Origin of the sequence: Mucilaginibacter psychrotolerans (assembly GCF_004519315.1) — a bacterium.
GTDB classification, from domain to species: domain Bacteria; phylum Bacteroidota; class Bacteroidia; order Sphingobacteriales; family Sphingobacteriaceae; genus Mucilaginibacter; species Mucilaginibacter psychrotolerans.
On sequence record NZ_SOZE01000042.1, the window covers coordinates 1 to 48847 of the forward strand.

44 protein-coding genes and 1 pseudogene are annotated in these 48847 nt (G+C 44.6%); 26 read left to right on the top strand and 19 right to left on the bottom strand.

All coding sequences use genetic code 11. From position 1 onward, the window contains the following. The first annotated feature begins 290 nt into the window (after positions 1–290). The 4 genes from E2R66_RS25095 to E2R66_RS25110 all read left to right on the top strand — a co-directional run bounded on the left by E2R66_RS25095 (position 291) and on the right by E2R66_RS25110 (position 3927). Positions 291–1583, top strand: coding sequence for a hypothetical protein (locus E2R66_RS25095; protein ID WP_133236127.1), 1293 nt, complete (start codon positions 291–293; stop codon positions 1581–1583). 66 nt (positions 1584–1649) lie between these two features. Next, the gene (locus tag E2R66_RS25100) at positions 1650–2177 is read left to right on the top strand and encodes a hypothetical protein (protein WP_133236129.1); all 528 of its coding nucleotides are present in this window, start codon (positions 1650–1652) and stop codon (positions 2175–2177) included. Positions 2178–2648: 471 nt separating this feature from the next. Then, on the top strand, positions 2649–3221 hold the full coding sequence (locus tag E2R66_RS25105; RefSeq protein WP_133236131.1) for a hypothetical protein: 573 nt from the start codon (positions 2649–2651) through the stop codon (positions 3219–3221). Between the two features lie 172 nt (positions 3222–3393). After that, positions 3394–3927 (top strand): hypothetical protein, encoded by a 534-nt coding sequence (locus E2R66_RS25110; RefSeq protein WP_133236133.1) that lies wholly within the window; start codon positions 3394–3396, stop codon positions 3925–3927. Positions 3928–4208: 281 nt separating this feature from the next. On the opposite strand, the gene E2R66_RS25115 is transcribed toward E2R66_RS25110, so the two are convergent. After that, a complete protein-coding gene (locus E2R66_RS25115; protein WP_133236135.1) occupies positions 4209–6329 on the bottom strand; it encodes a glycoside hydrolase family 36 protein in 2121 nt (706 codons plus the stop codon). 321 nt (positions 6330–6650) lie between these two features. Between E2R66_RS25115 and E2R66_RS25120 the strand changes: the two genes are divergently transcribed. Beyond that, positions 6651–8297, top strand: a complete 1647-nt coding sequence (locus E2R66_RS25120; RefSeq protein ID WP_133236137.1) for a serine/threonine protein kinase — start codon at positions 6651–6653, stop codon at positions 8295–8297. Positions 8298–8315: 18 nt separating this feature from the next. On the opposite strand, the gene E2R66_RS25125 is transcribed toward E2R66_RS25120, so the two are convergent. Further along, positions 8316–8744 (bottom strand): SRPBCC family protein, encoded by a 429-nt coding sequence (locus tag E2R66_RS25125; protein WP_133236139.1) that lies wholly within the window; start codon positions 8742–8744, stop codon positions 8316–8318. Positions 8745–8955: 211 nt separating this feature from the next. Between E2R66_RS25125 and E2R66_RS25130 the strand changes: the two genes are divergently transcribed. Both E2R66_RS25130 and E2R66_RS25135 read left to right on the top strand, forming a co-directional pair. Beyond that, positions 8956–10248, top strand: coding sequence for a tetratricopeptide repeat protein (locus E2R66_RS25130; RefSeq protein WP_133236141.1), 1293 nt, complete (start codon positions 8956–8958; stop codon positions 10246–10248). A 67-nt stretch (positions 10249–10315) separates the two neighbouring features. Then, the gene (locus E2R66_RS25135) at positions 10316–11143 is read left to right on the top strand and encodes an SGNH/GDSL hydrolase family protein (protein ID WP_133236143.1); all 828 of its coding nucleotides are present in this window, start codon (positions 10316–10318) and stop codon (positions 11141–11143) included. A gap of 186 nt (positions 11144–11329) precedes the next feature. On the opposite strand, the gene E2R66_RS25140 is transcribed toward E2R66_RS25135, so the two are convergent. Further along, on the bottom strand, positions 11330–12487 hold the full coding sequence (locus tag E2R66_RS25140) for a zinc-dependent alcohol dehydrogenase (protein ID WP_133236145.1): 1158 nt from the start codon (positions 12485–12487) through the stop codon (positions 11330–11332). 242 nt (positions 12488–12729) lie between these two features. Here E2R66_RS25140 and E2R66_RS25145 point away from each other — a divergent pair, with 242 nt between their 5' ends. Continuing rightward, positions 12730–13569 (top strand): MBL fold metallo-hydrolase, encoded by an 840-nt coding sequence (locus E2R66_RS25145; RefSeq protein WP_133236147.1) that lies wholly within the window; start codon positions 12730–12732, stop codon positions 13567–13569. Positions 13570–13691: 122 nt separating this feature from the next. Continuing rightward, complete coding sequence (locus E2R66_RS25150) at positions 13692–14552, top strand: sigma-70 family RNA polymerase sigma factor (protein WP_078348167.1); 861 nt, start codon at positions 13692–13694, stop codon at positions 14550–14552. A 116-nt stretch (positions 14553–14668) separates the two neighbouring features. Here the strand turns inward: E2R66_RS25150 and E2R66_RS25155 are convergent, their stop codons facing one another. Next, on the bottom strand, positions 14669–15025 hold the full coding sequence (locus E2R66_RS25155; RefSeq protein ID WP_133236149.1) for a hypothetical protein: 357 nt from the start codon (positions 15023–15025) through the stop codon (positions 14669–14671). A 428-nt stretch (positions 15026–15453) separates the two neighbouring features. On the opposite strand from E2R66_RS25155, the gene E2R66_RS25160 reads away from it, so the two are divergent. Further along, positions 15454–15759, top strand: a complete 306-nt coding sequence (locus E2R66_RS25160) for a hypothetical protein (protein WP_133236151.1) — start codon at positions 15454–15456, stop codon at positions 15757–15759. After that, a complete protein-coding gene (locus tag E2R66_RS25165; RefSeq protein ID WP_133236153.1) occupies positions 15756–16415 on the top strand; it encodes an ATP-binding cassette domain-containing protein in 660 nt (219 codons plus the stop codon). The genes E2R66_RS25160 and E2R66_RS25165 overlap by 4 nt, the downstream gene beginning before the upstream one ends. Here E2R66_RS25165 and E2R66_RS25170 read toward each other — a convergent pair. Continuing rightward, a complete protein-coding gene (locus tag E2R66_RS25170; RefSeq protein ID WP_133236155.1) occupies positions 16387–17004 on the bottom strand; it encodes a zeta toxin family protein in 618 nt (205 codons plus the stop codon). The genes E2R66_RS25165 and E2R66_RS25170 overlap by 29 nt on opposite strands. Then, a complete protein-coding gene (locus E2R66_RS25175; protein WP_133236157.1) occupies positions 17004–17243 on the bottom strand; it encodes a hypothetical protein in 240 nt (79 codons plus the stop codon). Before E2R66_RS25175 ends, E2R66_RS25170 begins: the two co-directional genes overlap by 1 nt. A gap of 122 nt (positions 17244–17365) precedes the next feature. On the opposite strand from E2R66_RS25175, the gene E2R66_RS25180 reads away from it, so the two are divergent. From E2R66_RS25180 to smc, 3 genes are all read left to right on the top strand, one after another. After that, positions 17366–18151: a PhzF family phenazine biosynthesis protein gene (locus E2R66_RS25180; RefSeq protein WP_133236159.1), complete on the top strand. Its 786-nt coding sequence runs from the start codon at positions 17366–17368 to the stop codon at positions 18149–18151. Then, positions 18144–19262, top strand: a complete 1119-nt coding sequence (locus E2R66_RS25185; protein WP_133236161.1) for a TlpA disulfide reductase family protein — start codon at positions 18144–18146, stop codon at positions 19260–19262. The genes E2R66_RS25180 and E2R66_RS25185 overlap by 8 nt, the downstream gene beginning before the upstream one ends. A 153-nt stretch (positions 19263–19415) precedes the next feature. Then, the gene (gene smc / locus E2R66_RS25190; protein ID WP_133236163.1) at positions 19416–23015 is read left to right on the top strand and encodes a chromosome segregation protein SMC; all 3600 of its coding nucleotides are present in this window, start codon (positions 19416–19418) and stop codon (positions 23013–23015) included. A 58-nt stretch (positions 23016–23073) separates the two neighbouring features. Here smc and E2R66_RS25195 read toward each other — a convergent pair whose 3' ends face one another. From E2R66_RS25195 to E2R66_RS25210, 4 genes are read right to left on the bottom strand one after another with little or no spacing between them, the layout of a single operon-like run. After that, positions 23074–24663 (bottom strand): S41 family peptidase, encoded by a 1590-nt coding sequence (locus E2R66_RS25195; protein WP_133236165.1) that lies wholly within the window; start codon positions 24661–24663, stop codon positions 23074–23076. 56 nt (positions 24664–24719) lie between these two features. Next, positions 24720–25337: an HAD family hydrolase gene (locus E2R66_RS25200; protein WP_133236167.1), complete on the bottom strand. Its 618-nt coding sequence runs from the start codon at positions 25335–25337 to the stop codon at positions 24720–24722. Continuing rightward, positions 25318–25626 (bottom strand): hypothetical protein, encoded by a 309-nt coding sequence (locus tag E2R66_RS25205; RefSeq protein ID WP_133236169.1) that lies wholly within the window; start codon positions 25624–25626, stop codon positions 25318–25320. Before E2R66_RS25205 ends, E2R66_RS25200 begins: the two co-directional genes overlap by 20 nt. Continuing rightward, positions 25623–26285, bottom strand: coding sequence for an ABC transporter ATP-binding protein (locus E2R66_RS25210; protein ID WP_133236171.1), 663 nt, complete (start codon positions 26283–26285; stop codon positions 25623–25625). Before E2R66_RS25210 ends, E2R66_RS25205 begins: the two co-directional genes overlap by 4 nt. A gap of 190 nt (positions 26286–26475) precedes the next feature. On the opposite strand from E2R66_RS25210, the gene E2R66_RS25215 reads away from it, so the two are divergent. Together E2R66_RS25215 and sucC are read left to right on the top strand one after the other, a co-directional pair. Next, complete coding sequence (locus tag E2R66_RS25215) at positions 26476–27294, top strand: alpha/beta hydrolase (protein WP_133236173.1); 819 nt, start codon at positions 26476–26478, stop codon at positions 27292–27294. Positions 27295–27607: 313 nt separating this feature from the next. Further along, on the top strand, positions 27608–28801 hold the full coding sequence (gene sucC / locus E2R66_RS25220; protein ID WP_133236175.1) for an ADP-forming succinate--CoA ligase subunit beta: 1194 nt from the start codon (positions 27608–27610) through the stop codon (positions 28799–28801). 450 nt (positions 28802–29251) lie between these two features. On the opposite strand, the gene E2R66_RS25225 is transcribed toward sucC, so the two are convergent. Both E2R66_RS25225 and E2R66_RS25230 read right to left on the bottom strand, forming a co-directional pair. Then, positions 29252–29626 (bottom strand): hypothetical protein, encoded by a 375-nt coding sequence (locus E2R66_RS25225; protein WP_134737963.1) that lies wholly within the window; start codon positions 29624–29626, stop codon positions 29252–29254. A gap of 453 nt (positions 29627–30079) precedes the next feature. Further along, a complete protein-coding gene (locus tag E2R66_RS25230) occupies positions 30080–31252 on the bottom strand; it encodes a TlpA family protein disulfide reductase (RefSeq protein WP_133236179.1) in 1173 nt (390 codons plus the stop codon). 149 nt (positions 31253–31401) lie between these two features. On the opposite strand from E2R66_RS25230, the pseudogene E2R66_RS25235 reads away from it, so the two are divergent. Continuing rightward, positions 31402–31650: pseudogene (locus tag E2R66_RS25235) on the top strand (IS982 family transposase); the annotation flags it as partial. Between the two features lie 72 nt (positions 31651–31722). On the opposite strand, the gene E2R66_RS25240 reads toward E2R66_RS25235, so the two are convergent. Both E2R66_RS25240 and E2R66_RS25245 read right to left on the bottom strand, forming a co-directional pair. Beyond that, positions 31723–32400, bottom strand: coding sequence for an ABC transporter ATP-binding protein (locus tag E2R66_RS25240; RefSeq protein ID WP_133236181.1), 678 nt, complete (start codon positions 32398–32400; stop codon positions 31723–31725). Then, positions 32397–33056, bottom strand: a complete 660-nt coding sequence (locus E2R66_RS25245; protein ID WP_133236183.1) for a hypothetical protein — start codon at positions 33054–33056, stop codon at positions 32397–32399. Before E2R66_RS25245 ends, E2R66_RS25240 begins: the two co-directional genes overlap by 4 nt. An 859-nt stretch (positions 33057–33915) precedes the next feature. On the opposite strand from E2R66_RS25245, the gene E2R66_RS25250 reads away from it, so the two are divergent. From E2R66_RS25250 to E2R66_RS25270, 5 genes are all read left to right on the top strand, one after another. Further along, positions 33916–34449 carry a YceI family protein gene (locus E2R66_RS25250; protein ID WP_133236185.1) on the top strand — a complete coding sequence of 178 codons (534 nt, stop codon included), beginning with the start codon at positions 33916–33918 and terminating at the stop codon, positions 34447–34449. Positions 34450–34897: 448 nt separating this feature from the next. Next, on the top strand, positions 34898–35668 hold the full coding sequence (locus E2R66_RS25255; RefSeq protein ID WP_133236187.1) for a hypothetical protein: 771 nt from the start codon (positions 34898–34900) through the stop codon (positions 35666–35668). A 357-nt stretch (positions 35669–36025) separates the two neighbouring features. After that, the gene (locus tag E2R66_RS25260; RefSeq protein ID WP_133236189.1) at positions 36026–36901 is read left to right on the top strand and encodes a hypothetical protein; all 876 of its coding nucleotides are present in this window, start codon (positions 36026–36028) and stop codon (positions 36899–36901) included. A 90-nt stretch (positions 36902–36991) separates the two neighbouring features. Continuing rightward, positions 36992–37612, top strand: coding sequence for an L-threonylcarbamoyladenylate synthase (locus tag E2R66_RS25265; protein ID WP_133236191.1), 621 nt, complete (start codon positions 36992–36994; stop codon positions 37610–37612). A gap of 34 nt (positions 37613–37646) precedes the next feature. Beyond that, complete coding sequence (locus E2R66_RS25270) at positions 37647–38828, top strand: site-2 protease family protein (protein WP_133236193.1); 1182 nt, start codon at positions 37647–37649, stop codon at positions 38826–38828. A gap of 46 nt (positions 38829–38874) precedes the next feature. Here the strand turns inward: E2R66_RS25270 and trpA are convergent, their stop codons facing one another. Continuing rightward, the gene (gene trpA / locus E2R66_RS25275) at positions 38875–39645 is read right to left on the bottom strand and encodes a tryptophan synthase subunit alpha (protein WP_133236211.1); all 771 of its coding nucleotides are present in this window, start codon (positions 39643–39645) and stop codon (positions 38875–38877) included. Positions 39646–40097: 452 nt separating this feature from the next. Here trpA and E2R66_RS25280 point away from each other — a divergent pair, with 452 nt between their 5' ends. From E2R66_RS25280 to E2R66_RS25290, 3 genes are all read left to right on the top strand, one after another. Next, positions 40098–41192, top strand: a complete 1095-nt coding sequence (locus E2R66_RS25280; protein ID WP_133236195.1) for an AI-2E family transporter — start codon at positions 40098–40100, stop codon at positions 41190–41192. 84 nt (positions 41193–41276) lie between these two features. Next, positions 41277–42758 carry a glycine--tRNA ligase gene (locus E2R66_RS25285; RefSeq protein WP_133236197.1) on the top strand — a complete coding sequence of 494 codons (1482 nt, stop codon included), beginning with the start codon at positions 41277–41279 and terminating at the stop codon, positions 42756–42758. A gap of 156 nt (positions 42759–42914) precedes the next feature. Beyond that, positions 42915–44021 (top strand): AI-2E family transporter, encoded by a 1107-nt coding sequence (locus tag E2R66_RS25290; protein WP_133236199.1) that lies wholly within the window; start codon positions 42915–42917, stop codon positions 44019–44021. Positions 44022–44102: 81 nt separating this feature from the next. On the opposite strand, the gene E2R66_RS25295 is transcribed toward E2R66_RS25290, so the two are convergent. From E2R66_RS25295 to E2R66_RS25305, 3 genes are all read right to left on the bottom strand, one after another. After that, on the bottom strand, positions 44103–45440 hold the full coding sequence (locus E2R66_RS25295) for a M16 family metallopeptidase (RefSeq protein ID WP_133236201.1): 1338 nt from the start codon (positions 45438–45440) through the stop codon (positions 44103–44105). A gap of 18 nt (positions 45441–45458) precedes the next feature. After that, positions 45459–46841: a M16 family metallopeptidase gene (locus E2R66_RS25300; protein WP_133236203.1), complete on the bottom strand. Its 1383-nt coding sequence runs from the start codon at positions 46839–46841 to the stop codon at positions 45459–45461. Between the two features lie 61 nt (positions 46842–46902). Next, positions 46903–47490 (bottom strand): DUF4230 domain-containing protein, encoded by a 588-nt coding sequence (locus E2R66_RS25305; RefSeq protein WP_133236205.1) that lies wholly within the window; start codon positions 47488–47490, stop codon positions 46903–46905. Between the two features lie 63 nt (positions 47491–47553). Here E2R66_RS25305 and E2R66_RS25310 point away from each other — a divergent pair, with 63 nt between their 5' ends. Beyond that, on the top strand, positions 47554–48207 hold the full coding sequence (locus E2R66_RS25310; protein ID WP_133236207.1) for a hypothetical protein: 654 nt from the start codon (positions 47554–47556) through the stop codon (positions 48205–48207). Positions 48208–48250: 43 nt separating this feature from the next. Here E2R66_RS25310 and E2R66_RS25315 read toward each other — a convergent pair whose 3' ends face one another. Then, positions 48251–48670, bottom strand: coding sequence for an OsmC family protein (locus E2R66_RS25315; protein ID WP_133236209.1), 420 nt, complete (start codon positions 48668–48670; stop codon positions 48251–48253). Positions 48671–48847 lie beyond the last annotated feature (177 nt).

Here is a 48847-nt window from a genome sequence, read left to right on the forward strand (position 1 = left end):
AATTTTATTGAAGTCAATCATGTGGAAATGTATTTAAATATTTGAATTTCAGACACTTAAATATACTTACATTTCCTTTGATTGGCAAATCTATTCTCAATTATTAATCGAACTCAGGTTATTAGGGAAATAACTTTTTCTTTGTGGCCTCTGTGCCTTCTCTGTGAACTCTGTGTTTAAATTTTCATTACATCATATACTATTTGTAACGGATTTTAAGTCACGCCAACTTTCAAAATAAATTGATAAATTGTGAGCTAAATACAACCTGTAAAAAGCCATCACTATTTATGCAAACCCTAGAAAACACCCATTGGCCGCTGTGGCGAAAAATCGTATTCCGCTTCTTTTTCGTTTACCTCGCCTTACAAACCGCGCCCATCACCTGGCTCGATAGCATCCCCTACGTAAGCATCGTAACGCAATACTACGGCAAGCTTACCGACTGGATAGTAACCGAAGCAAATACGCTGTTTTTGCACGTGAGGCCGGTGCTGGTGCCCGAAAACGGCAGCGGTGATACCTCTATGGGGTGGGCAAGGCTTTGGACTTACCTGCTATTGGCTGCGCTTGGCGCGATTATATGGTCGGTGGCCGACCGGAAACGGCCCAATTACACCCACCTGAATTATTGGCTCTGCCTTTTTACGCGTTACTATGTTATCATGGTAGCACTGCTTTATGGCATCATCAAGCTGTTTGGCATGCAGATGATTTTCCCGAGCCTGCACCAATTGGCCACCCCGCTTGGCGATTTACTGCCTATGCGCTTCTCCTGGCTGTTCATCGGCTACTCGGGGCCATACCAGTTCTTCTCGGGTGCTATGGAGGTTTTTGCTGCGCTACTGCTATTGTACCGCCGTACCGCGTCCCTGGGCACTTTGGTAGCCACGGGCGTTTTCATCAACGTAATGATGCTGAACCTGTGCTACGATATCCCCGTGAAGATATTTTCGATGCAGATGGTGTTTACCTGTCTGTTTTTGCTGGCCAACGAAAGCAACAGACTGATAGCTTTCTTTATACTGGACAAACCCGCCCCAACCAGTGCCATCTACCATTTCCGATACACTAAAAAGTGGATGCGCATTACCCGCATCGTGCTGAAATCACTCTTTGTGCTCATCATGATCATCATACCCGTTTACCAAGATTTCGGCCAGGCTGCCGATAACAAGGTGCCCAAACAACCCGTTCAAAATGGTGTGTATGCTGTAACCAGCTACAAAATCAATAAACAAGATATACCGCTTTCGCTTACGGATACCCTGCGCTGGCAGGACCTGATATTCGAAAATGGATCCGGCAGCGTAAAATCAAACGATACGCTATTCAGGAAGCGGTACAACCGCGGCTATTTTGCCTACGGCCTCGACAGCGCCAAACACATGCTCTACTTCAAAAAACGTTACGACGATAAGGCCTATATCCTCCTATTCGACTACGCCATGCCTGATAGCAACACCATCACCCTCAGCGGCCTGAAAGGTAAGGATAGCCTGCACGTAGAATTAAAACGCATCAAACGCCATTTTCAACTGGCGGAAAGGCAGTTTCATTGGTTGAGTGAGCAGAATAGGTAGGGGGAAATTAATAGCTGTTCTGCAAATACAAAAAACCACCGCATAAAACCATCAGGAAACCAACACATGGCAGACTTTGAATTTCATATAAATAAACAGGAATGGGAGGCTTTATTTGATTATTTACAGGCCAATAATTATCGGATTATCCCGGATATGTTTTATCCCACAAAACAGTTCAATATAATCACCGGTTGGGATGATTTTACAGAGCATCACGAGCGAAATGCTACCCATTTTTTTATAATCAACGATTTTTTTTCCTTGGAGCCAATTGTGGTGAGCCGAAATAAATATGCTGAAGAACCTATTTATCAGGTTAATCAAAGAAAAGGAGGCCCTTATCTAGATATTTCTTATTACAGAGGTTTTGCTAATAATGCCATCATTCCTTGCATTAGCACAGACCTGTCTTACTACCCCAGATTTATCCATTTTAATAACTACCATGAATTTAAAGCAAGCGATGAGCTAAAGGACAGCTACAATAAAATAGTTAAATTTATTAAGGCAAGGTGCAAGGTGGTACGCAAAAACAATAAAAAATATTTTATCGGATATGGCGCTCTTAAAGAATTAGAGCATCTATTATGATTTGGAAAGGCAATCCCCCGCTGTCGCAGGTGCCCCCCACTTGTGGCCCGCGCGCAAAGTAAGGACTATGCAAGCCGCCTACTTGTCCTGCCGAGGATTGCTTCGTTCCTCGCAAAGACGATGGGAGAGTAGCAAAAAGGCACCCGCTACCGCAAGTGTCCTCGACTTGTGGCCTGCACAAAGGTTAGCGACCATGCAAATCGCCTACCTGTCCTGCCGAGGATTGCTTCGTTCCTTATGATGACGTGACATTAAGTTATTGATTATCAATTTGTATTTTTTATACGTCATAACCTTTTTTTTCAGGGTACCCCCTGATGGATACTCGCAAAGACGATGTGGAGAGTAGCTCCCGTTGCCTCTTCCCTTATTATTTCCCCCGGTTTCATTTTAAACCCTAAACTGTTTATCTTATCCAACAATTCGTAAGCTTGTTGCGTTTACATACCGGCTTAGGCAATCAATATCACAATGGCTAAAACAATCAGCACATTTATTTTAATATTAATAAGCACATTCATCTGCAAAGCACAAAACACTGTGTTGAGCGCAGACGAAATTGGCCCCCGCATTGCTAAAAATTTGAGGAATGGTTATAAACCAGATTCATTGGCTTTAGAAAAAATTTGCGGGAGTGGGTTTTTCTTAGCAAAATTCCTTGTGGATAAGCGGGGCGATATTACTGATATTTCATTTAGTAGGGATAGTGCATCGGTAATTACTGATGCATTATCGGTTGCTATACGATCCTTAAAAGCCGATACTCTGCTCATGTCAAGTTTAGCTATATCGGGTAAAACGATAATTCAGCCGGTAATATATCATTTGGAAAAAGGATGCAATTATCCCAAAATTGACCAGTCAGCTGATAATGAAACTAAACTGAAAAACGTTACGGCATTTTTCAAGTACCATCAGAGCACCCAACACTTTGAAGTACCTTTGTTCGGGATGTTGGATTTTGGCGAAAAGGAGTTTTCGGCAATAGACTGTTTAATATTAAAGCCGTTTACAATCGAATCCGTAAAAGACCCAGGTTATTAGCTTACTCCGCTCCCCGGTTCTGCAAGCGCCCTCAATGTGGCAAGCATGCAAGGCAGCCACCATGCAAATCGCCTACCTGCCCTGCCGGGGATTGCTTCGTTCCCCGCACGAAAATTAATTTGGTACCTCAAGCGTTCATTAATCTTTTTAACAAAAACAACCCCACTTGCCAATGAAAAAGCTGATCTATATTTTTATACCAATATGTTTCTTGTGCATTAAATGTGCTGCCCAGACCAAGCTAATGCCCGGAATTATCAAGGGTAAAAGAGAAACATTTAGCGTGCAACGGATAGAACGGAAATTTTCGGATTCGCCGAGGGAGATTATTGTTACCAATAAGCGCAACAAGTATGATAATGGGCTTCCCGTGCCCAAAGAGCCCAATTTTATCAGGATGAATCCTAAAGATATCCATTTAGATACAATAGAAATAAGGAAAGTTGTCTATCGGGTTATGGCTGATAAAATCAATATTTTAAAGCAAAATAAAGAGAAAATTAGCATAGGCATGGTATTTAAGCCCAGCGGTAGTGTGGTGGATATTTGGTTTACATTAAATGAAAACACATTAATTACCGCCACGGAGATGGAAAGGTTAGATAACGAATTGAGAACAAGCATAATCGCAAGATTTACAGGAAAACAGTATTTAAAATATGAGGCGATTCCGGGCAACATCATCCCTCCTGTGACATTTCAATAAAAAAATTGTTTGGCTGCGCTGCTGAAATTGTGTCCGAATTGCGGCCCGCATATAGGGTAGCTACATTGCAAATCGCCTACTTGTCCTGCCGGGGAGTGCTTCGTTCCTCGCAAAAAACGATGGGGAGAGTAGCAAAAAAAGTGTTCGCTACCGCAAGTGTCCTCGACTTGTGGCCTGCATGCAAGGTATAGCCGACCACACCAATCGCCTACCTGTCCTACTGGGATCTACCACGTAATCATTTGTAAAAAACAGCTCCCCCGGTCAACGCGCCTCACCAATTACTTTAAACCTTTAGCAGCTATTTCGAAAAGCTCTCCATCGTACTTTTTAGTGAATATTACCTCAAAACCTTGCTTGCTTAGGTAATTCCCGGTTTGTGTACATATCACTGTGCCATCCATCTTTTTTATCTGGTAGGTTTTTAAAGGATCGAGGTTAAATACGGTAACGCGTCGTTCGGTTTCGGTACTGCCCTGCCGGAATATGCCAACAATTCCGCCGGCTTTTGTTTCGGTATTTATCCGCTGAAAGCCATCCCAATAACCCTCCATCGGTTCCCCAAAACCGGGTAAGTCCTGCCTAAAACTCATGATCCGGTAGCGAAGGTCCATCCTTTGCAGCCAATCGGCAAATTGCCTGTATTTGGTCAGCTCAGCCGTAGTCAGCTTCCTGGGATCGCCCAACATAATGGGCAGGGCACCTGCTAACGATTTGATATGCAAATCCCAACTGGCATCCTGCATTTCGGGGTTGCCAATAACCAGCGCCGTTGCCGGGATAGCCGGCGACCGCCACCACGCCATATTGCGGATGCTTAAATCAATTTCCTGCCCGTGGCCCGTAAAGTTAGAGAGCCAGTTGCCTTCGGCATGTTTGAGCATGGCATAATCAATCAGCTGCAAGCCGCCCATGGTTTCAAATGTACAATCAATAAACAGCCCGGGTTTGGCGGCATGTAACTCATCGAAGAGTTTCCACACCTGTTCATAATTGGCATAAAGCGATTCGTGGTGATCCTGATGCCCCGGATGATTGGCAGCATAACAGCCCGAAGCGCTGGCATCATAGCGGTACGGACTGGTCACTACCGCAAAATCCAGTTTCATATATTCCAGTCCGTTGTCAAGCGCCAGTTTCAATAAAATATCTTTTATATAATCATACCAACCGGTGCTAAAACAGGCGGTGTACCTATCGGCATCCACATCCAGGTGCAGCGACGTGAGCTTGCCGTTTTTATCCTTAACAAACCATTCGGGGTGAGCCTTAAACACTTTGCTATCGGGTGTAGCGCTACCTACACTTATCCATAAACCGGGTTTCATCCCCAGCGATTTGATATAATCAAACACCGGCTTTAGTCCATGGGGGAATTTCTTTTTATCTATCCCCCAATCGCCATAACTATCTTGCCAGCCATCATCAATCACAAATTCTTTCATGCCCGCCTTTGCGGCAGCGCGGGCTAGCTCCATTACCAGTTGCTCGTTGATGTTGCTGCCAAAAGGCTCCCAGGTATTGTAAACAAAAGTGGGTTTCTGCTTTAAAAGCGATAAGCGCGAGCCAAGGTATTTTCTTACAAAATCGGCTACCTGGGTGTTTAATATTTCGCCGGCATCTTTACAGTTGTTATACACCATGGTAAACACCTGCGCGGTGCTGAATACCTGCCCGGGCAAAATATACTTTCTGAAAGGGTACCGGGCATCTTTATGGGTAAAGCCGCTACAGATGTCCATTCCGCCCCAAAAGAACGAAGTGTGTTTAACCACGCCCGCGGCCTCGTTGCCTACTACTATGCCTTGCTGCCACTGGCTGTTATGCACGGCAACAAGTGCATCCTGCATGTTACCGTCATAGGGGCCCAAAGCGCGCCTGCGGCCATAATCATGTGCCACCGAGCTAAATGTGGGGGCATCGGGGTTAAGATCTAATTTTTCTACATCAACAGATTCCAGCTTTAGGGTGGCTGCCGAAAGGTTTTTTAGCGTAAGACTTTTACGGATAGCCGCCGAACCCGGATAGAGCAAGTATTGAACGGTTAGCTCAAACTGATGCTCTTCGTTTAAAAGCGTAACTGCCGCACCATTACCGGATGTAGCATCGGAACAATTTTTTATAGCGATGAGCCGCCAATTGGTACGACTACCCGAGTAAAGCTGGTCGTTGATTTCGAACTGAAAATCGGTGCTAACGGAGTCGAGCAGCTGGAACTTACCCGATACCGGCTTATACTGTGTGGTGAAAAAATGTCCGGTTGGCGCAGGCAGTTGAATAACGCGCTCAACAATGCCATTGTTAAGCGTTAACGCTGTAGTATTCCAGGATGCAAATTGTTGCGCCTTTAAGGATTTAACTGCCAGCAAGAAAAAAAACAGTAAAAAGAATTTGAGTTTCATTAACGGGTAATTGTATCTGCAAAAAATTTAAAGCGCACGCGCTTGCCTATATTCCAAACGGTTTTAAAAGTAGCAATCTTTTGGAAATTTTACCATATGAGCAAATTCACCGCTGCCAAGGGAAATCGGTTTTAAAGGGCAGAAACCTATGAAGCCCGCAGCGTTGTTTATGCTTTCGAGTTGTACAAGAAATTGAAATTTTGCCGCGGCATAGCCCCTTATTATTTCCCCGGGTTTCATTTTAAACCCTAAACTGTTTATCTTATCCAACAATTCGTAAGCTTGTTGCGTTTACATACCGGCTTAGGCAATCAATATCACATGGGTAAAATTTTTACGATAACCGCGGGACTGGAAAACATGGGCGCACTGCATACCGGCGGGCAGGGCTCCGTATATAAAGGCAAGCGCATCGGCGAGATTTATGTGGCGGTAAAACTGCTGCCTACCCCCATTTTCGCTGAGGACGAGAACGACAAGCATTATAAAGATTTTACCAACGAGGTTGAGAAACTGAAAAAGGTAAACGAGGTGGCCAACCCCAACGTAGTGAAGATACTCAGCTCGGGCATTACCGAGAGCGGCTCGCTCCCCTTTATTGAGATGGAGTTCATCGAGGGACCCGACCTGGCCGAACTGCTTACCGAACAAGGCAAACCCATATTCACCATTGCCGAAACCATCAAGGTGGCCTACCAACTGGCCAACGCACTGAGCCACTGCCACAAAGTGGGCGTAAAGCATGGCGACATCAAAAGCAACAACGTAAAGTTCAATGTAAATACCGGCAATTATGTGCTGTTGGATTTCGGCCTGGCCATCATGACCGGCGAGCAGCGGCGCAGCAGCCTGCGTAATGCCGGTGCCGTGGAGTTTATGGCCCCCGAGCAAAGCGACGGCGAACTATTAACGCAGAGTGACGTCTACAGCTACGGCATTATCCTGTACGAACTGCTGGCCGGCACAGTGCCCTTTAAGCTGAACGATAATGGCCAAAGTGCCCGCAACGCCGTAATGATTGCCCACCTGGACCAGGAACCGCCCAATATGCTTGCCCTCCGCAAAGCCAATATGCCGCCGGATTGGAATGCCGGGCAACGCCAAAGCGAAATGCAGGTACCCGAATGGCTAATCACCCTCATCTATAAATGCCTACAAAAAGACCCCGCCGACCGCTATGCCGACGGCACCGAACTGCGGCAGGCCATACAAAACAGCGTACTCAATACCAAAACCGGCACCGAGGGTGCATTGATACTCCAAAACGAAAAGGCCAGCCTGCAAAACCTGCTACAACAAGAGCAGGAAAAGAATAACACCTTGCAGCAGGAAATTGACGGGCTGAAGCGAGCGGCAGCATCGCAAAGCAAAATCCCTGCTGCCTTACCTGTAGCAGCGAATTCCCCCGCTACAAGCGCATCCAAAGGCTTGTTAATTGGCATTGCCATGTTGAGCATTTGCATCGGCGCGGCTTTGGGGCATTACCTTTTGGCGGGGAGTAAAGCCGCTTCTGCGAAACCTGTTGCCGAAATACAAAATCCCGCAGACAGCGTAGTTAAACCCGCCGCTGATACGGTAGCGGCTGCCAAACCATTACCTGTAAAAAAGCACGATACCGCAGCTCACGCCAAGCCCGAAACGGCAGCCGTGCACAAGAAAATCAAAAAAGATTCTGTTAGAAAAACGCCGCCCAGAAAGGCTCCTGTCCCACCGAAACAGCCCGTGATTGCACAACCAAAAGGCGGCGACGTGGGCAAGGTATTCTCGCTGTTTACAACGTACGCTTATTTCCACAGTCGCCCGGATGCCGCAAGTAAACGCGCCGCTAACATTAGCCAATGGGATAACGCCCGCCTACGCGCAATCGACGACCAAAACGGCTATATCTACGTTACCTTCACCAATAAAGAGGGCCAAACCAACAGCGGGTGGCTCAATAAAAAAGATTTGATCGTAGTTGGTCAGTAGGCCGCGAAAACGTAAATTTTATTCCGCCTCCAATAGCTTCTTCAACCCGCCAAATATGGCCTGCCAGCTACCCTCCGAGTGTGCTTTGGCGGCTTCGTCTTTGATGTTGTCCTGCGTAATCGCCAGCGTGGTTACGCCATCCTGTTCGTCTAGTTTGTAGCTTACTAACTGGTAGTTTTCGGGTTTATCCTCGGTGCCGCCCATGCTGCTCCAATAGGTGTAGCGAACGTATTCGCCGGGAATTATCTCTTGAATAGTACCTTTGTCCTGGTAGGCTTTCCCCTCCCATTCGCCGCTCCAGGTAATGGGGCTGCCTTCCATCCAGGCTGATTCCTGCATTGTGCCGAAGAAATACTGCTTCACCACCTCCGGATCGGTAATTCCTTGCCAAACTCTTTCCTTTGGCGAGTTGAAACTGATGCTGGTTGTTAATTTGATATCGCTCATGATATTGTGTTTTATGGGTTGCTTTGGTTAACAACGTAAACCCCTTTGGGTTTCGCATGAATTTTCTGTGCAAAGTTAACGGCGGCAGTGACAACCCTATGTCAGTAGGGCAATTAATTTAATATATTGATAGAAATAGGATAAATAGACAAAAAACCACCAGCAAAAGAACCTTATATTTGGCTTACAGATCACAGAATCACTTAAACCTATGGTACCCCATTTTTTTAAACGTTTAAAAAATATAGTGGCTGTTTTGTCGGCCATGGCCGCTGCAACAAATGCCTTCGCCAACGTCAACGCTATCGATTTCTCCAAAATACCTGATGCCGCCAAACTAGCACCTCAAATCACTTTCCTCAAGACAAACTACCGGCTTTACAACCATTGGGTACACGATTGGCAGTACGATATCCCCAAGGAAAAAACGGTGAACACGCTGACCTCCCTTTACCAGGCGCTGGAAAAAAACACCGCCAAAAACGAAGAGACGTACCTGCTGCTTGGCGATATAGCCCACTACCTGTACAATATGGAAATAGAGGAATATTACCAAAAAGCCCTGGATAATTATAAGCAGGCACAATTGCTTGCCGCCGGCGATTACCGGGCATATTGGTTCATGGGCAATCATTATTCCTTATCGGCCAGGCAATTGGATGGCTTCGATGCTTACGCTACCGCCCTTAAACTGTTGCCGGCCGACGCCAAAAGCCCGGAGTTTTGGGCCGACTACTCGGTAGCCTGTACTAATGCCGGCATGGTAAGCACGGCCCGTTATGCGGCAAGCCGGGCTGCCAAAATAGACGACGGCATGCAACACCTTGACGAGCAATTACTTCCGATAGCCCCCGCTTACTACAAAGCCGCCCCGCCAGATACCACCCTGCAAGCCAAGGATATATGGACCACGTACACCAATAGTAGCAAAGTGGTATTAGATAACTGGCTAATGGGCATAAAAGTGGCAATAGACAGCAGCTGGAGCCTTAAGGCGGGCGGATACGACCACCATTTATCCTACCTGGTTTTGAATCCCACCCTCGCCACCGATGCTAAAGGAAAAAAAATAGGCTATACGATGTTGTTTATGATGAAACATGCCGAGCCGGGCGAAACCCTGCAGGGCTACCTCGATAAACTGACCTCTAAATATACCAACCGGAAGCCGGTAAGCTTTACAGCTGGCGGCTTCAGCAGTATGCTGGCTTACGAAATAAACGACCCGGCCAGCTACCGGGATATCGGCGGCGGGCATTTTTACGAAGTGGCCATTGAGCGCGATGCCCCCGAATTCCCGGGTATGAAGCTGGAAAAACCAGCCGAAACACCCACAAATGGCGACAACAGCGGGCAGGTAAATTACTATAGGGCAGAGCAAAAATACGCCCGCGCAAAAGGCAAAATATTTTACCTGATTCTGCTGGATACCTGCGGTAATATTTTCGACCAATCGGTAAAAACCTTCCGCGATTTATTGGGTAATAACTTAATAATCGAATAGGCAGCAAAAGATTTGAACGCGTTATGAAACCTTTTGAAATTCCTTTATTAATGTCCAAATTACCTGCATGAAAAAATCGCTGTCGCTTTTGCTCTTGTTGGTGATGCTCTCCGCTTTCGATACGCATAAAGAATTGAAGTGGGAAGCGATTGGCGACTCCATTACCTACTCCAATAGCCACCCCGAAGCCTCACAGCACCGAATTTCCATTGGCTATATGGATGATGTAATTAAGGCGCTACCCTACATCAAGTACAATAACCATGGCTACCCGGGCTGGACAGCAAAAAGCATGGCCGAAAACATGGAGAAAATCGGCATCGAGAAAGCCGAAATCTATTCGATATTCCTGGGTACTAACGATTGGTGGGTGGGGCTACCCATTGGTACCCTAAGCGATTACCAGGACAACACCGGCAACCAAACGGCATATGGTTGCTACCGCATCATCATTAACAAAATACGCAGCTTAAACCCGGATGCGAAGATTATACTGATGACTCCCCTGCAACGTACCGAATACGTAGACCTTAACAACCCCAAGGTGTTTATACAGGGCCAAAACAAAGCCAAGGAGGGCGTATTCCTGTCGCAATATGCTGATGCTATTAAAACCATTGCCAAAGCAGAATGCTTTGAACTGGCGGACCTGTACTACAAGAGTGGCATCAACTTAAAAAATGCCGTGAATTTCCGACGCCTGCGCAATCCTCAAACCCACGAATACAAAAACTACACCTACCCCCATTACATCGGTATCCCCTATGACCCAGCGACCGACGAATACCCTTACCCGGTGGAAGCCATGAATATGACTTACGATGGCCTGCACCCCTCAGACAAAGGGCACGCCGCAATAGCTAAGATGCTCGTAAAAATCATGAAGAGGTTTTAGGGTTTAAAACTTGTCAGTCTCTATCTTATCGGTAAACATACTTTACTCAGCCCGATGGAATTTTTTCTTTACCCTCCATGCTGCGCAATTAAGACGAAGAAAAACATAACTCAATATGTTCTTTTTTACGCAACAGGGCGGCACGTAACCCGTGCCGCCCTGTTAATCGGTTCAAACCTTATACCATTATGGTTTCAACACTACTTTTACGCAGTCTTCTTCTTTCTTGTCGAAAATCTCATAACCATGCGCAACTTCGCTTAATGGTAACGTATGGCTGATGATATCGTCCAGCACTACCTTCTCCTCTTTCACCAAGCCTATCAGGTGGTCGATGTAATTAATAACCGGTGCCTGCCCCATTTTCAGGGTGATGCCTTTATCAAATACCCGGTGGAAAGGGAAATTATCGTAGGTGGAACCATATACACCCACAATACTTACTGTACCCATGCGGCGCACAGCTTTAAAGGCCATATCAAGCACTTTCATGCTGCCTACCTCAAAGTTCAACATCGCTTTAGCTTTGTCCAGTATAGTGCGCTCAGGCTCAAAGCCTACGGCATCCACACAAACGTCGGCACCGCGGCCGCCAGTCATCTCGCGGATGGCTTCTACCACGTCAACCTCGTGTGGGTTCAGTGTATCTACATTATTTACGGCACGTGCTTTATCCAGGCGGTAATTCAACGGGTCGATAGCGATAACGCGGCTGGCACCATTTAGCCAGGCCGCTTTTTGCGCCATCAACCCAACCGGACCGGAACCAAAAATAGCAACTACCTCGCCACCTTTCAGCTGCGCCCAATCAATAGCCGACCAGCCGGTTGGAAAAATATCTGTTAAGAACAAAACCTGTTCATCCGTCATATTATCGGGCACCACACGCGGGCTGATATCGGCATAAGGTACTCTTACATATTCTGCCTGACCGCCCGAGTAGCCGCCATAAAGATCAGTATAGCCGAATAGAGCTGCACCTTTCTGATCGGCCATGTCGCCGTTAGGGCCGTAATGCTTGTAGTTGGAGTTTTCGCATGCCGGCGAGGCCTCATGCTGGCAAAAAAAACAGTGCCCACAAGCTATCGGAAAGGGAACAACCACACGGTCTCCACGTTTAAGGTTGGTGATGTCTTTACCAACTTCTTCTACAATGCCCATAAATTCATGTCCCATAACCATGGGAGATGCCTGTGGCACACCTCCGCTAAGGATATGCAGGTCGGAACCGCAAATGGCGGTTGACGTTACTCTTAAAATTACATCGCGCGAATCTTCTATCCGCGGATCCTCGACGGTATCATAACGGATATCGCCGGGTTTGTGAAATACTGCTGCTTTCATAAGTGTTGTTTAGTTTTCGTTTGTTAGCATAACACGCTTCATTAAATTATAGTTTTAAGAAATAAATACAATTATTCGATTAATTATTCAAAACCATACCGGGTAACTCGTATCGGACCAACTCAAATGTTAATACCCGGCGCTTGTGTTAATACCCGGCGCATGATAAGATTAGATAATTCTGGCTATCGTGCCATTTACAAAGATTATTGTCAATAATATTTTTCAAATTCGTGGTACATATGAACCTCCACACTATAGATACCGGCTTTTTTAAATTAGATGGCGGCGCCATGTTTGGCGTGGTGCCAAAAAGCATCTGGCAAAAAACCAATCCGGCTGATGCCAACAACCTGTGCACCTGGGCCATGCGCTGCCTGCTGGTAGAAGACGGCAACCGGCTGATATTGATTGACACCGGCATAGGCGATAAGCAAAGCGAGAAATTCTTTAGTCATTATTACTTGCATGGCGATGCTAACATGGATAGTTCACTGGCGGCAAAAGGTTTCCACCGGGATGATATTACCGATGTGTTCCTCACCCACCTGCATTTTGATCACGTGGGCGGTGCAGTTATCAGAGATGGCGAACTGCTGAAACCGGCTTTCAAAAATGCCACTTATTGGAGCAACCCGCAGCACTGGGATTGGGCGGTAAACCCCAATGAACGCGAGAAAGCATCTTTCCTAACGGAGAACATACTGCCCATACAACAAAGCGGCCAACTTAAATTTATAGATGCTACAGACGGTGCAAAATTTACCGATGACATCAGCATACGCCTGGCTTTTGGCCATACCGATGCGATGATGTTGCCGCTGATAGATTACAAAGGCAAAAAAATACTGTACATGGCCGATCTGCTGCCGTCTGTAGGGCATATCCCCTTGCCTTACATAATGGCCTATGATATGTTCCCCATGAAGACCCTTGCAGAGCGTAAACTATTTTGGAATGAGGCGGTTGAAAACGAATACATCCTGTACCTGGAGCACGACCCCATAAACGAGTGCTGCACCTTGCAGCAAACCGAAAAAGGCATCAAGGTTAAGGAAATGTTCGGCCTGGATAAACTTTAAGATTGCTTTTAATATAAGAATAATTATTGCATTTTAGCAATGCGGTTTTTTAACTTTAAGAAACAAAAATATACCTTTGCACGTTCAATTCTAAATAACAGAATCGAGGATTAACTAAATAGATGAGACAACTCAAAATAACGCAATCCATTACCAATCGTGAGTCGCAATCCCTCGACAAATACCTGCACGAAATTGGTAAAGTTGATTTGATCACTGCCGAAGAAGAAGTAATCTTAGCCCAAAAAATACGCGAAGGCGACCAGGCTGCGTTGGAGCGTTTAACTAAAACCAACCTCCGTTTTGTGGTGTCGGTTGCCAAGCAATACCAAAACCAGGGCCTCACCCTGGGCGACCTGATAAACGAAGGCAACTTAGGGTTGATAAAGGCTGCCAAGCGTTTTGATGAGACCAAAGGTTTCAAATTTATCTCATACGCCGTTTGGTGGATTCGCCAGTCAATTCTGCAGGCCATTGCCGAGCAAAGCCGTATCGTGCGTTTACCCTTGAACCAGGTAGGCAGTTTAAGCAAAATAAGTAAAGCTTTCAGTAAACTGGAGCAGGAATACGAGCGCGAACCATCGCCCGAAGAACTGGCCGATATACTGGAAACAACCGTTGATAAAATATCGGATACGCTGAGCAACAGCGGCCGCCATGTAAGTATGGATGCCCCCTTTGTGCAGGGCGAGGAAAACACGCTGTTGGATGTACTGGAAAACCAGGAGCCCAATACCGATTCGATACTCATCAACGAGTCCTTATCCGAAGAAATCAAACGTTCTTTATCAACCTTAACCGAGCGCGAGCGCGAAATCATCGTATTGTTCTTCGGTTTGGGCAGTAACCACCCGCTTTCGCTGGAAGAAATTGGCGAGAAGTTCAACCTCACCCGAGAGCGCGTGCGCCAGATAAAAGACAAAGCTTTGCAGCGTTTGCGCCATACTTCGCGCAGCAAGATTCTAAAATCGTACCTGGGGTAATACCTTTACGCTATACGAAAAAACCTCCGCCAAAACAGCGGAGGTTTTTTTATGGCCTGCTCCAAAAATCTTGTTTTAAAACGAAAACTTGTTTGTCACATGCGTAAGCAAATAGACTATGGTTTGTTAGTACCAGGCAACGCTGATGAATAAAACTCTTTATAGAAGAAAAACCTTTGAAAAACACTCTCGTTTCTAATGGTATTGGATGTTATTGAAAACAATAGCCATCCTTCTGAACTCATAAAATTTAAAACATCGGTTCTGGTATTTAGCCTCGAAATTTTATACATTTTACTTTTGTCATTAAAAAACGTCAATGAGTCTATTTTACCCGGTACCACTTCAGCGGAAATATTATTCCTTGAAAATCCACTTTCCATAATATGTATTTCGCAATATCTAACTACCTTATTTTGCGCAACGCAATAGTTAAATGTTAAAATTAAAGACAGGGTTATGATGTATTTCATAGTAAATTAATTTATGTAAAAAGTGTTTTGATATGAGTTGTTGACCAAATTCGCGACAAAATTTTTCACCATGGTTACAACCGGCGTACCATATTAGGCACAACCTTATATAGTAAACCCACTGCAGCATGGTTATTAACAACCGGCAGTGCCTTTAAAATTTGTAAAACAGAAGTGAAGAAATAAACGGCAGAGGATTCAAAAACAAAGGAGTTTTCATCGCGAACGGGTTTAAGTTATTTATGCATACGAAACTAACTCCGCTACAATAATTGCTTGTTAAGAAATTATTATTTAATGCTTAATACGGCAATAAATACAATATTCACCGATCTGCCATGCTTTTTTGCGCATTTATTACCTGTAATGCAATATGCATTTATAGGTGGCGTTTAGCTTTTATACGCCTTTTTCGCCCACAACCGCTAATGCCCCATATACGCAAACTGCTCTGGTATTTTTACAAACCCATACTTTTATGGAACAGCGCATTCACCCTTACCTGCCTGGGGCTGGTTTGCTATTATGGCGGTAAAGTGGCGGGTTTCGTGCTGTTTTTTAAGCTGATGGGCTATGCATCAACTACCTTCCTGCAAAGTTATACCGCCAAAAATGTGTATATGTTTTACCGCAACGCAGGTTACAGCGTGCGCCGAATGTATGCCTATACCTACGCTATGGATCTGACTATCTACTTCTTTTTACTCACCGTTTGCCTGCTTTTATTGAAATGAACAAGACATTAAAGGTAGATAGCGTACAGCTGGAATTCGACGGACGGAAGATATTGCAAAGCGTATATCTCAATTGCACGCAGGGCGAAGTGATAGGCTTGTTGGGCCGTAATGGTTGCGGCAAATCTTCGTTGCTCAAAATTATCTTCGGTACGCGGCAGGCCAACTACCGTTATGTGAGCATCGATGAGCAATTCATACACAAAGGCTACCACAACAACCGCATCGCTTACCTACCGCAACACAACTACCTGCCGGGCGGCATCAAAATAGAGCAGCTGGCCCGGGTACTGGTAGACCCTATATCCTGGCAGGAATTTGCCGAATTAGCCATTTACCAGCGCAACGCCAATAAAAAGATACACGAGCTTTCGGGCGGAGAATTGCGCCAACTGGAAACCCTGATGATCATCCACAGCCGCGCCGATTTTATATTGCTGGACGAGCCTTTTACCCATATCTCCCCCATCCAGGCAGATGAATTTAAACCTGTAATACGCGCCTGCGCCAAACGCAAAGGCATCATCGTAACCGACCACCAGTATTACAACATCCTTGCAGTAAGCGATAAAGTGATTTTATTGGCAGATGGGGTGACGAAACACATCGCGGATAACGATGAGTTAATTACGTATGGGTATTTGAGCGGGAAGTAAAATCTTTGTTTGCTATAATAATCTTATATGCTTCTTCGTTCATGCGCTCCCGTCGATAGCTGTATTCAGCAAACTTTGGGGGATAAGCTAATTCTGAGGCCCTGTACGATGATAGCTCACCCTTTTTAAAACTCATGATTAACTCATTTTGTCCGCTTTCTCCTGTGTAAATAAAATCGGAGCGATCAAAATAGAAAAAATATTGAGCTATATTTTTGAAGCTTTCGTTGAAATTTATTCGGATGTTTCCTCTCGATATTATTAGTCCGTCTTGTTTGATAGTTCTTGATGCCACCCGATTAAAAGATTGCTCCGGGTTATCTAAAAATAATACAATCAATGAAGTCTTATAGCCCGCATTTCTTGCTGCGTCAACTATTGAGCTAAAAGAGCCGTCATTAAAAACAGTCTCTAATAAAACGCTTTTACCATTTAAGATAGCTTGATAAGCCATCTCTTTTGTTCTGCCTTTATAAACATCTGTCATCAACACAACAAAATTCTCTAACTCATTCAGTCGGGTACGAATAAATGTGGATTTACCAGCAGCGTTACATCCAGATACAAAGATAAGTTCCGGCTTTGCCATTAATCTAACTTTCTTATTATGGTATCTTTAATTTCAACCGGGATTTCACGCTCATCGGTTACAACTTCAATAGTCACCAGGAACTTTTCGCCATTAGGCATTTCTTTACGCCAATAGCCCTCATCTTCTTTAAACTGCGCGTAAAAAGGATTACCCAACTCAAACGCACGCTGCCTGCCCAACTCATGCATATTGTTCATGTTTTTCAAAAGGCGATCAACTGTCGATTTTTCTTTCATTGCGGGAGGCGCTAATTTGCTAACACAAAAATGCTAAAAACATTTGTACATAAATAATTACGGTTTAATAGCGTACGATTACTGCAGATAGCTTAATTTGCTTTCGCTAAACACTACCCATCATGACCATCCCCATTTACCAGGCCGATGCTTTTACCGATAAGCTTTTCGGCGGCAATCCTGCTGCTGTTTGTCCGCTAACGGAATGGCTGCCCGATGCCGTAATGCAAAACATTGCCTTAGAGAACAACCTGGCCGAAACTGCCTTTTTCGTAAAGAACGATACCGGCTACATGCTGCGCTGGTTTACGCCCGAACTGGAGATTGACCTTTGCGGCCACGCCACGCTGGCCACAGCGCACATTATTTTTACCGAGCTAGGGCACGAAGGTGATACCATATACTTCGATACAAAGCAGGTGGGCACCCTGATTGTCAAGCGCGACGGTGATAAATACACGCTCGATTTCCCTTCGCGGCCGCCGATTGCTGTTGATGCACCGGAGGGCTTATTGGCCTCCCTGGGCGGCAAAACACCTTTGAGCATCTGGCGTTCGCGCGATTATATGCTGGTATATGAAAATGAGGAGGATATTGCAGAACTGACACCCAACCATGCGGCACTTGCTAAAATAGATACCATTGGCGTTATTGTTACGGCACCAGGTAAAGAGGTAGATTTTGTATCACGCTTTTTCGCACCCGCTGCCAGCGTACCCGAAGATCCGGTTACCGGCTCGGCACACTGCAACCTTATCCCTTATTGGGCCGACAGGCTGGGCAAAAACCAATTACATGCTTACCAGATATCGCCCCGCAAAGGCGAACTTTGGTGCGAGCTGAAAGGCGACCGTGTACTAATGACAGGCAATGCAGTTACTTATTTAAAGGGTGAGATTTATGTGTAGCAAATGGGGCCTTATTTTTTTGTTGCTGCTGGCAAGCCCCGCAGTACTTTATGCGCAGCGTTACAGCATATCAGGCAAAATAGCGGGTTTTAAAAATAACAGCAAAGTTTATTTGGTAGATGGGGAAACAGACGAGCCCATCAACAGCACTGTGCTAAAGGAAGGCATATTCTATTTAAAAGGCAATTTAAAGAACGGCCCAATGTACCTTTCTGTGGTTATTCACGAAGGAAAAAACGAGTATGCCTGCGAGGTATTTGCCGGTGGTGGCGATGTTTCCATTACCGGAAGTAAGAAGGATTTTCCGTACAATGTCAACATAGACGGGCCTGCCGAACAACGCAAGTTTAATGCTTATCAGCAATTGATGAAAGCAATCAATAAAAAGTCGGACTCGTTGAAGCAGGTTTATTTAAAAGTACGGAACGACAGCATAGCGGCACGGCAAGCAGCGATAAATTACAATAAAACGGGCGATGAATACCAAACCAACAACAAGAAATTGATTAATCAAAACAGCAACTCCTATTACGCCGCAATGGAGTTCCATAACTACTTACCCGAAATGGGCCGGGACAGTATACAACGGGTATATAACGGGCTTTCGGTACCTATACAACAAAGCATCTACGGTAAGCGCATCCAAACGTATTTAACTATGGGCGATACGCTAAAGGTTAACGATAAAATTTATGATTTTGAGGCTTATGATGCCGGCGGCAAAAATCATTTTCTTTCTTCCTATACCGATAAATACATCCTGCTCGATTTCTCCTCCGTACATTGCGGCCCATGTATTGCTGCGGCGGATGAATTACGTTTGCTGAGCCAAAAATACAAGGGCAGCCTACATGTCATATCCTTCTCACCCGATAAAAAAGCCGAATGGTTGCAGGGCATTAAAAACGACAAAGCAACGTGGATAAGCCTTACCGACGGTCAGGGCGATCAAAGCAAAGCCCTGTTAAAATATGGCGTTATCACGTACCCAACCTTCTTTATTATAGCGCCGGGCGGCCTAATTGCAGAGAAATGGCTGGGTTATGAGAAACTCAAAAGCGGCATGGGCAACCTGGAGAAGCATCTGGTCAGGTATCTCAACAAACCCTGAAGTTTTACACGTAGCAGAGATCAAATGTACTAAGCAGCACCAATCGCATTTAGATTTTGCGTAAGCCTTGCCCAAACTGCATTTTACCTTTACAAGCTCATATTTTCTCCCTATCTTCAAGGTTTGAATTTTAGATACGGTACCGGTCCCTGAATGCAGCTTACTAAATTAGAAATCAAGGGTTTCAAAAGCTTTGGCGATAAAATAACCATCAACTTTAATGAGGGTGTTACCGCTATCGTAGGGCCTAATGGCTGCGGCAAAAGCAACGTGGTAGATTCTATACGCTGGGTTTTGGGCGAGCAAAGCACGCGCGCGCTGCGATCTGAGAAGATGGACAACATCATTTTCAACGGCACCAAAAGCCGCAAAGCTGCTAATTTAGCTGAGGTATCGCTTACGTTTGATAATACCAAGAACATCCTCCCTACCGATTTTTCGCAGGTTACCCTTACCCGCCGCCTTTACCGCAGCGGCGAAAGTGAGTACCGCCTGAACGATGTACAATGCCGGCTGAAGGATATTACCGATATGTTCCTGGATACGGGCGTAGGTTCCGATTCGTACGCCATCATCGAGCTGAAGATGATCGACGAGATCATCAACAATAAGGAGGGTTCGCGCCGTAACCTGTTCGAGGAAGCATCGGGCATATCTAAATACAAACTCCGCAAAAAACAAACTTTCAATAAACTCAAAGATACCGAGGCCGATCTCGAACGTGTTGAAGACCTGCTCTTCGAGATTGAGAAAAACCTCAAGACCTTAGAAAACCAGGCCAAAAAAGCCGAACGCTATTACCGCTTGCGCGATCAGTACAAGGCGCTCAGTATATCGCTCGCCTCTTTCCGCATTGCGGGTTTCAGCAAAACGCTGGCCGGGATAGAGGAAAAAGAACAAAAGCAAAGGGTGGAGAAATCGGGCTTCGCCACCAGGATAGATACGCTGGAAGCGGCCCTGCAACAGCAAAAGCTGGATAGCATTACCCGCGAGAAAAACCTTGCGGCGCAGCAAAAAACCACCAACGAGTTCGTATCCAAAATACGTGCTTACGAAAGCGAAAAGCGGGTAAAGAACGAGCAACTGAAGAACCAGCAGGATAAAGAGGCGCGTTTGAAAGATGAGCTGGAGCGCGACACCAACCAGCACAAGCATGTTCAATATAATATAAAACGCCTCAACGAGGAAAAAATGCAGGAAGAAGAAAACCTGCAAACGATCACCGCAAGGGTGGCCGAATTAAAAGCCGCCGTGGATGACCTCCGCCTGTCGCAAGGTGAGGCACGCGCGGAACTGAATGAACTGAACTCGGTAAACAACCGCCTGCAAAACCAGGTGTACAAAACCGAAAAAGATATCGATATCCTCCACATACAGCAGCAGGCCCTGGAGCAGGAAAGCCTGCGCAATATGGAGGATGCCAGCAACAAAGAGGTGGAGCTATCGCACTTTAACCATGTGGTTGCCGAGCTGGACAGCCGCAGCGAAACGCTGAAGAACGAGTACGAATTGGCCGTGGACGCCGAAAACAAGCTACAGGAGCAAATAGTAGCTACCGATGCTGAGCTAAAAACCGTTAGCGAAAGCATAGCCGCCGACAGCCGCAAGCTGGATGCCAAGCAAAACGAATACAACCTTACCAAAAGTATGGTTGATAACCTGGAAGGCTTCCCCGAGTCTATCCGTTTTTTGAAGAAGAATACCAACTGGGCCAAAAGCATCACCCTGTTCAGCGATATACTTTTCTGTAAGGAAGAGTTCCGCATAGCAATTGAGAATTACCTGGAGCCGCTGATGAACCATTACGTGGTGAACAGTTACGATGAAGCCATTGCGGCCATCAACCTGCTCAGTAATTCATCAAAAGGCAGGGCACAGTTTTTTATCCTGGATAATTATTCAGCCCAATCAGCCCCCTCTAAATCTCCCCCGGGAGGGGAGACTTCAAAAGATTCTGAAGCCCTCCCTTCTGGGGAGGGTTTGGGTGGGGCTGGCGATGCTCTTTCTGCGCTATCCGTAATTGAGGTAGAGCCGCGTTATGCTCCGCTATGTACCCACCTGCTTAAGAACGTGTATCTGGTAAACGACCATACCGAGCAGGACATTAACAGCCTCCCCTTACCCGATGGCGTGGTGCTGATAGGCAAAAGCGGCAAGTTCAATAAATCGCGCCATACTATGGCCGGTGGTTCGGTGGGTTTGTTTGAGGGTAAACGTATCGGTCGCGCCAAAAATCTGGAGAACCTGCTCAAAGAAATAAAACAGGCCGAAACGCGCATTGGCACGCTAAAAAGCCAGAGCCAGCAGCTACAAAGCAGCTTGGTTGCTTTAAAAGCATCGGGCAAAGCCAACGAGATCAGGCAAAAACAAGTAGACCTCAACAAACTGAACACCGAGCTGGTTACCGTAAAAACCAAGCAGGAGCAATACCAGGCCTTTATAGAGAACAGCCTTAACCGCAAGCAGGATATTGCCAACCGCATCGCCGGTATCAAAAACGACATCCTTACCCTGCAGCCTGCATTGGCAGAATACCGCACCCAAAAACAAACACAGGCCGACCTGATGCTGGATAAGCAGCAGGAATTTAACGAGCTGAATGAAATGGTGTCGGTACAATCCAACGCTTATAACCAGGAGAACATCCGTTTCCACCAGCAGCAGAACAAGGTATCGGGCCTGATGAAGGACCTCGAGTACCGCGAATCGCAGCTGGAGAACCTCGACGGTCGCATTATGCACAATAGCGCCGAAATGGAAAAGGTGAAGGCCCTCATTATGGAGAACCTGCAGCAAACCGGCGATAGCGACGACAGTCTGCTGGAAATGTACGAGCAAAAGGAAAACCTGGAGAAAGCCACCCAGGAGGCCGAACGCGAATACTACGCATGGCGCGGCAGCATTACCGAAAGCGAGAATGAAATAACGCAGCTTCGCCGGAATAAAGACCAGGCCGAACTGATAGAGAACGAACTTAAAGATGCACGCAACAACCTTAAGCTTGAACTGAATGCGTTAAAGGAACGTCTTTCGGTTGAGTTTAATGTGGATATTGCCGACCTGCCCGAGACCGAAGATGGCCAAACAGAAGACGAAGGCGATATACGCGAGCGTACAGAAAAGCTGAAACGCCAGATGGACGACTTTGGTGCCATTAACCCCATGGCAGTAGAGGCTTACAACGAAATGAGCGAACGCCACGCTTTTATACAGGCCCAGAAGAAAGATCTTGCAGAAGCGAAAGCATCGCTGTTGGCAACCATACAGGAGATAGACGATACGGCAAAGGAGAAGTTCATGTCGGCGTTTACGATGGTGCGAGAGAATTTCATCAAGGTGTTCCGTTCGCTCTTTAATGAGGAAGACAGCTGCGACCTGATCTTGTCAGACCCCTCCCATCCGCTTGAATCAGAAATCGACATCATTGCCAGGCCAAAGGGCAAGCGCCCTCTATCCATCAACCAACTATCGGGTGGTGAAAAAACGTTGACGGCTACGGCTATCCTCTTCTCGCTTTACCTGCTTAAGCCAGCCCCCTTCTGTATTTTTGATGAGGTAGATGCCCCGCTGGATGATACCAATATCGATAAGTTCAACAATATCATCCGCAAGTTCTCTAAAGAATCGCAATTCATCATCATATCGCACAATAAGCGCACCATCGCCTGCACGGATATTATCTACGGGGTAACCATGGTAGAGCAAGGCATCTCCCGTGTGGTACCTGTAGACCTTCGCGAACTAGCCGATTAAAACGAAAAAAGCGCCCCGGTTATCCCGGCGCGCTTCCATATCATTATTATACTTAAAACTATTTCCTTTTCAACGATTTGTTGAACAACATCCCGCGGAATTTATGTGCATCTAATTGTACGGCAGCGTCATGGGCCTGGTCTATTGACATTGCACCCACTTTATTCGATGTACTTTGTATTACCTGGCCTGCAACGGTAAAGGTTCCGGTCTTAACATAGTTCAAAGCATGCGCTAACAGGCCCTCGGTAGGGTCGCCAAAATCTTTGGTTACGTCGTCGAAATCCCTGATGCCCGGGTAATCGGTAGTGCCGGGTGTCATGCCTGCATAATAGCCGCCCTGGTTAGCGGAGTTTTTGGTTTCGAACTCGGGGATGTACAACTGGTATTTGTTGATATCGATATCGTAAAAACCAACCGGTTTACCATAGCTGGTAGTACCTATGAACTTAACATCCATTATAGGGCGCAAGTTGTTCATAGTGAGTTCGCTTGCCGATGCTGTTGAGCCGGTGAGAATAAAAAACACATGGCTCAAGTTCAAAGTGTATGGTATACCGTCCTTTTTAAAAACTTCACTATTACCTGCTACGGAATAGTCAAACTGGGTGTAATTGTATAACTCATTGGTTTTGGTATCTCTTCGCACCTGGTTTTTTAAGATGCTCGCGTTTCGCGCAGCAGTTGTGGTAAGGCCGGTAAGGGTACTGTTGTAATAAGATGTGTACATCAACGAACCGTTTTTACTTGCGGGCGCAATTAACCTGGTTAAATAATCAGACGTTTCTACATAGCCTCCTCCGTTATAACGAAGATCTACTACAATGTCAGTGATGTTGTTTGACTTAAATTCAGCAAATGCCTCGTCTATTTTTGGCTGCGCATTTTCTAACGATGTAAAGCTGTTAAACACGATGTAGCCTACTTTTTTGCCGCCGCCCTGATCTATCACTTTATGAACGATTACCGGGTTTATGGTATATGTGGCCACGTTTAGCGTAACGGTGATATTGGTAGCATCGGGCTTTTTAAGCACCATGGTAATAGTATTGCTATTGGCATACGCATTGATTACGAAGTTGAGGTTTGTGCCCGAGCCGCCGTCACCATCATAGGTTAAGGCCGTGCGCCCGTTTATGCTGGTTATCTGGTAACCGCGTTTAATGCCCGCCAGATCTGCAGGTGAGTTGGGGTAAACATAGCGCACGCGCAAATCGGTATTTGTATTGTATATCGGCGCGAAACCGAAATCCCCGTTGATGCCGTTCAGTTCTGACGATACCGTGCCATCATCTATAAACGAATACTTAGGCACCCCCGGTGATGACGCATAATATTCATAGGGTTTGTTGGTATTGGGATTTATTTTATATTGCGATAGAGCGTATAGCTCGCTTTCTAGCGCTGTAATATCGTCGGTACCGGTAAAGGTGCGGGGCTTAAACGTAGCGTAATCGGGCAGGCCATCATTCCAATAATAGGCTTCTTTAGCATATAAGAAAATTGAATCGCGTATCAAATCAAGCGTGGTGCCTGTTTTTGATGGGCCGATATCGGGATTATCATCCGGGGTAGGCGTTTTGCTCTTTTTGCAGGATGATGAAACAACCATTACAGAAAGTATAGCCAGATAAAATATTTTGCGCATATGAATGGTATATGTTTGGTTAACGAATTTATCAAGAATATATTACAGCCCTCAAATTACAAAAACTCACGCACATTCAGGTAATCAATACCTGTTGTTTGGGCACATAATACGTCCCTTTCCGAATTTTCTATCATCAGCAGATCCCGCCGCTCTAAATTATGCTCTTTCATCAGCAAATGCAGCACGTCCGGCTCGGGTTTTGGTGTGCTTTCATCTGCAAAATAAGCCACTAAATAAGGCTCGAGCCCGTGCCATTCCATGTGCTTTATTTTGTTGAGCTGCTGCTGCGGACTGCCATTGGTTACAATAAATAATTTCTTGCGGTCGGTAACGGCTTCCTGCAAAAAGGTTAGCATATTTTGGTACAACAGCAACTTCAACGGCACTTTGCCCGAGTCCATTAGCAGGGCCAGGTTGGGCCGATATTTTTCATCTACGCCCAAAGTGGCCACCAATTCGTCGAACACGGCATCGGCTCCTTTATGGATATACGTATCTATCATTACATTGGTTGTCTGTTTGGCGTCGGTAAGTTCTGTGTACTCCAACAGATTGGCAAACAGGTAATAAATTTGGTATAAGTAGTCCTTTTCGGGGTACAGCACGTTGTCCAGCTCCAGTATGAAAGCTTTTTTGCGCGAGTCTATGTCGTTATAAGTAAGCCTGGCCATCAAATAGCGCTATATTATATTCGTTGAATAATAGTTCAGATTGTTGCAGTAAGTTCAGCTCCTCCCCTGTCAATGCATAAATGGCCTCTATGCCTTTATCCAGGCAAAGGGTAAGCATTTCGTGCTGGTAACTTGCCGATGCCGGGTTGGGCAACCTAAGCAGGCCCATATTCTTTACCATAAAATCGGGCAGGTCGGCGTAATCGCCCAGCAAAATCTCCCAGGCCTGCAGTTTGTTTTTTAATTTATGTGCCGATGCGGATGTGGCGGCGGTTATCAGTATGTTCAAGCTAAAGTATCTACAATTTTGCCATCTTTCATGAGTATGGTGCGGTCGGCCATGCCGGCAAGCTCCTCGTTATGCGTTACAATGACGAATGTTTGGTTAAAATCCCTGCGCAGTTTCACAAAAAGTTCATGCAGTTCCAGCGCGTTCTTCGAATCGAGGTTACCCGATGGCTCATCGGCAAAAATCAATGCAGGCTTATTTATTAAGGCCCTTGCCACGGCAACGCGTTGCTGCTCGCCGCCCGATAATTCGGCCGGTTTATGGGTGAGCCTGTCGCCCAGGCCCAGCATTTCCAGCAGCTCGGTGGCGCGTTTCTCGGCATCGGCGCGGGGCACGCCGGCGATAAAGGCGGGCATACACACATTTTCGATGGCGTTAAACTCTACCAACAGGTGGTGAAACTGGAAGATAAAGCCGATCTTTCGGTTGCGGAAATCGCTCAGGTGTTTGTTATCCAGCTTACTTACTTCCACGTTGTCAATATACAGCTCTCCCGAATCGGCGTTATCCAGCGTGCCCAGTATATTGAGCAGCGAGCTTTTGCCGGCACCGGATGCGCCTACTATGGTTACGATCTCGCCGCGTTTTACCTCAAGGTCTACCCCTTTTAAGATATGCAGTTTCCCGTACGATTTGTGGATAGCTATTGCTTTAAGCATGCGGTAAAATTAGTGATTTATTGTGAGAGGTTGGAAAGGTTAAAAAAGTTAGAAGGGTTGGAGAAGTTAAAATGGTTGAAAAGTTGAAATTTGGGAGTGGATAAAAACGGCCACGTTGATGGATTTGGTAACTGCCGGACTGACTTTAAACCGCTATATTGTGCTGCAATTATTCAAACATCTAACTCCTATGAGAAAAATAATTATCCTGCTGCTCCTTACAATCCCCATGGTTGTAAATGCACAGCAAAGCTATGTTACGGTAAAGGCTGTACCCTATTACGCTGATTCCATCCGCCAGAAAGATGCCTATATCGCCTCGCAATGCGTGCTGGATTTCTATTATCCTAAGGATAAAAAGGATTTTGCCACCGTTGTATGGTTCCACGGCGGCGGGCTCACCGGCGGCGCAAGGGAAATACCGCAGGAGTTGAAGGATAAAGGTTATGCCGTAATAGGTGTTGGCTACCGTTTATCGCCCAAAGCCAAAGCACCGGCGTATATAGAAGATGCTGCTGCTGCCGTGGCCTGGGCATTCAAAAGCATAGCCCAATACGGCGGAAGCGCTAAACATATTTACTTAACCGGCCACTCTGCAGGGGGCTACCTGGCCATGATGATTACTTTGAATAAGGCGTATTTAGGCAAATACGGCATCGATGCCAACAGCGTGGCCGAACTGATACCCTTTAGCGGGCAGTGCGTTACGCACTACACCATCAGGCAGGAACATGGCATTAAAGATACCCAACCAACCATCGACGAATTTGCCCCGCTTTACTGGGTACGTGCCGATGCCCCGCCCATGCTGCTGATTACCGGTGATGCCGAAATGGAACTGCTTGGCCGTTACGAAGAGAACGCCTACATGCTGCGCATGATGAAACTCGCCGGCCATAAAAGTACCAGGCTGTTCCAGTTGCAGGGCTACGACCATGGAGGGATGCCCGCAGGCGCTTTCCCCTTGCTGCTGAAAGAGATTGGAGCACGGGAGAAGATGATAAAATAGGGCATCGGAAGCAGACTGTTCGCCCCTATTGAAAAGAGCAGGGGGAGGTGCGATTCCCCTCTTGAGAGGGGTGCAGAGGTGTGTTTTTGCGCTATGCACTTGGGAATTGCTTAGTGGCGAACACACCCCTGCCTACCGGCAGGGGTGTGTTCGCCACCACATAATCCAACGCACCCCCTCTCAAGAGGGGAACAAAAAGAAAGCTTTCACACTCTCCGCACAATAATTTAACGCCCTGCCAACAAATCTATAACCACTAACCTACAATCTCTAAAAAGAAAATAGTAGTTTTACCGCAAATCTTTCAAAACACATGAATATCCACGAATATCAGGGCAAAGCGATATTGAAAAGCTTTGGCGTTAGAGTACAGGAAGGCATTGTTGCCGATACCCCCGAAGAGGCGGTGGCAGCTGCACAGAAAATGAAGGAAGACTACGGGTCGGACTGGACGGTTATCAAAGCGCAGATACACGCAGGTGGCCGTGGCAAAGGCGGCGGCGTAAAGCTGGCCAAAAATGCTGAACAGGTAAAAGAAATTGCAGGCAAGATCATCGGCATGCAATTGGTTACCCCGCAAACCGGCCCCGAAGGCAAATTAGTGAAGAAAGTATTGGTTGCCCAGGATGTTTACTACCCAGGCGAAAGCGAAGTAAAAGAGTTTTACGTAAGCGTACTGCTTGATCGCGCTGCGGGCCGTAACATCATCATGTACTCTACCGAAGGCGGTATGGACATTGAAGAAGTAGCGCACAGCACCCCCGAGCTTATCCACAAAGAAGAGATCGATCCTAAAGTTGGCCTACAAGGCTTCCAGGCGCGTAAGATTGCGTTCAACCTGGGCCTTAGCGGCGATGCTTTTAAGGATATGGTGAAATTCATCACCGCTTTATACAAAGCGTATGATGCTACCGATTCATCTCAGTTTGAGATAAACCCTGTTTTAAAAACATCTGATAACAAAATATTAGCGGTTGATGCTAAGGTAAACTTAGACGATAACGCCCTTTACCGCCACCCGGATTACGCAGCAATGCGCGATACCGACGAGGAGGACCCAACCGAGGTTGAAGCAAGCAAAAGCAACCTGAACTACGTAAAGCTAGACGGTAACGTTGGCTGTATGGTTAACGGCGCAGGTTTGGCCATGGCTACCATGGATATCATCAAAATTGCCGGCGGCGAGCCTGCAAACTTTTTGGACGTAGGCGGTACTGCCAACGCGCAAACGGTTAAAGCAGGTTTCAACATCATCCTGTCGGATCCTAACGTGAAGGCTATCCTCATCAACATCTTCGGCGGTATTGTTCGTTGCGATCGTGTTGCGCAGGGCGTTATTGATGCTTACAAAGAAATCGGCAACATCCCGGTTCCAATCATCGTTCGTTTGCAAGGCACCAACGCTGCCGAAGCGAAAGAACTGATTGATAACTCTGGCTTGAAGGTGTACTCGGCCATATTGCTGAAAGAAGCGGCTGAGCGCGTTAAAGAAGTGTTGGCACTTTAGGTTAGAGATTAGTTTGATTTCCGGTTTAGATATTGAAAAGGGGCTTCGGCCCTTTTTTTGTTGCGTCTCCGCAGGGTAAGGCTGAGATTCTCCATATTCGGCACCGCACCTTCATTAGCGTCGGTATCAACCCAGCCGGTTCAAGCGCTTGAACCTTAGCGTTGTAGTAAGCGTCCCGCTTACTTTTCTACTTTGAAGCGTTATCAAACATCTGCATTTTAAATCGTGCGACCCCGTTGGCGTGTGGCTTCGCTACAGGAATAATAATATACCTGCAAATTCGACTAAAAATTATTTCGTTACGTCAGCGAGACGCTGACGTATGTGTAGGTTCAAGCGAGACGCCTGAACCGGCGAGGAGTACACCACCCACTTAGCCTGCGCTGCATATTCGCGCGAAGTTGGGAAGGAAATGGTCAGTGATGTATACTAAACGATAATTTAAGTTTGTCAATATACATTTTCCAACTCGTGAATTATTAAATTAGGATTTGTAACTGAATACCTAAAATTAATTGAATCCCCTTCCCGCAATGAGCGCGGATCGTCATCCCAGGACCCTTCATATTGATATTTAATTCCGTTAAGTTTGTATTCAATTCGAATACGCTGGCTCTTGTAATAAAACATCTTAGTAATTACCCCCCTTGAATATTTAAATTTTCGGTTGACAATTGCTAATTCGCGGTTTTTAGTCTGCTTTCCCTTTTTAACTAAATTAAAAAGCAGGAAAACAACAACAACCAGTATAACAAACGGAACTAATAAATTTTTAACTTCAAACTTATTTGCTTTCATCTGAATAGCATTATCAATTAAATCCAATCGCCTTTAAAAAGCTTTTTCCGATATCGGTGGCGATATTTTTCAAACCGTTATTAACTGTATTACCAACCGCGCCCTTAACAACGGTACTTGTTATTTTAGATCTTACGGTGCCCCCGCCGGTTCAAGCGTCTCGCTTGAACCAAAGTAGAAAAGTAAGCGTCCCGCTTACTTTTCTACTTTGCAACGTTATCAAACATCTGCATTTTAAATCGTGCGACCCCGTTGGCATGTGGTTTCGGAACAGGAATAATAATATATCTGAAAAATTAACTAAAAAATCATTTCGTTACGTCAGCGGGACGCTGACATGTGTGTGTAGATTCAAGCGAGACGCTTGAACTGGCGGAGCTACCTAAACGGCTGCCTTCGGGTATAGGAGTCAATTCGCTTTGGTGCGCTTTTACGTAAGCTTCCAGTTCGGCAACACCGCCGCGCTTGAAGAATAAGCGCCTATTTTAGGGTTTCGAGCATTTTTGGTAATCTGTCCTGATCATTTGTTACTAAGTTGCTTTCGTATATCATTCTGCCTTCCTTATCTATTAAAATCAACGTAGGGTATGCTTCAATTCCATACAGTCGACTTATCTCTCTGTTTCGGTCATGAAACTGAATCCAGCTCATCTCCTGGTTTTTAACAACCGCATTTAACTTCTTTGAATCGAAGTCTGCGCTAATTCCGATAATGACCAATTTTTCAGGGGAATTTTTTTTCCTGATTTCTTTCAAAAAGGGGATTTCCGCCATACATGGTGGGCACCATGTTGCCCAAAAGTTAAGCAATATATATTTTCCTTTCAGGCTAAGAAGGCTAACATGTTTTCCATCGATGGTTGTAAGGGTAAATTGTGGCACGCTTTCATTCAGTTGCCGCGGATTTATTTTTGCCTCGTAAGCTTTAATTAATTCTTTACCTTCCAGGCTTTCGGTATATTTTGCAGGGAATACCGATTTCAAATACGCCAATTGCTCTTTCAAATAAGTTTTATCTCTACTTAAAACGCCTTTAGGTTGGGCAACCTGATGAGTAAAATACCAAAATGAAAAGTAATCATTTGGGTGTTTTTCTAAAAATAACATATATCTGTTTAGCCGTCTTTTGTAAAAATTCTGAAAAATATGGGTAAGTGAATCATTGCTTGCAAATCCTTTGTTTTGGGCTAAAAATAAGTCGAAAGCTTTATTTTCTTTTGTCACGACAGTATCGGTCATAAAAGCAAGCATTTTAGCCCAGACCTTATTAGCGACAGTATCATAAATGGGAACAGCATTATCAATATGGTCATATTGTAATTTAGATTGATTATTGGCTTTAAAATAAAACCTTATTTTCGACGGCATGCTGGTTATGAAAAAGCTATTATCATAGTAATTATTTACGGGGTCTTTATAACTGACTATGAAAGATGCAAACGGCGAATAATATTCTTTCTTGAATGTTATCACTCTTCTATCGCCAAATGTATCAGGGATAAAGGTTGTGTTTTTCCCATCATAGTATTGATAATGGACATTTTTAGGGATAATGCTGGTGTCTAGTTCTATGGTTATGTTAAAACTTTTTTGAGCATAAACTATATTGATGAAAAATATAGAAATAAAGGAAGCAGCAACGATTTTTAACATAAATTAAAGCTTTTTAGGTAAATAGATACTTAATATAACGTGAGTTTGGGATAAGGGAATTTGGAGGTTTTTTGGTATATAATTAGGTGAACATCAATAAGAAAGCATATATAGTTATATTTAAGTGTCGAATTCAAAAACAACAATCTATGCTTACTCCTGATAAAATTATCGAAACTTTCGTTAAAGTGGATAACTTCTGCAAAGAATTTGAAGTAGACATCGCCAACCACCAGCTTGATGCTGGCAATTATAAGGTCAGGGACAGAAAAGCATCACTTGCAGACAGCGAGATCATAACCATTCTGGTTACCTTTCACAGCGGTCATTTTACCAATCTTAAGCACTTTTATTTAGCACATATCTGCATGTGTTATAAAGATTGCTTTCCAGGGATGGCACGTACTCTTAAGGGTTAACTTGAATTTTCGAGAGCCTATGCGGCAACAGCAACGCTTTATGGCGCTTTATTAATCCATTAGCTCAACTAATTTATTTCCTATACTGCTGCCTTTCATTTCATTTTCAATCAGTTCAAATTCACCTTTAATAACACTGCTTTTTATGGTGCCATCTTTTAAGTAATGCAGATGATCGCAGGATTGGTTCAGTGTTGAAAAAATATGGGAGGACATGACAACTATTTTTTTCAGTTCTTTTAATTTCAAAATGATTTCCTGAATAATAATATTGCTGTGAATATCTACACCATTAAAAGGTTCATCCAAAATAAAAACCTCATTTTTTTGAATTAACAAACCAGTTAATGCTAACTTCTTCTTCATGCCTGTTGAATAATTTTCGGCATACTCATTTAAAGGAAGGTCAAAAATATTGCTGGTGTACAGGTTTTTCTCCTTTATATCTCTTGCATTACACAGCAATTGGAGATATTCATAACCTGTCATTTTCGAAAAAAAGAACAATTCTGTAGGAAGATACCCAGTTACATTTTTTAGAATATTGCCGGTATATGCAATACTTCCCTCAAATGATTCTAAGCCGGCCATGCATTTAAACAGTGTGCTTTTACCGGCACCATTCTCTCCTACAATTCCGTTTACTTCACCTTTTTTAAAGATTAGGTTAATGTTGTATAAAACTTTATGCTTTCCATACGATTTGCAAAGCGATTGAATGTTGATCATTTGAGGTAAGCGTTTAACTTTTGGGTAGATTTTTTGTAGAAATAAGGGATCAATAGTAATAAAAAAGGCGGAAAGACCAATCCTATAGCCATAGCGATAATTTGAATCAGACTGGTTTGATTAGGATAATTGGCGTATTTGGCAATTACACCTAATAACACATAAAAAAATCCACAGAGCGTAACAGATAATATTATTAACACATGGAGCGGAAAGAACCCAATAAGCAAAACACAAAGCGGCAGACTGATATAAAGACTATACAGCATGGCAGTTATCATCTTTTCTTTCAGGAAAACGTTGGGATTTTGAGCATGTATCCACACGTAATATACGGGCTCTGCAGTAGCGTAAAAACTCATACAAACCAACAGTAAACTTACATAGGCAAAAATAGCCAGGTTAAAGTTGCCAACTAATAACGCAATTAAGGTAACAGCGTATATCAGGATTAATGCCCAGTAATATTTTCTAAACCCGATGCTGAACTCAAAAGGCCTTCTGAAAAAGGGCGAAGGTATAACAAAAACAGAACGACCGACTTTATTATACCATAAAACCAGTAAACTGAAGCAGAGCGTAACTAATGCGCATAGGTAAAAACCCTTGTAAAACAACACAATCACAAATGGCGATGCGAGCGTAAGGTTTTCCAACAGTCTTATTTTTTGATAGTTTATTACCGTATAAATATTTTTAAGAAACTCGTTTCTACCCACTTTTCCCGCTTGTAAAACAACTATTAAAGCAATTAATTGATAGATGTACTGGAAATACGAAATCCGCCTGAATAATTCATTGGACAGCAATATAAAGATCAAGGCGCTAAACACAATTCCCAGATAAGGATTAATACCAAGGTCCTTTAATGTTCTAATGAGTCGGTGATACTGCAATCGAAAATATCCTGCCATTATTGAATTCGCTTGATCAAATATAGCATTAAGCGGTTAATGCTTCGGGCCTGATCAAAATAAGCAATTCCTCGTCGCCGCAAAAAACATACAAACCCCGCCGGTTTAAGCGTCCCGCTTGAACCTTAGCATTGTAGTAAGCGTCGCGCTTACTACAACATTTTGCAACCTTAAAAATAGCCGCATTTTAATCATGCAAGCCATTGGCATGTGTCAGGTACAGGAATAATATATTTCGTTACCTCAGCGAGACGCTGACGAAGGTGTAGGTTCAATCGGGACGCTTGAACCAGCGAGGTTTCTGATTCGCTCTGTGTTGTGGCTCTGCCTGCCGAGGGTTGCCACGCTATCGCGTGCAATGACGATGTCGAGAAAATCCCGATTAGATGAAGGAAAACTTAACACATACTTCACGTTTTAATATCTTCCATCCTCCCCTTTTTATTGCTTATTTGCCTAAACAATAACCTTAAAATAAGTGTTATAACCTATATTTGTCTACCAAGTGTAAAATCGATAGTAAATAATAGATGTTTAAACATCTATTATTATATTTGTATCATCATTCAACAGAGAAACAAAATTTAAAACATAAAATATCATGGCAACAGCAACAAAATGGGTTTTAGACCCTATGCACTCAGAAGTACAATTTAAAGTAAAACACTTAGTAATATCAACCGTAACCGGTTCTTTCAAAACATTCGAAGGCGAACTGAGCACCGAAAGCGAAGATTTCGATGGCGCTGACGTAAGCTTCTCCTTAGATGTGGCTAGCATCGATACCAATCAGGAAATGCGTGATGGCCACCTGAAATCAGGCGAGTTCTTCGATGCAGAAACCTATCCAAAAATCAGCTTTAAATCAACTGCCTTCACCAAAGATGGCGACGACTATAAATTAACCGGCGACTTAACGATTAAAGACGTTACCAAATCTGTAACCCTTGATGTTGAGCACGGTGGTGTAGCTGGCGATTTCTACGGTAACACCAAAGCAGGTTTCGAAGTAACCGGCAAAATAAACCGTAAAGATTTCGGTTTGGTTTGGGATGGCGTAACCGAAGCAGGTTCGGTAGTGTTGGGTTCAGACATTAAGCTGATCATCAACGTACAGTTTGCAAAACAAGCGTAATTGATTTCGGAATTCGGATTTGGGAATTCGGATTTTAAATCAAGCAGATTTGTCAACTTTTAAAAAGTTGACAAATCTTGAAAAGTTTGATTTCGGATTTCAAAAAAACAGGCAATGTGGTCAAAAATGGTTGGTAATAAGTTCAGATAAAATTACTATAGTTTTTTCATTCGAGAAATAAAATCTGCTTATAGCATTCCATGCGACATATTTGTTGTTGGCTGTGCTCTTTTATGGCTAAGAAAACTCGCCTTTAAAAAATCAATTGGAACCAACTTCAATTAGGAAAAGACATTTAATTGATAATCAATATTATACGAGGGTTTCACCAACCATTTTTGACCAGTATGTCAAAAAACAAAACACCGTTCGGAATTGCCCGGGTGGTGTTTTGCTTTTATCGCTATTCGTAAGGTAAATATGCTTATATTCGATAGCATAAAGCTACATGAAAATAATACCGCTTTTGCTGCTCGCGTGCGTACTTTTTGCGTGTACAAACACTCCCGTTAAAACGTCGGCCCCTACTGCGCAGCCTAAAAAAGTTACTACCGATGTGATAGCAGCTACAGACAGCGATTCTATTGATATATCCACAGATATCAGCGAGAAGAAGTTCATCAAAAAAGCTAAAATAAAACGCATACTTAAATACTACCCCGAAATAGATCAGGAAGTCCCGGAGCCCCCGGATGAGACTTATGCCTCGAGAGGAAAAAATACTCCGGAAATACAACCCGAGGATGATCACAAAATTATTTTCGGTTGTGAGGCTTGCCAGGACGAGTACTTCGAGCTTTATGCTTATTTTTTATATAAGCGGGATGGCGGGAATCAATACAGCACGCAACGAAAAACGCTTATTAAGCTTTACAGAGATATTAACCACATTATGATGACTTTAACGGGCGGCGGTACTTATTTTGGCCATCAGTACAAGCGTATTTTGGGCTACGCCGAATATTCTGTATATCTTTATCTTAAAAATAAGGACGACTATTACCACAAAATCTACTCAATAGTCAATCAAAAGCAACTCTATATTAAATCGCTTAAACAGTATATCAACGACGAAATAAGTAATGATTTAAGCTCTACGCCCAATGAACAAATTGCGCTCAGGAAGGAGCTCTTTAAAACCGTAACCGAAATTGATGGTTTACTTACCGAATACTTTTACCTGGATGCCGTGAGGGAGTTCCAATATTCCCATTACTAAAGCGTTTAATACTAATACCGGAAAAGTTCAGTGATAAATCCGAAATTGAAAATTCATAAATTCTTATCGCTTTCATAGTGTTTGAATTTAATATCCAACTCATGCATAAACCATGCCCAAATTGGCAACCTTATCCTTTTTTAAAAATCTATACTTGAGCCGATTAGATTGGTCAACTCTTAAAGTTCAGACATCAAATTGATCACCAACGTACAGCCCGAAAAACAGGTGAAAGTAGTTTTGGTCCCGATAGCTACCGGATCCCGGTTATAATATTGGGAGAGAAGTTCTTGAGAAAAAGTAAATTAGGCCGGGTACGTTAGGTTCGATACATTTATAAAAATATTTTAACAGGTCATGTCAAGGTTGATTTTTTATGCCCTTTGCCTCGTGTCAATCGGTTCACTAACCACTAACCCCTCTATTGCTCAAACCGACTTTGAAAGTAAAGCAAGCAGAAAAATTATAGTAAAATATAAGATCAAAGAGATTGTATCTTATTTGTCGCCTGAAGAAGGTAAGCCTGGTGACAGTATTCCTGTTGATAATATGTTCTTTGATAAACACGGGGTATGTATACGCAAGACAACGAACAACTATACTGACATATTTTATTACAATTCAAAAAAACAAAAGGTAAAACAAGTCTATATTGGAAAAAACCAAACTGACTCAACAGTAATTATTTTCGAATACGATGATAGGGGCAACATGATACTATCTAAAAAAATAAGAACCAGTCAAGATGATAAATTTAAAGATCTCTACTTTATACATCAATTCACCTACAATTCTGATAACGAAGTTTTAACCGATGTTTGGATAGATCGAAAAGGCGAAATACAAAATAGTGAAAAACGCGAATATTTCCCCGCAGAACCTAATAGTGGAATTCAAAAAGTGGTGAAATATTACGATATGTATGGAAGGGCATATCAAATCAAAAAGAGCTATACTGACTGCAGAATTATTACGTACGATATAGGCGACACCGTAAACACTGTTAGTTACGAACAATTTTTAGATAAAGACCAAAAAATAGTAAAAGTGATAAACCATCGTCATTTTGGTCCTCATGCTTTTGACATGGTTGAAAAAATGGGTCATGGAATTATTCCAACAACTACCGTAACAGAATTTTATAGGTATAACGAATATGGTTTATGTTCCGAGAGATCAACCTACCGTGAAGGAAAATTGATTGAGAAGCAAACCTGGTATTATAGAAAATAGCCTATTGTCCTTGATAGGGGAATGAATATTGCTATAGATAACTTAATCCCAAAAGCTTTCGGGACGAATTACGATATTTGCTAAATAACTATGCTCATTAAAATATACCCTGAGAACCCCAACCCAAAAGCCATTGAGCAAGTTGCCGATGTGCTGCGTAAGGGGGGGCTCATTATTTACCCTACCGATACGGTTTATGGCCTAGGCTGTGATATTACCAACCATAAAGCCATCGAGGCTATCTGCAAGATACGTGGCATCAAACCCGAGAAGGCAAATTTCTCGTTCATATGTTACGACCTGAGCCACATATCAGATTATATCAAACCGATAGATAACACCACCTTCAGGGTGCTGAAGAAAGCTTTACCGGGGCCATTCACCTTTATCTTCAATGCCAGCCACGCGGTACCCAAGCTGCTTAGCTCCAACAAAAAAACGGTCGGTATCCGTGTGCCTGATAACAATATCGCGCGCGAAATTGTGAAAGCATTGGGCAACCCTATCCTATCTACCTCCATACACGACGAGGACGACATTATCGAGTACTCTACCGACCCGGAACTGATCTACGAGAAATACCAGGACCTGGTAGATATTGTTATCGATGGCGGCTACGGCGACAACGTGCCGTCTACCGTAGTAGATTGCACCGGCGGCGATTTCGAGGTTATCCGCGAAGGCAAAGGCGTGCTGGAAGATTATTTGTAATTGAAATTAAGGGAATATACGCTATTTTCCCACGATGAACGAGAATTGGCTTTACCTCACTTTATTTGCGCTTGTTGGTTGGCTGGTGATCAACGCTGTAAGGTTTGTTATCATCCTCCTGCATGAACTGGGCCACGCGCTGCCCGCGCTCTACTTTACCCGAGGCCCGGTTACCGTATACATCGGCTCGTATGGCGAAGATGAGGGACCAAAAATTCGCTTAGGCCATTTAACCATCAGGATAAAGCCCCGCCTCTCCTACTTGCGTGCCGGCGGTATGTGCAAACATGAAGCCGTACCATCAGCCTGGCAAAATATTGTTATCATAGTGGCAGGACCGGTGATAACTTTCCTGATCGCTTTGCTGCTGTTCCCTTTCGTTTTATATGACGGTTTACACGGTTCGTTGAAGATCGTTATTGTATTGTTCTTTTTCGCTGCACTGATCAGTTTGGTTCACAGCTTATACCCCCGAAAACTGGAGTATAACGCTGAACTCTATTCTGATGGGCAACTGATAGCAAACGTGTTAAAACTAAAAACAGCCAACAAATACCTGTTTAAAGCAGCCGCTTTTTTTGAGCATGATCAATTCCGGGAAACCCTGGCTGAACTGGACAAGATAGATAAGCGATACCTCAACGAATACATCGCCAGCCTGTATATCCAATGCTATGTAGAGCTGAAGCAATTCGGCAAGCTTACGGAGTTCAAAGAAAAATACATGAATGCTGGGCTGATGGCTTCACTCACCTCTTATAACGCCATCAACCTGTCGTTTGCCAACATACAGCTAAAAGAATACCCTGAAGCGCTGGCGCTGCTGAATAAGGCCATCGACCTGGACGATGAGAGTTACTACGCATACAATAACCGTGGCTTTGTGCACAATCTGTTGGGCAACTACGCTTCGGCCAAAGCCGATTTAGATAAGGCCTGCAAACTCGACCCGAACGCTGCCTACTCGGTAACCAACCGTGCATACGCCAACATTAAGCTTGGATTGATGGATGAGGCTTTAGTCGACATTAACCGTTCGATGGAACTGAACGAGCATAACGCCTACATCTACCTGGTGCAGGGCATGTACCAGTTGGAAACCGGTCGGCCCGGCGAGGCCCTGGCCAACTTCGAAAAAGCAAAAAATATGGAAGCTACTACAGTATTGGTAGATGATTATATAGCCCTTGCGAAAAGCAAGCTTTTGCAGCCCTAAAACGAAGAAAAACAAAGAAAATTGAAGAAATTCAAGGAAAAATACGCTAGCATTTTATGCCCGCTATAAAGCCCGGTATCTTCTCCATATAACCTTCAGTCCCCAATAACTTAACGAACGCGCTACCCACAATTGCCCCATTGGCGTACTGGCAAGCCTTGCTGAACGAAGCATGATCTGATATACCGAAGCCAATGATGGTTGGGTTGTTCAGCGCCATAGCCTCCACACGGTTGTAATAGCCTTCGATGCTATCGGTAAGCTGCAGGTTGCCGCCGGTGATGGATGAGGAGGATAGCAGGTAAATAAAACTATTGCTCAGGGCATCTATCTTGCGGATGCGTTCTTCTGAAGTTTGTGGCGTAACCAGGAATATATTGCTGAGGTTATTATCTTCGAAATAATTGCTGTACAGCATTTCGTACTCGTACATAGGCAAATCCGGCACAATAATGCCATCTACACCAACCGCAGCTGCATCCTTGCAGAAACGCTCTACACCGTACTGTACTATAGGGTTTACGTAGCCCATTAGCAAAATAGGGATACTCACGCGCTGGCGAATATCTTTCAGTTGCTCAAACAACACCGTAAGCGTCATACCGTTATGTAAGGCTTGCTCCGAGCTATGCTGTATGGTAGGCCCGTCAGCAACCGGGTCTGAGTACGGGAACCCTATCTCCAGGAAATCGGCACCTGCTTTTTCCAAAGCCTCGGCAATATCAACCGTTGCATCCAGCGCAGGGTAACCGGCTGTAAAGTAAATAGATAGCAGGTCGTGCTTTTTAGCGGCGAAAAGTTTGTTCAACCGGTTCATGGGGGTAATCGTATCAGCCATATGCTACAAAAATATTGTTAAAAATTAGCTTTCGGCAGGTTTATCAGAAACTTTTTAAGGGAGGCCCGGCGGGCAGGGTAGATTACAAATACACTGCGGGTGCCTAATCCTGATTAGGGTTTACGCAAGGTGTTCCACTTTGCATCCAAAATGCATTTCACTTATTTTATTTAAGTATTTAACAATAAGCCCATTACGACCATTACCTAAATGATAGGGGTGTTCCAAAGTGTTCCGCTCAATTCATTAAAGCATTGATAATCAATACCATTTAAAAAATAAGTGTTCCACGCGCAAAGTGGAACACCTGTGCCGAAAAGCCGGGTTCTGCCCGCCTTGTTTACCCCTACATCGTCGGCCATTACAGGCCTTGCCGGTTAAGGGCGATCGCATTAAAACATTTAAGCAGTATTATTGTCCTTTATCAAGCAATGGAAAACATCGACCCCCAACCTCAAAAACCCACTCCGCGCCCCAAACGCGAACTTACTTACATACAAAAAGTATGGCATACCGTAGGCATTGTAGCGCTGCTGGTAATCGTTGTGCTGATAGCCCGGGTAGCGTTCAACGTATTGCTGATGATACTGGCAGCAACCCTTATTGCCACCTATTTCCATGGCTTGGGCAATATTATACAGCGCAAAACAAAATGGGGACGCAAACCGGCTATGGCTATATCGGTAGGCGGCTCGTTTGCTATAATAGCTGCACTGCTTTGGTTTATGGGTACAAAAATACAGTACCAGGTGGCCCAGCTTAGCCATTCGTTACCGGGCACTATCAACGCTGCCCGCGGCAAACTTGCCGAAACCCCGGTAGGCCAGCAGGTACTCACCTATTTGGATGATAACTCCGGCAAGCTATTCGTAACCGCACAACAATTCTTTAGCACCAGTTTCGGGGTATTGGGCAATATATATATCATATTGTTTTTGGGGATATTTTTCACCGTCAGTCCTTCGGTTTACAAAGAGGGCTTTCTGATCATTATCCCGCCCGAGAAAAAAGAATTATGGCGCTGTATCATTGACCGCATAAATGTTTCGCTTAAAGGCTGGCTAAAGGGCACACTGCTATCCATGGTTTTGATCACCATTATGCTGGTCATAGGCCTCAGTATCGTCAATATTCCAGCCGTGCTGGTGTTGGCACTGTTTGCCGGCATGCTCAAAATAATCCCCAACTTCGGCTCGATGGTGGCCATGATACCCGGCGTTTTGCTGGCCCTTACGGTAAGCACCAACACGGCAATAGTAGTGGCGCTTATTTATATGGTATCGCAAACCATTGTAAGCAATATCGTAACGCCTATCATCCAGAACAAGATCATCAACCTGCCACCTGCGCTAACCATCATCAGTCAGGTAATTATGGGTACTTTATCCGGTGCGCTAGGCATCATATTATCGGTACCGTTGCTGGCCATCATCGTCATACTGGCAGATGAACTCTACGTGAAGAAAATAAACGAAGGCCAGCCAAAGCCCGAAGTAGATGCGAAGCAGGTGCCGCTGACGGATTGAAGGAAAGGGAATGATATCAATGGATAAAGGACTTTCGACTTAAGACTTTCCATCTTTCCTACTAAAAACTATCTTTGCCCTATTATGAGCAATTCAACCGACGAACTTTTCAAGAATGTGATATCGCACGCCAAAGAATATGGCTTTGTTTTTCAATCGAGCGAGATTTATGATGGCCTGAGTGCTGTTTACGATTACGGCCAAAACGGTGCCGAACTGAAGAACAACATCAAAACCTACTGGTGGAAAGCCATGGTGCAGATGCACGATAACATCGTAGGTATCGATTCGGCTATATTTATGCACCCCACCATCTGGAAAGCAAGCGGCCACGTAGACGGTTTTAGCGACCCGATGATTGATAATAAGGATAGCAACAAACGCTACCGCGCGGACCAATTACTGGAAGACCGTATAGCCAGGCTGGACGAAGAAGGTAAAACCAGCGAAGCAGAAGAGCTCCAGTTGGAGATGGACAATGCTTTGAAGGCGGAGAATCTGCCGCGCTTGAAAGAACTCATCATCGAACAGAATATTAAATGTCCTATCAGCAATACCGCTAACTGGACGGATGTACGCCAGTTTAACCTCATGTTCAGCACGCAGGTGGGCGCCATTGCCGATGAATCGGAAACCATTTACCTGCGCCCCGAAACAGCGCAGGGTATATTCGTGAATTACCTGAACGTGCAAAAATCGGGCAGGATGAAGATCCCTTTCGGTATTGCGCAGATTGGTAAAGCTTTCCGTAACGAAGTTATCGCCCGCCAGTTCATCATCCGCATGCGTGAGTTCGAACAGATGGAGATGCAGTACTTTGTGCGCCCCGGCACACAAAAAGAATGGTTTGAGAAATGGAAGGCAGCCCGCTTGAAATGGCACCTTGCGCTAGGAACTGATGCTGCCAAATACCGCTACCACGAGCATACTAAGCTGGCATTTTATGCTGATGCTGCTTATGATATCGAGTTCGACTTCCCATTCGGCTTTAAAGAGGTGGAAGGTATTCACAGCCGTACTAATTACGATTTAAGCCAACACGAGAAATTCTCGCGTAAGAAAATGCAATACTTCGACCCGGAGGTTGACCCGGAAACAGGCAAACCATTCGGCAACTACATCCCTTACGTTATCGAAACCTCGATAGGCCTCGATAGGATGTTCCTGCTGACCATGATAAACGCCTTTGAAGAAGAAGACCTGAGCACCGAGGAAAAACAGGATAGCCGTACCGTGCTGCGCCTGCACCCTTGCCTTGCACCGGTAAAAGCCGCCATTTTCCCGCTGACCAAAAAAGATGGCCTGCCCGAAAAGGCCCGCGAGATAATGGATAAGCTAAAGCTTGACTTCAACCTACAATACGAGGAGAAAGACGCTATTGGGAAACGTTACCGCCGCCAGGATGCCATAGGTACGCCTTTCTGTATCACGGTAGATCATCAAACATTAGAAGACAATACCGTAACCATCCGCCACCGCGATAGCATGGCTCAGGAGCGCGTTGCAGCTGATGACCTGGAAAAAATTATAGGCGATTTGGTAAGCTGGAAGAATTTGCTGGGGTAAACACACTACCTCATTTTAGTAGACTATTGAAATACTTAAAGAGGCCGCATTATTCACATAATGGGCCTCTTCTTATTTTAGCGCTATTTATAGCCAAGCCCCAAAACAATTGCCCTGCAATTTTGCTTTTCTGTGTAAATATGCAATCATACTTACATGGCTATAAAAATTAAAGACCAACCTTTCTACGTACAGTCAACCGCAGTGCTGTTAGGATTGGTATTGCTGGTGTACATACTGGCTACCCTTACCGATATACTGGTACCACTGGCTTTTGCGGCCTTTTTGGCGGTATTGCTAAATCCGCTGGCCAACCGCCTGCAGCGTTATAAATTACCCCGCGCCGCAGCCATTGCTATTGCCATGGCGATAGCTATACTGGTTGTAGCTGCTGTATTTTATTTCTTATCCACCCAAATGATACAGTTCGGTGATTCGCTGCCCATGCTGAAGAAGAAGTTTGGCGAGATATCCCTAAACTTAAAAGACTGGATACAAGGCACCTTCGGCGTAGCCGTTGCCAAGCAAGACCAAATGGTAAAAGAAGCCCTGGGCAATAGCCAGGCCATGGTTGGCAAAACCCTGGGCGGATTGATAGGTACCCTGGGCATCGTATTCTTGCTCCCGGTTTACATTTTCTTCCTGCTGCTTTACAAGCCGCTTATTCTCAATTTTCTGTTTGAGGTATTTGCCGAAGAAAATTCCAAAAAGGTTAGCGAAGTGTTAAGCGAAACCAAAGGGGCCATACAAAGCTATATTGTGGGTCTGCTTATTGAGATGGTCATAGTAGCTGCCATGAACTCGGGTGCACTATTGCTTCTGGGCGTAAAATACGGCATTCTGATAGGCTGCATTGGTGCCATTCTTAACCTTATACCCTACCTGGGTGGTATTATAGCTATTGCGTTGCCTGTGTTGATGGCTACCGTTACCAAAGACGGTTACTCCACACAATTGGGGGTTATCGTCGCCTACATCGTTATACAATTTATAGATAACAATGTATTGGTACCACGCATCGTATCGTCAAAAGTGCAGATAAACGCGCTGATGTCTATCGTCGTAGTATTGCTGGGTAACCAGCTTTGGGGCATCTCGGGTATGTTTTTATCCATACCCTTCGTGGCCGTGCTCAAAATAATCTTCGACCGTATAGACGACCTTAAACCCTGGGGCAAACTGCTTGGCGATAACATCCCCACCCGCCATATTGGCGAACGCTGGGGAAACCGCCGAAAGAAAGCCGTAGGCGTTAGTGAGTAGTCGATAGTCGATGGTCCATAGTCCATAGTATTTCGGGGGCAAACAACTATTAACCATGGACCATCGACTATAGGCTATCGACTAATGGCTAACCGGGCTTCCGCCTTTATTTAGCGTGCCGTTGGTGAATAGTAAGGGATTAACCTTTTTAGGGTCGCCCTGGTAAACCCACACAATATTGCCGATGTATTTGCGGAAGGCATTGGTTATATCCTCGGGCTTAAGTTTCTTGATATCATCTACCAACGTAATCGAGCGTTTCCAGTTATTATGCAGCACCTCGTTGTTTACCAATGATGTCGCCTGCGCCTGGTTGGTTTCGTTTTTATAATAGAATCCGGTAAGGTAGGTTACCTTCATATCGGCAACCTCATCTGCCCTAAAGCCCTGCGTTTTTATCTTATCAACCAGTTTATCAAAAACGGCGATGTATTTATCGGGCTGGGTGGTTGAAACAGAAAACTTCGCTACCGCGGTATTACCCACGCTGAACCATGCGCTTGGCGCGTAAGACAAGCCGTTGTTGGTGCGCACCTCTAAAAAGTGTCTGTCGGCAAATATGCGCATGGCCACGTTAAAGGCATTAAAATCGGGCGTGCCTGGTGCCGGGCCGCTACTAATGCCTTCAACATAATTGGTTGCCAAATCGCGCTTTTCGGAAGAGAAGGTATTTTTATACGACCTGAAAAACGATTTCTTCGCTTCGAACGGAACGCCTTGCTTAACACCGGCCAGCATAGCCGCTACCCTCGCTTCAATATCGGCCTGCGGCAAATCGGCCACTACAATAATCACCATGCGCGACTTGGTGAGAACGCTCTGGTAGTACTTTTTGGTTTCGGCAGCGGTAAGTTTGCTCAGGATAGCTACCGTGCCATCCGGGTCTTTAGCATAATCGCGGCCGGCAAAGGCCACTTTATCCGCATATTTGTCTATCGCGCCATCCGGGTCGGCATCATTTGATTTCAGGGTGCTTATCGCGTCCTGTTTTATCCGTTCAAACTCCTTAACGTCGAAAGCAGGCTGTGTAATAGCCTCGGCGTATAAAGGCCAAACGGTCTCAAAATCGCTTTTGATGCAATTCATTCGAATGATGGCGTATTCTTTAGTATCGAAACCCCATACTTCGGCACTTACCTTATCCAGGGCGTTCTTAAAGCTATTCTTATCGTGTTTTGAGGTACCGCACTCGGTAAGCGCGTTAATGGCCATACCCTCTATACCCATTCTTTCGGCAGGGTAATTTTGCACGCCGCCTTTTATTACAGTTTGTATCTCTACTATATCATTGCCGCTAGGCTGCACAATTACTTTGACGCCACTTACAATGGTTTCGTAAGGTTTCAGCTGGGCGATTGCTGTGCCCGTGCTGCAAACTACAGCTAATACAAGCAGCGCAAATAAGTTTCTCTTTTTCATTTCGGATATTTTTAAAGGTTATTTGGCCACAACGAAAAACGTTTTGGCATCACTTTGCTTGCTCATTTCGGGGTTGATAATCAGGCCGGCTATTGATGGTTTGCCGGTGATATACGTGCTCACGTATTTGGCAATATCGGCCCGGCTTACCTTTTGGTAATTATCCGTAAGGTCGGTAAAGTAATTGAGCGAGGTGCTGCACCATTGGAAGCTTAGCTGACTGGGCAGGCTGGATGGTTTTTCGGTTTCGCGGCTGTGGTTGCGCAGCAAAATGGCCTTAGCATCGTTCAATTGCTCATCGGTATAATAATCAGGATTGCTCCATTGGCTTACCTGGGCCTGCAACACCTGGTAGCATTCTTTTAATTTGTTGGGATTTGGCACAACGAACAAGCTTACTGCCCCTGTGTAATGGCTGGTTGCATAGTTTAGCCCAACAGATGATGCCAGGCCCTTATCAACCAGTGCCTGTTGTAGTTTAGACGAATTAAGCCCTGCTATCGTAGAGAAAACATCTGCAGCAACGGTACCTGCCGAATCGGTCATGAAAGCGGGCCCTTGCCAGGACAACATCATATAAGGCGTTTGGGCTATGGTGCTTTCTTTTACAAATGCCTCGCTTTTGAGGATGGGGGTAAAAGCAGGTATAGGATACTTTTCTAAGGGGTTAAAACCGCTGCTTGCCCAGTCACCAAAAACCCCTTCTGCCTGCTTAAAGGCATCTTCGTGTTTCACGTCGCCGCAAATAATAAGGAGGCTATTGTTGGGATAGTAATACCTGTCCTTAATGGTCATCATTTTGGCAGGCGTGGCGGTATTGATTACCTCGTGTATACCAATCGGCATCTTGCGGGTGATCAAATCGCCCCACATCAGTTTGCTCACATCAAAATATAACTGAAAGTAAGGGCTGCTTTCGTTCCGCTGGAACTCACCATCTACCACCGGGCGCTCTTTAGCCATGTCTTCTTCCCGGTAAATAGGGAAACGGATGGCGGCGTTCATCAGCCTCAACACACCGTTAAGGCTATCTCTGTTAGCAGTAAAATAATAGTTTACGCGTTCGTTGCCAGTGGTACCGTTCCAAATATCCCCAAGCTCTTTAGTTCGTTTCAGAAACTTCTCTTGGTCGGGATAATCCTTGTTAGCCTTAAAAAACATGTGTTCGAACAGGTGAGAGAGGCCGCTGTACTCAGGGCCTTCGGTGTAGGCACCGTTCTTAACGGCTATCTCTACAGTAGCCAGGGGCACCTTGGCGTTTTCTATCACCACCACTTCGAGGCCGTTGGGTAGTTTTTTCCAGAAATAACCCTGGGGCAATCGCGGTTGGGCTACCGCGCAGAGGGTACAAAGCAATGCAGCTGTACCCAATACAATTTGTTTGGTAAATTTTGAAGCCATATTTATGGTAGATTGTAAACCATAAATATATTGCATTAAGTTGAAACTTAACCTTTAGTTATCATTTAAATTTCAGGGCTACCTTTTTGCCCGATACGCCTTCCAAAAATGGTTGGAATATCAACCTGGCATTTTCCTGCGCCTTGCTCAGCAAATTCAATTCGCCGGCGGTAGTGAGCATTTTCTTCTCGGCAATTTTGTACACATCCTCCACCATGATTTTAGCCTTATCGGCAAACCACACACCCGATACATCATACACCTGTGATTTTTGATGATCGAGCTTTACATAGCAAATTTCGGGCTTTGGCAGGGTTAGCCAAACGCTATCCGGCGACTGCACGATGTCTTCTTTCTTCACTTTGGTAAGATCGATGCAGGCCGTTACCTCCCCCACCGCTACGAACAGCACACGTTCATCAGGCAGTATTGGGTGCACTTCCTTTCTCTCTACCACGTCTTTCATGGAATATTTTACCAGCTCCAGCTTGCCCATAGCCGTAATTTTTGATACCATGATATCCTCGGTTACCACGGTGCGCGTAGCAAATCGCCCTTTGATATAAAAAAACAGGAAGATTGAGGAGGCAATAATCACCAGGTAAAATACTAGGGTGATGGAGATGCGGGGACGTGAGGTATTAAGCATGTAAAGAGTACAAAATACAGCGGGTTTTGTTTAAGTTTGAGATAACATACACGTTGCCAAAACATGAAGTTTTACCGATTATTGATTTGCTTTGGTATGTTGATGGCAACCGCCAACATCGCATGTGCTCAAACCATCGCACAAGACGCTCCCCTCACCAAAAAGTTCTTCAAAAAATTAAAAAAGGATCGAGTTGACACCATTCTTGTTTATGCAAAAGGTTGCATCGGTTGCGAACGAATATTTCCTAAAGACTCGACAACGGGAGCCCGCTATATTTGCGATGCACCTTACGGTGCAATTGACGTTTACTTTATATGGAAAAGTAAGGCAACAAGTTATATTAAGCGGTTCGACTATTGTTCGTCTTTCAAGCCAATCCAACTCAATAATTTTCCAGACAGTATTCTAAATTATTACACCAACAACTCATCACTATGGAAAGAAGAGAAGCATTTTTGGAAGGATTATAAAAAGTTATCTACGATTGAAAAATTCGGTTTAATCCCCCCCGGCCCGGTGCATTATAGCTTTCAGAGACTATATTTTAATGGATACGAATTTCTTGTAAAAAACTATTACACGAAGACTAATAAGAATACTTTCCCTTGGGAGGAAAAGCAGCGTGAATGGGCAGCGTCTGTATCAAGTTTTCTGAAGAATAATCACTTTCAGTGGGAATTGGATGACACCTATAAACACGAAGGGAACAAATAGTGTTATTTGCCCCCTTCGTCAAGAAATATGGATGTTAACCCACTTATGCGTAAGTAACGTTCAGCGTAATAGGCACGCTCAATGCTTTAGATACGATACAGCCCGACTTCGCGCCTTCGGCAACTTCTTTAAATTTTGCCTCGTCCACACCATCTATTACCGAAGCTTTCAGTTCCAGGTGAATGCCTTTTATTTCCAGTGCCTGCATATCCAAATCCAGGATAGCGTCGGTAGTTAAATCGCCGGGGGTGATGCCTGCTTGCGATAAAGCTGCGCCAACCGCCATGGTAAAGCAGCCTGCGTGTGCTGCAGCTATCAATTCTTCGGGGTTGGTACCTATGCCATCGGCAAAGCGGGTTTTGAATGAATATTGTGTTTTGTTAAGGATGGTGCTTTGGGTGGTAATTTCGCCCTGACCTGCTTGCAGGGTGCCGTTCCAATGTGCATTTGCTGTGCGTTTCATGATAGTATTTGTTTTAGTTTTTACGAATGTAGCAATATGTTGCTTTTATTAAAAGAATAGAATAAGGCGTTTAAGCAACCCATGATTTTTGCAGAAATATTGGTCCGGCCGCAATCATCGTCTTGACAAGGTTATGAAACATATTGTCAGGATACTTAAGCCTGTTGAACCGGTAAC

Coding starts and splice junctions, on each gene's coding strand:
- E2R66_RS25280 (WP_133236195.1), top strand. CDS start 40,098: ATGGAAAACATCGACCCCCAACCTCAAAAACCCACTCCGCGCCCCAAA.
- smc (WP_133236163.1), top strand. CDS start 19,416: ATGCAGCTTACTAAATTAGAAATCAAGGGTTTCAAAAGCTTTGGCGAT.
- E2R66_RS25215 (WP_133236173.1), top strand. CDS start 26,476: ATGAGAAAAATAATTATCCTGCTGCTCCTTACAATCCCCATGGTTGTA.
- E2R66_RS25105 (WP_133236131.1), top strand. CDS start 2,649: ATGGCTAAAACAATCAGCACATTTATTTTAATATTAATAAGCACATTC.
- trpA (WP_133236211.1), bottom strand. CDS start 39,645: ATGAACCGGTTGAACAAACTTTTCGCCGCTAAAAAGCACGACCTGCTA.
- E2R66_RS25295 (WP_133236201.1), bottom strand. CDS start 45,440: ATGAAAAAGAGAAACTTATTTGCGCTGCTTGTATTAGCTGTAGTTTGC.
- E2R66_RS25315 (WP_133236209.1), bottom strand. CDS start 48,670: ATGAAACGCACAGCAAATGCACATTGGAACGGCACCCTGCAAGCAGGT.
- E2R66_RS25300 (WP_133236203.1), bottom strand. CDS start 46,841: ATGGCTTCAAAATTTACCAAACAAATTGTATTGGGTACAGCTGCATTG.
- E2R66_RS25140 (WP_133236145.1), bottom strand. CDS start 12,487: ATGAAAGCAGCAGTATTTCACAAACCCGGCGATATCCGTTATGATACC.
- E2R66_RS25095 (WP_133236127.1), top strand. CDS start 291: ATGCAAACCCTAGAAAACACCCATTGGCCGCTGTGGCGAAAAATCGTA.
- E2R66_RS25160 (WP_133236151.1), top strand. CDS start 15,454: ATGCCCCATATACGCAAACTGCTCTGGTATTTTTACAAACCCATACTT.
- E2R66_RS25240 (WP_133236181.1), bottom strand. CDS start 32,400: ATGATCAACATTCAATCGCTTTGCAAATCGTATGGAAAGCATAAAGTT.
- E2R66_RS25135 (WP_133236143.1), top strand. CDS start 10,316: ATGAAAAAATCGCTGTCGCTTTTGCTCTTGTTGGTGATGCTCTCCGCT.
- E2R66_RS25100 (WP_133236129.1), top strand. CDS start 1,650: ATGGCAGACTTTGAATTTCATATAAATAAACAGGAATGGGAGGCTTTA.
- E2R66_RS25250 (WP_133236185.1), top strand. CDS start 33,916: ATGGCAACAGCAACAAAATGGGTTTTAGACCCTATGCACTCAGAAGTA.
- E2R66_RS25110 (WP_133236133.1), top strand. CDS start 3,394: ATGAAAAAGCTGATCTATATTTTTATACCAATATGTTTCTTGTGCATT.
- E2R66_RS25260 (WP_133236189.1), top strand. CDS start 36,026: ATGTCAAGGTTGATTTTTTATGCCCTTTGCCTCGTGTCAATCGGTTCA.
- E2R66_RS25305 (WP_133236205.1), bottom strand. CDS start 47,490: ATGCTTAATACCTCACGTCCCCGCATCTCCATCACCCTAGTATTTTAC.
- E2R66_RS25290 (WP_133236199.1), top strand. CDS start 42,915: ATGGCTATAAAAATTAAAGACCAACCTTTCTACGTACAGTCAACCGCA.
- E2R66_RS25150 (WP_078348167.1), top strand. CDS start 13,692: ATGAGACAACTCAAAATAACGCAATCCATTACCAATCGTGAGTCGCAA.
- E2R66_RS25200 (WP_133236167.1), bottom strand. CDS start 25,337: ATGGCCAGGCTTACTTATAACGACATAGACTCGCGCAAAAAAGCTTTC.
- E2R66_RS25130 (WP_133236141.1), top strand. CDS start 8,956: ATGGTACCCCATTTTTTTAAACGTTTAAAAAATATAGTGGCTGTTTTG.
- E2R66_RS25285 (WP_133236197.1), top strand. CDS start 41,277: ATGAGCAATTCAACCGACGAACTTTTCAAGAATGTGATATCGCACGCC.
- E2R66_RS25115 (WP_133236135.1), bottom strand. CDS start 6,329: ATGAAACTCAAATTCTTTTTACTGTTTTTTTTCTTGCTGGCAGTTAAA.
- sucC (WP_133236175.1), top strand. CDS start 27,608: ATGAATATCCACGAATATCAGGGCAAAGCGATATTGAAAAGCTTTGGC.
- E2R66_RS25270 (WP_133236193.1), top strand. CDS start 37,647: ATGAACGAGAATTGGCTTTACCTCACTTTATTTGCGCTTGTTGGTTGG.
- E2R66_RS25145 (WP_133236147.1), top strand. CDS start 12,730: ATGAACCTCCACACTATAGATACCGGCTTTTTTAAATTAGATGGCGGC.
- E2R66_RS25165 (WP_133236153.1), top strand. CDS start 15,756: ATGAACAAGACATTAAAGGTAGATAGCGTACAGCTGGAATTCGACGGA.
- E2R66_RS25155 (WP_133236149.1), bottom strand. CDS start 15,025: ATGAAATACATCATAACCCTGTCTTTAATTTTAACATTTAACTATTGC.
- E2R66_RS25170 (WP_133236155.1), bottom strand. CDS start 17,004: ATGGCAAAGCCGGAACTTATCTTTGTATCTGGATGTAACGCTGCTGGT.
- E2R66_RS25210 (WP_133236171.1), bottom strand. CDS start 26,285: ATGCTTAAAGCAATAGCTATCCACAAATCGTACGGGAAACTGCATATC.
- E2R66_RS25255 (WP_133236187.1), top strand. CDS start 34,898: ATGAAAATAATACCGCTTTTGCTGCTCGCGTGCGTACTTTTTGCGTGT.
- E2R66_RS25120 (WP_133236137.1), top strand. CDS start 6,651: ATGGGTAAAATTTTTACGATAACCGCGGGACTGGAAAACATGGGCGCA.
- E2R66_RS25230 (WP_133236179.1), bottom strand. CDS start 31,252: ATGTTAAAAATCGTTGCTGCTTCCTTTATTTCTATATTTTTCATCAAT.
- E2R66_RS25195 (WP_133236165.1), bottom strand. CDS start 24,663: ATGCGCAAAATATTTTATCTGGCTATACTTTCTGTAATGGTTGTTTCA.
- E2R66_RS25310 (WP_133236207.1), top strand. CDS start 47,554: ATGAAGTTTTACCGATTATTGATTTGCTTTGGTATGTTGATGGCAACC.
- E2R66_RS25265 (WP_133236191.1), top strand. CDS start 36,992: ATGCTCATTAAAATATACCCTGAGAACCCCAACCCAAAAGCCATTGAG.
- E2R66_RS25175 (WP_133236157.1), bottom strand. CDS start 17,243: ATGAAAGAAAAATCGACAGTTGATCGCCTTTTGAAAAACATGAACAAT.
- E2R66_RS25185 (WP_133236161.1), top strand. CDS start 18,144: ATGTGTAGCAAATGGGGCCTTATTTTTTTGTTGCTGCTGGCAAGCCCC.
- E2R66_RS25180 (WP_133236159.1), top strand. CDS start 17,366: ATGACCATCCCCATTTACCAGGCCGATGCTTTTACCGATAAGCTTTTC.
- E2R66_RS25125 (WP_133236139.1), bottom strand. CDS start 8,744: ATGAGCGATATCAAATTAACAACCAGCATCAGTTTCAACTCGCCAAAG.